A 52,754-nucleotide genomic window follows, 5' to 3' on the forward strand; every position below is an offset into this window, starting at 1 on the left:
AGGATAAACCAGAACAATCAGATAACGCCGCATTACTTTTAGCCAGATATTCTTGATAAACAGACAGGATAGCAAGGTTTTCATAGGCGCCTCCTTTGACCGCTAAGCATATACAGGGTTTTGCGGAAAGAAAGTAAAAAAGCCAGTGAGCATTTTTATACCATGTGTTTTTGCTAATCACCCTAATTCAGAATGGCTATTCCAGTGCATTCGCCAGCCCTTCCTGGAGCGCAGCGATACATTGGGTTCCAGCTTAGGGCTAAGAAGAGATTTTATTGATGCCTAGCGTGGTGCTCCAGAGCTGGTTTTCTTAAGGGAAAACGAGGAGTACTGGTGTGGCTCGTATTTGATCCGTCTTCGTACGTTGCCAGCAGTTTCTCTTTATGGTCCAACCAGCCCGAAAAAAGTAGGGAACTTGGGTGGCATCTTGAATTGCAACTATCTTGCTTGATAAATTCGCAATTCAAGGTGTGACCCCGGAGTTTATATGACCTCGGAGTGTATAAAAAGAGAACAATGAAATCTCATCATTGTTTACACTCAAAACTTTCTGCCACATCTGTTGCCTGGGTAGGGTACTCAATATTCAGATTAAAAAGTGGGTCACACGTCAGGGCTGAGTTCAGGTTGCTAATGTAACCAGCGCCTCCCATTTTGCACTTCTCGTCTGCATTTTCGAGGGTCAGTGTTTTGACACTATAATACGTACCACCTGTTATACACTGAGTGACCAACAGACCTTGATGGTTTTCCCCAAGGCAAGGGTAGTAAGCGGAATTAACACAGGTAATCAGGTAATTTCCGGCGGGAAGGAAGTCGCTGCTTGTATGTATTTCAGCAACCAGCTCGCCGGGCTTGCATTGCAGCTTGTCATCTTCGAAAACAATGTCTTTGCCGTCAGCAATACAGTCAGAAACCCCATTTAATTCCAAGGCTTTGTCGTTACAGACAGTACCCAGCCTGTCACTATTGCTTCCATAAAATGTATATCCTATATCACATGCCGATTTTAGAAAGCTCCCATAAACAATCTTATGTTTGGGAATGTTATAGTATGAGACGCATTTTAGTCCTCTGTTTTCATAGTGAAGGCCTCCTGGAGGGCAATTTGTAATATCAGACTTTATTGTGTAAGTATTGCGTATCCAAATGTCTTTGTAATCGCGTGGAGTGTAATTTTTTATCGGAAAATTATAACCATAATTGTAACAGGTAGCGTACAAAAATGATTTCAAACCTTCATCGGTATTCTCTTTTGTTTTTAACATAAAGCCGCAGCGTTCAGTGTAATCGCCTGTGGGAATTAACTCAGTAAAAGAAAAAACGGCGGCATTAATCGCCTCCGGATAGGTTATTGATGTATTGCAATAGAGGTAGCCGTCATCATTGAATGCGATATCATTCTGCTTTTCCCAACATTCTAAAGGTATTGGCGATATTTTTTTAAATCCCGAGTCCGCTGCTCTGAAAAGACCGGTATGATACAGCTGATTATTATTTACATATAATTCGTTTAGTTTTACCTTCTCAAGATAGGAACCGAATGGAATAAGAAGGCTCTGCTGTTCTTGTGCAAGGCACAGTGATGAAGCCATTAGAAGATATGCGAGCCCACAGCTTGTGAACCTCCCACTTTTTTTAACAAACATCATAGCTCTCCGTACTGACCAATAAAAGGCATTGGAAGTGTAGAACTGTCACGGCGAGATACCAAAAAACAGTTTGAGGCAATAGAACAGGGGTTCTTTAACGGCTGTCGTCGTTTTGTTTCTCTCTGTCTGGTTTCTCTCTGTAATGGCGATCTGGAAGCCATGAACAAGGAGTTTCATGGGGTTCTGGATCTCTCTATAGCCGGGCTTTGCCTTTAAAGAGTTAAGAACCTACAGAACTCCAGAGTCTGGACCTTTTTATATGGAGCTTCAGGAAGGTCAGTTAAGCACACTGAAATTTGCTGTAAAATCCGCATCCAACTGCTGAATTTAGGTTGAAGCATGACAGAGTGATGCTGGTTTCAGGGATCAATTCACATTATGTGTGTTTTCGCAGAGACATCCAGGGGCAGTGGTACAAGCTCGAGAGTGTGGCTTATGAAAAAGGTGAGCAGGAAATAATCAGTCCGGGGCGTTACTTGCTGGAGAGAACATACAACCAACAGGACTTGCAAAATCTGGGAGATGGAGATGCCCAGGTGGATATTATCCACCTGGAGGAAGAGAAGTTACCCGGATTGGTGTTTCAGTTCTGATTAAAACGTTCTGGCTACTGCAAAACGAGCCAGGTCTTCCATGGCATCCCGATATGAGCTGTCAGGCAGAGCCTGCAAGCTGGCAATGGCTTTTTCAGATTCTTCTCTGGCTTTCTGGGAAGTGTAATTCAGTGCTCCACAGGTGCGAACGGCCTCAACAATCTGATCAATCTTTTCCAGGCCACCTTCTTCAATGGCTTCTTTCACCAGAGCTTTCTGTTCTGGGTTACCTTCGGAGAGTGTGAATATCAGGGGCAGGGTAGGTTTGCCCTCTGCCAGGTCATCACCCAGATTTTTCCCCATGGCTTCACTGTCGCCTTCATAGTCTAGCAGGTCATCCACCAGCTGAAACGCCATGCCGAGGTGATTACCATAATCTCTCAGTGCCTGCTCAACCTTCCTGTCCACGTTGGACATAACGGCTGCTGTGTGGGTAGAAGCTTCAAACAGCATGGCGGTCTTGCATCGAATAACCTCCATGTACTGCTCTTCTGTCACGCTGGCATCGTTGATGTTCATCAACTGCATGACTTCGCCCTCTGCAATGATGTTGGTGGCGTCAGAGAGAATCTTGAGCAGCTTGATATTGTTCAGCCCTACCATCATCTGGAAAGCACGGGAATAAAGGAAGTCTCCCACCAGGACACTGGGAGCGTTGCCCCAGAGTGCATTGGCAGTATCGCGTCCCCGGCGAAGGTCGGACTGATCCACGACATCATCGTGCAGCAAAGTAGCAGTATGTAAAAATTCGATGACAGCAGCCAAAGGAATATGGCCGTGTCCCTGGAAGCCAGTAGCCCGTGCGGTCAATAAAACGAGAAGAGGTCTGAGCCGTTTACCCCCAGACTGGATTATGTACTGGCCAATTTTACTGACCATGACAACATCCGAGTGCAGCTGTTCGGCGATGCACTGGTTAACCAATGCAAAATCTTCGCTGACAACGGTTTGGAAGGAGTGCTTGTTGCGTTCTGGCATAAGGCTGCTGCAGAGATAGGGAAATCGAGCATCGTAGGTAGTGGCTGCCTGACTGTCAATAGCTGCATGACCTCGGTGTTAGTTTCATGGGTTTAATTAATCTGAGGGAGTAAATCTGAGCACCAGATTACGCTACTTCTATTAACGCTTATCTCTCAGGGTTTAAATGCCTCAAAGGGCTGTGTCGGCGAGATTAATTATAAGCAACTTCAATCATTATGAAAGATGATGTTTATTGAGGGCGTCGCCCTGGGAGGCTGACCGAGAATAGACAGCCCGGCCTAAAATCCAGAAAGAACGGCCATCTTTTCCACTGAATTTTATGCTCGGACGCTATTCTCGGTCAGCCTCCTAGTGTCATATTCAAAGTATCGCAGACCAAACTGGCCATTATGAGCTCAGGCTATCCAGCTTCCAGTGACGTCTGACCAAAAATTCTGCGGTAATCCAGATCGGGTTCGTAACCGTTATACATCCTAATGGTTTCAAAGTTGGTTTTTTGCCCTCCTAACGATTGGAATAGTTGCACACCTGTTTCGTTAGGCTCAGGTATATCGCAATACACGGGTGCTTCCCGGGCTTCAGACAGCAGTGCCAGCAGTATCTCTCTGGCAATGTCGGGAGTATCTGCAAACAGTGGGCCTATTTTATAGCCTTCAATGCAGGGGCGAATGACGCCATAGCCCTGTATTTTATGGTTGTTTAATGAGCAGTAACCCACGGCATCTTTTTGGGTGAGCCAAGCTTTTAAATACGCTTTTCGACGACAGGGGAAGAGCTCTTGTTGCTCATAATCCAATAGCTCGATCAGAGTCATGTCGCTGAGCGCGACCACGTTTTTAGAAGTGGGCCCCGGTTTCTGTCTGAAACAGAAACGCAGGTTTTTGTGGGCTGCACGAAAGCCGGTTCTTCGATAAGTTGGACACTTGTCTATAACACCATCCAGTGCAATGTTTCTATAGCCTGCCAGGTGCAGGCGGTGGCGTGTCATTTCAAATCCCAGCCCCTTGCCTCTTAAGTTCGGGTGCACAATGTACAGTCCAAAGTAAGCAAAGAGATGACTGTGATTGAATACTGCGGATACGCCTGCCAGCTGGTTATTTTGCTTTATTCCAAGCAGTGCTCCATGGCTATGGGCAGCTTTGAAGAACGTTGAGGCGTCCCGAAGGCCAGGGTTCCAGCCTTCCTGGCTAGCCCAGTCGAACATGAACTGCGTTTCTTTTTTATTCAAGGTGATGATTTCAGGGCTGTGTTTCATAGGCCCATGGCCCTCGCTCAATCAGGTGCTGAAAGAATAGTGTCAGCCAGCCGTTTCTGCCTGCTGGTGGTTGGTCGGGCATTGCTTTAGCCATTGTCTTGCCAGAGCTTCACGCGTTACGAATGTCGCCTTAGAGTGTGTCATGACATAGTGAATAAACAGGCGAACCGCTTCACTTCGGCCGGGTTGTCCCGAGATTCTGCTATGCAGGCCTACCGTCATGATTCGGGCGGATTCTGTGCTTTCATGATAAAGGCTGTTGAATGTAGCTTTCAGGTGCTCAAGGAATTGCATGGGAGAGGTCCAGCCCGGACTGGTGCCATAAAGGCAATCATTGTTGACCAGGGTATAAGGAATCACCAGATGCCTATCATCATCAACCGAGAGCCACCAGGGGTAGTCACCGGAATAGTCATCGCTGTCGTAGAGCAGTCCGGATTCCATAACCAGCTTTCGGGTGTTGATACTCTTGCGACCCGTGTACCAGCCAGAGGCTGTTTTACCAGTCAATGTTTGAATACTTTGCAGGCATTTCTTGATATCGAGCATTTCATCTTGTGCGGTAAAGGTTCGATAATCGATCCAGCGGTACCCATGGCCAGCGACTTCATGAGGGCTCTCTCCCAGAGCCCGGGCGAAAGCCGGATTACGCTCCAGTGCAAGACCACAGGCAAAAACGGTCACAGGCACGTTCAGGGATTCAAACAGTCTTAGTAGTCTCCAACAGCCCGAGCGTGAACCATAGGTAAAGAGACTCTCGCTGGAATAATGCCGTTCCCCCATCAGAGAGGGCAGTCCTGGATAGCCGGACAGGTAGTTTTCAGACGCAAGGTCGCCGTCCATTATGTTCCGTTCGCTGCCTTCTTCGTAATTTAGTACCAGGTTTATAATCAGTTGGCTGCCATCGGGCCACAGAAAGTGTCTGGGGCGATCGGAAATGCCGTTGAGGCTTCTCGGATAATAGTCACTCATAACGGTATCTTTAGTGAGTTAACGCAATAGGGCAGAGCATAGTAAAAACGGGCTTGCCAGAAGGGTTGCAATTCCTTAGAATTTGCGCCCCTGTCTTACAATCTGACTGAGAATCCGGGCGGCGGTCCATTTTGTCATGCTTTTGGGCTCTGTTTTCAGAGTTTGACCAGAAGTTTATGCGGCGCAGCCCATCTGGAAGTGATGATCAGATAGACGTAGATAGTATTGCAAATTCCGGCTGGGAGGCTGACCAGGAGTGGCGATTGAGCGTTAAGCCGATCGGTTCGCTCTAAAGTGGTCTTCCTTGAGTACCTTGGTTTCATTCTTAATGTATGAGCCTCGATCTCGTCGGATGCCTTTGACAAAAAGGCTATTTAGGATTTTCGGAGATTAATATGTACGCAGTTATCAAAACTGGCGGCAAGCAGTACCGTGTTGCTGAAGGCACAACCCTGAAGGTTGAAAAACTGGACGTAGCTGCAGGTGAGAGCCTGGACATCAGCGACGTTCTGCTGGTAGCTAACGGTGAAGACGTTAAAATTGGCGCTCCTGTTGTTGAAGGTGCCAAGGTTACTGCTGAAGTTGTAACGCATGGTCGTGGTCCAAAGATCAAGATCATCAAGTTCAAGCGTCGTAAGCACCACCGTAAGCAGATGGGCCACCGTCAGTGGTTCACTGAGCTGAAAATTACCAGCATTGCTGGTTAATTATTAGTCCTTTTTAAAGGCATGGCTGATGAGCTGGAAACAGCTCGTTGAATACTTTTAAGGTCTGCATCTGGTGTGGTAGCCGGCTGTAAGACTGAGCTAAAAGGAGAGCAGCATGGCTCACAAAAAAGCTGGTGGTTCTACTCGTAACGGTCGCGATTCAGAAAGTAAACGCCTTGGCGTTAAGCGTTTCGGCGGTCAAGTAGTAAACGCAGGTAACATCCTGGTTCGTCAGCGTGGCACTAAGTTCCACGCGGGTGAAAACGTTGGTATTGGCAAGGATCACACCCTGTTCGCCAAGGCTAACGGCAAGGTTGTTTTTGAGGTTAAAGGTCCTCAGAAGCGCAAGTACGTTCGCATCGAAGCTGCGTAACAGTACTTCTGGTGTCGGCCCCTTGCTGGGGACGGCATCATCGGAAAGCCCCGCTTTTTGGCGGGGCTTTCTTGTATATGGGTTAAGTGATTTGAGTGGTGTAGACTCCTGAGGTTGAGTGTCTGGAGATAAGTAGTTTCCTCTTGTGGTTTGGTTAGAGTGAGTATTTATCTGCAGGCATTGGCCGTTTGGAGTCGGTGCTGCGGGAGGTTTTGAATGAAGTTTGTCGATGAAGCCACCATCAAAGTTCAGGCTGGCAAGGGTGGCAATGGCTGCCTGAGTTTCAGGCGTGAAAAATACGTTGCCAAAGGTGGTCCGGACGGTGGCGATGGTGGTGACGGTGGCAGTATTTATGTGGTTGCCGAGAACGACTTGAATACGCTGGTGGATTATCGCTATCAGCGCAGCTATCAGGCTGAGAGTGGCGAGGCTGGTCGTGGTCGCAACTGTTCTGGTGCCAAAGGACAGGATCTGGAATTGCCTGTACCGGTGGGTACAACAGTGGTGGATGACGAAACGGAGGAGGTCATTGGTGACCTGACTCATGTGGGTCAGAAGCTGCTGGTGGCTCACGGCGGCTGGCATGGTTTGGGGAATACCCGGTTCAAGTCCAGTGTTAATCGTGCGCCCAGACAGACGACTAAAGGTTCTCTGGGAGAGGAGCGTGCGCTCAGGCTTGAGCTTAAGGTGATTGCAGACGTAGGTCTGTTGGGTATGCCTAATGCGGGCAAGTCCACCTTTATTCGCTCTGTTTCTCATGCCAAGCCGAAAGTTGCGGATTACCCCTTTACCACGCTGGTTCCTAACCTGGGTGTGGTCAGTGTAGAAAAACACCGCAGTTTTGTTATTGCTGATATTCCTGGCCTTATTGAAGGTGCCGCCGAAGGTGCGGGTTTAGGGATTCGATTCCTGAAACACCTTTCGCGTTGTCGGGTGCTCCTGCATTTGGTCGATGTGGCGCCCTTCGATGAGAGCGATCCTGTAGAGGTGGCCAATGCGATTGTTGATGAACTGAAAAATTTCAGCCCGGCTTTGGCTGAGCGTGAACGTTGGCTGGTTCTCAACAAGCTGGATCTGTTACCGGAAGATCAGCAGAAGGAAGTGTGTGATCGGGTAATAGCAGAGCTGGAGTGGGAAGGTCCTGTTTATAAAATTTCTGCGATCTCCTCTCAGGGGACTGAAAAGCTGTCTCAGGATCTGATGACCTACATCGAAGAGCGCAATCTTCAGGAGAGCGAAGATACTGAAATGGCCGCTCAGGAGTTAGAAGTTCGTCAGAGGCTTGAAGAAGAAGCGCGCGGTCGTATGCGTGAGTTGGCCGAAGAGAGAAAACAGTATCGCCTGGCCAGGAAAGCTGAAAAAGCGGCCAAAGACGATGACGATGATGATGACGACGATGTAGAGGTGTTCTACGCACCTTGATCTTGTTGGTAGAGCGGTCATGAGCTAAGAAAAACAGCTATGAGTGGGCAGTGCGGCTCACCCCGAAGCATGAAAATGGCAACAGGGTCTGATAGAGCTGTGTTTTCATAGTAAAAAGTTCAGGAGAGCGGCATGAGTGAGCGTGGCAGGCTGAAAACGGCCCAGCGCTGGGTTGTCAAGATAGGCAGTGCCCTGTTAACCGACGAAGGGCGGGGGCTGGCGATTGATCAGATTGATGGCTGGGTTGATCAGTTATGTGAACTGCGCAGTCAGGGTATTGAGCTGGTTCTGGTGTCGTCAGGGGCTGTGGCTGCAGGTATGGAGAAACTGGGGCGCAAGGAACGACCGACCGCTTTGAATGAGCTTCAGGCGGCTGCTGCGGTGGGGCAGACCCGGCTGGTTCAAACCTGGGAAAGCAGCTTTCAGAGGCATAATGTCCAGCCTGCCCAGGTCTTGCTGACTCATGCGGATCACAGTAATCGTCAACGGTATCTGAATGCTCGTAGTGCTCTAAGAACGCTGCTCGATATGGGCGTAGTCCCTGTCGTCAATGAGAACGATACAGTTGTGACTGATGAGATTCGATTTGGTGATAACGATACGCTCGGAGCTCTGGTGGCCAATCTGGTAGAAGCGGATGTTCTGGTGATTCTGACGGATCAGGAGGGTTTGTACACCGCAGATCCTCGTAAGAACCCCGATGCAAGATTGATGAGTGAGGCCAGAGCTCAGGATTCGACTTTGGATGCCATGGCAGGTGGTGGCAGTGGTCGCCTGGGGCGCGGTGGTATGCAAACCAAGCTTCGAGCGGCTCGTCAGGCTGCAGCTTCTGGTGCGGCAACGGTTATTGTCGGTGGAAAGATCGAGAATGTAATCAGCCGCCTCTATGAGCAGGAATCATTGGGTACTCTGCTTTTGCCTGATCATGAAAGGATGGCTGCCCGCAAGCAGTGGCTGCAGGGGCATATGCAGACTTCAGGGAAGCTGGTTCTGGATGCAGGAGCTGTTGATGTTTTGCGAAACCGGGGGAAGAGTCTTTTGCCTGTGGGTGTAAAAGCCGTCAGTGGGGACTTTCTTCGAGGTGAAATGGTGACCTGTGTCGATGAATCAGGTCGTGAGGTGGCTCGTGGCTTGATCAATTATGGTTCGCGAGATGCGCTTAAAGTGATGGGTAAGCCCAGCCACCAGATGGTTGAGTTGCTGGGCTATTCTGGAGAGCCTGAATTATTGCACCGAGACAATATGGTGCTATCAGGTTGCTGAGTTGAAGGGTGGAGTCAGGCTCAGGAGTGTGAGCTGGCTCCACTGATTTGTTGTTATTTGGATTTCTTTTTCTTCCAAATATAGGTGCCGGCTTTGGCCAGGTGCCCGCCTATCCAAGTTGCCTTTCCTGCCGCCCATCCTGATTTTTTAAGTGACCATGCTATGAGTAGAAAGTTTCCGGTGACGAGTTTTTTCGCGTAGTAAGGCGTGTTCCAGGGGCTGAACCAAGCGTATGCATCATTGTATTCGCAGCCGGGGATGTATTCTTCCAATGGGTGTCCGGTGATGTTTTCGAAGCCTATATGAGCCATGTTCTGAATGAACATGATAGCCATGAGTTCTGTCGAGCCAAGTTTTGCTAATCCTCCAAGCGCATTAACTGAGCGTTGGAAATAAGGTATGAGAACTGCTGCTGTTGTTGTGACAAGTGAGCCCTGTTTCGAGCTTGCTTTTAATGTGTTGTAAATATTTTTCAGGGTGTCAGGGTCGTGATCTGACATATCCCATCCGCCATTAAAGTCTTCGCCAGGATGCTCTTTAAGTAATGCTCCCGCGTACGCTGTGAGTGCTGCGGCCTGAGTAAGGAAAATGCTGGTAATAGTCCAGACCCCATTGCCCTGGAGGGCGACACCGGTACCCATGAAAAGTAGATAATAGATTGACCAGTCATGTAGGCCTGCACTTGTCAGTGAGGCTGAAACAGCGGTGTGGATATATTCAGGGTGGCCGGTTAGGACGGTTACTGGAACGCTGGCAATCAGCATTGCCAGCCCTAGGCCGGGCATTTCTCCTGAAGAGCGTTTACCGGGTTTTATGCTCTTAAAGATCTTCTCTGAGTCAGCGGCTGGTATGCGAGCTAGATGGAAAGTGTGTCCTTCAAGCGTTTGTTGTGTGCTGGTCTCAATATTGACATTTTCTGCAGCCTTGGAGAGTTCTTGGACGAGCTTGAGATCGGCTTTGTTAAGAGCTTTTTCAGCACTGAGTGCTAATTGGCTCCTTATTGCCGGTGCTTCCGCTGTACAAGCAACTTTAATGGCTTTTTTGTCATTAAGTGTCTGTTCGACGGCTCTGGCAGCTGTGTTGGGGTTTGGTTTTGCTGTTTTTGGGAGTCTGGCAACTATGAAATCTGACATTGTACCGGGAGGGGTCGCTTCGGCGCACAATATGGTGTAGTAATCGTCGACTTGAGAACTTGATGCTTTTGACTGTATCGAAATGAGAAGGAGCAAGGCAGATAGGATTGTGCAAAGTAGATGCCGCATGATGATAAACCTCATTGAGAGGGGTAGGAAGAAACAATGCGGAAGTATAGTTGCGAATTTTAAGTTTCAATTTGTAAAGGCATAAAAAAAAGCCGGTAAAAACCGGCTTTTTTTATCATGCCCTTGCATTGCAAGGGCTGACAATTATGCAGTCAGAGCTTTAATCTGTGCATTCAGACGGCTCTTATGACGAGCAGCCTTATTTTTGTGGATGATGCCTTTGTCGGCCATACGGTCGATGACTGGCACAGCCGCAGTGTATTCAGTTTTAGCCAGCTCAGCGTCTTTGGCTTCGATGGCACGAACGACTTTCTTGATAGAAGTACGAACCATAGAACGCAGGGAAGCATTGTGAGTGCGACGCTGCTCAGCCTGACGGGCGCGCTTTTTGGCGGATGGTGAGTTAGCCATTTGTGGTGCTCCTAAGAATCTTAATTAACCGTTTGCACTGTTATTAAACAGGGCTGCTTCGGGCACCCTGTTGTGAGTATGGAGTTTGCCGCGTCACTGTTGGAAGCCCCCGGGCAAGGGTCTCATCAGTGCCGTACCCATACAGTCAAGTCGCGGAATCATGCCTATTTGGACAAAGGTTGTCAATAAGGCTTCTTGACGTTATAGCGCGCAAACCCGCATCATGGCTGTTAATGGCCATGGGGCTGGCCTGAACTTTATGACCGGTCGCTATTCCAGACCAGGCCTCAACTCAGTAGTATTGCCGGTTTTTGATCGTTTGAGCGAGCTGAATGTCCACAGAGAACTTTTCAGAGGGGCCGCCTGAGGGCGAGGCCAGGGGTAAGTCACCCAGTTTGCTGAGATCGAGCCTGGTTGTGGGTATTATGACCATGCTTTCACGGGTTTTGGGGTTGGCCCGGGATGTGGTTATTGCTGGGTACTTTGGTTCCACTGCTTCAGCCGATGCTTTTTTTGTCGCTTTTAAAATCCCTAACTTTCTTCGCCGGCTATTCGCAGAGGGGGCCTTTTCCCAGGCGTTTGTTCCGGTGCTCTCAGAGTATCGCACCAAACGTAGCTTTGATGAGGTGCGTTATCTTGTGAGTCGGGTCAGCGGTACCCTGGCCGGCCTGCTGTTGCTGGTGACTCTGGTTTGTATGCTGGCTTCCCCAATATTGATCCGCCTCTTTGCTCCGGGGTTTATTGAATACCCTGAAAAGCTGTTATTGGCCGGAGAAATGCTGAGGATCACTTTTCCTTACCTTCTGTTGATTTCATTAACCGCTTTGGCTGGCTCCATACTTAACAGTTATAACCGCTTTGCGGTACCTGCTTTTACTCCGGTTTTGCTTAATCTCAGTTTGATTTGCGCCACGTTGTTTATGACACCGTGGTTTGATGAGCCCGTTATGGCACTGGCTTGGGGTGTTGTCATCGCGGGTATATCCCAGCTGTTATTGCAGATTCCTTTTCTGTTACAGATTCGCCTGCTGCCTGCCCCCAGGTGGGGGCGCAAGGATGAAGGTGTAAGGCGAATCATGAAGCTGATGATTCCAGCACTGTTTGGGGTGTCAGTGAGTCAGATCAACCTGTTGCTGGATACAGTACTGGCCTCTTTTCTGGAAACAGGCAGTGTGTCCTGGCTCTATTATTCTGATCGCCTGTCAGAGTTACCTCTGGGGGTATTTGGTATCGCTATTGCGACCGTTATTTTGCCAAGCCTCTCTCGAAAACATGCTGAGGATTCCGGAGATCAGTTTTCCAGGACTCTGGACTGGGCTATTCGTCTTGTATTGCTGATAGGTGTGCCGGCAGGTATTGCTTTATTTATCCTGTCCGAACCATTACTGGCGACCTTGTTTGATTACGGAGAGATGCAGGACCGGGATGTCATTATGGCGGGTATGAGTCTGCGTGCTTATTCGCTGGGGTTAATAGCCTTTATGCTGATCAAGGTATTGGCGCCTGGTTATTTTGCCCGTCAGGATACCAAGACGCCGGTCAAAATCGCCATTATGGCAATGGTGGCCAATATGGTGTTTAACCTGATGCTGGTGTTCTGGCTTAAACATGCCGGTCTGGCATTGGCGACGACATTATCTGCTTTTTTGAATGCCGGCTTGTTGTTCTGGGGATTGAAACGATCTGGAATCTATAATCCTGAACCCGGCTGGATGCGGCTTTGTGGACGTCTGGTGTTTGCAAATCTGGCTATGGCAGGGTTGTTGCTTTGGATAGCGGGTGATACAAGCTGGTGGCTGGAAGCCACGCTCTGGCAGCGAGCGCTGGAGATGACCAAGGTGGTAGGGGCAGGGCTGGCTGTATATGGAGTAGCACTTTTAATGGCTGGTATACGCCCTGTACATTTCAGGCATTGATAACCAGAACCGGGCTGGCAGTTTTTCCTGTTAGCCCTTGTTTCTTTGTCCGTTTTTCTGAGCCGGACACTCAGCTCAGGAAAAAAGAGCGGTGATTTCATGAACATGGCTCTTAAGTCCAAAACGCTCCTGAGATATAATCCCTGCTTTTGCCAGCCTAACAGAGAATAAACCGCCCAATGCAGTTGATTCGCGGAATGCACAATATCAGACCAGAGCATCGCGCCTGTGTTGCGACTATTGGTAATTTTGATGGTGTTCATCTGGGGCACCGCACTATCTTGGAGACGCTGCGGCAGCAGGCCTTTGAGTTGGGCGTCAGGGTCTGTGTGATCACTTTTGAACCTCAGCCCCGAGAATATTTTCAGGGTGACCAGGCACCGGCCAGACTGTCCAGTCTGAGAGAAAAACTGACTCTTCTGGAAGAGGCTGGTGTTGATCAGGTACTCTGCCTGCCCTTTAATCAGAGGCTGCAAAACCTGACACCGGACGAATTTGTCATGAAGGTGCTGGTGGATGGGCTGGATTTACGCTATCTGATAGTAGGTGATGATTTCCGCTACGGATTAAACCGGCAGGGTAACTTTGCTCACCTGAGAAAAATGGGTGATCAGTTCGGATTTGAAGTCTGTGATACCCGCACTGTATCGATGGATATGGACCGTATCAGCAGCACCCGGATTCGTGAACAGCTGGTGGATGTGCATCTGGACGCGGCAGAAAAACTGTTAGGACGCCCCTTTACTATGATGGGGCGTGTTATTAAAGGGCAGCAGCTGGGAAGGCAGCTGGGCTTTCCGACAGCGAATATCCGGGTTTGTCGGCGGACATTGCCTATTCAGGGGGTGTTCGCGGTCAGGGTATGGTTAGCAGGACGAAGTCATGACGCAGTAGCCAATCTGGGGGTCAGACCTACAGTGAACGCTACAAGGGCCATGCTTGAGGTGCACCTTCTGGACTACCAGGGTGACCTTTACGGCCATACCTTGCGGGTTGAGTTTATCAAGAAGATTCGCAGTGAGAAAAAGTTTGAATCGCTGGACGCCCTCAAGGCAGCGATTGCTGACGATGTAGAAGCGGCAAAAAGCTTTTTTCATCAATAGGTCAGCCAGAGAGATAGCAACATTTTTCGGCCGATTATTTAAGGTGAGAAATGTTTCAGTGAGGATTTACGAGAAATGTCGCTTGATTGAGCGGCATTTTTAAAAGAGCTTGGGATGACTTTTTTGAGCTGCGAGCATTTATGCCTGGCAATCAAGCCAGGAGCTGCATGGCCAAAAGACGTGTGATGATGAGATCCAACTATGACCGACTATAAGCATACATTGAACTTGCCGGAGACTGATTTCCCGATGCGCGGAAATCTGGCCAAGCGTGAGCCTGACATGCTCAAGCGCTGGTACGACGAGGAGCTTTACGAAGAAATTCGTAAGGTGTCTGAAGGTCGTGACAAGTTCATTTTGCATGATGGCCCTCCGTACGCAAACGGCGATATTCATATTGGTCATGCGGTCAATAAAATCATCAAAGACATGATCATCAAGTCCAAGACCCTCAGCGGTTTTGATGCGCCTTATGTTCCCGGGTGGGACTGCCATGGTCTGCCTATCGAGCATAAAGTAGAAGGTATGCTGGGCAAGGCCGGTGATAAGGTGGACTTTAAAACCTTCCGGGCGAAATGCCGTCAGTATGCGGCCAAACAGGTAGATGGCCAGCGTGAAGATTTCAAGCGCATGGGGATACTGGGAACCTGGGACAAGCCTTACCTGACCATGGACTTCCAGACCGAAGCTGACATCATCCGAGCTCTGGGAAAGATCACTGATAATGGTCATCTGGTGAAAGGTTATAAGCCTGTTTACTGGAGTGTGGTGGGTGGTTCTGCCTTAGCGGAAGCGGAAGTGGAATACCAGGAGAAAACATCTACCCAGATTGATGTGCGTTATGCTGCTCTGGATGAAGCTGATCTTTTGTCTGCTTTTGACTATGAAACGGACGGCTGTGAAGGTAAAGAGCGAGGTGAAGGTGAAGTTGCTGCCGTTATCTGGACCACCACACCCTGGACACTGCCATCATCTCAGGCGATTACTCTGGGGGCAGATCTGGGTTATGCCCTGATCCAGTGTGAGGTCAATGGTCAGCCAGCACGACTGATTCTGGGAGAGCAGTTGGTTGAGTCTGCCATGCAGCGCTATGGCATTGAAGATTACACCATCATCGCCCGTACACTGGGTGCTCGACTGGAAGGCAAAAGAGTTGCCCATCCTTTCTACAATCGTGAAATCCCGTTGATTCTCGGTGATCACGTGACTACAGATGCCGGTACTGGTTGTGTACATACTGCACCTGACCATGGTGTGGATGACTTTAATGTCGGTAAAAAATACGACATTGGCACGCTTAATTATCTGGATGATGCTGGCATCTTTCGCAGTAACGTTGAGTTGTTTGCGGGTGAACATGTTTACAAGGTTGATCCAAAAGTTGTTGATGTTGTTACAGAAAAAGGCCGTCTGCTGGCTCAGGCTAAAATGGTGCACAGTTATCCGCACTGCTGGAGAACCAAGACGCCTCTGATTTTTCGTGCAACACCGCAGTGGTTTATCAGCATGGAAAAAGAAGGTCTGCTGAGCACTGCCATGAAGTCACTGGACACGGTGAAGTTTACGCCAGACTGGGGTCGTAACCGTATGGAGTCGATGCTGAGTCAGAGTCCTGACTGGTGTATTTCTCGTCAGCGGACCTGGGGTGTACCTATTGCTCTCTTTATCCACAAGGAAACCGAAGAGCTTCATCCTGAGACTTCTGCCCTGATTGAGCAGGTTGCTCTGAGGGTTGAGCAGGAAGGTATGGATGCATGGTTTGACCTGCAGCCTGCTGACTTGCTGTCAGCTGAAGATGCTGAGCATTACGTTAAGGTAACGGACACCCTGGATGTCTGGTTTGATTCCGGTGTGACTCATTACTCGGTACTGGATCGCCGAGAAGAACTGCGTTCACCTGCAGATATCTATGTAGAAGGTTCTGACCAGCACCGTGGCTGGTTCCAGTCTTCTTTGAAAACCGGTATTGCAACCAAAGGCATTCCTCCATACAAGCAGCTGTTGACCCATGGTTTTACGGTGGATGCCAACGGTCGTAAGATGTCTAAGTCTCTGGGCAATGTGATTGCACCCCAGAAGGTCTTTAAATCCCTTGGAGCTGATATTCTGCGTCTTTGGGTTTCTGCAACGGACTACACGGCAGAAATGACAGTCTCTGACGAGATTCTGAAGCGAACTGCAGACAGCTATCGTCGTATCCGTAATACAGCCCGTTTCCTGCTTTCTAACCTGAACGGTTTCAATCCTGAAACCGACAGTGTGGCCTGGGAAGATATGTTGTCTCTGGATCGTTGGGCAGTGGATCGTGCGATGCGCTTGCAGGAAGAGGTGATCGAATCTTACGACAGTTATAACTTCCTGAATGTTTACCAGAAAGTGCATAATTTCTGCTCTCTGGATCTGGGTGGTTTCTATCTGGATATCATCAAGGATCGTCAGTATACGACCCAGTCAGACAGCCTGGCTCGTCGCAGTTGCCAGACAGCAATGTTCCATATCATCGAAGCTTTTGCTCGTTGGATTGCACCGGTTACCAGCTTTACCGCTGATGAAATCTGGCAGGCCATTCCTGGTCAGCGTAGCAAGTCGGTTCTGTTGGAAACCTGGTATGAAGATCTGAAAAGCCTGGAAGGCGATGAACTGGGTCGCGAATACTGGAACTCTGTCATGACAGTGAAGCATGCTGTTAACAAGGCTCTTGAAGATGCTCGTAAAGAGAGTGTGATGGGTGGTGGTCTTGAAGCAGAAGTGACACTGTTTGCCAATGATGAGCTGCTGGAAGCTCTGGGCAAGCTGGGTGATGAGCTACGCTTTGTCCTGATTACTTCTCAGGCTGAATTGAAACCTCTTTCAGAAGCGACTGATGCTGTGGATACAGACGTTGAAGGCCTGAAAGTTTCGGTTCGCAAGTCAGCACATGAGAAGTGTGACCGTTGTTGGCATCGTCGTGAAGACGTTGGCACTATCGAGACTCACACGACACTTTGTGGACGTTGTGTAGAGAATGTCGATGGAAAAGGCGAAATCAGACAGTTTGCCTGATACATCAATCTGAAGCCTGAAATGCCCGACGTTGTTCGGGCATTTTTTTAGTATGAGCTTTTTTCTCAAGGCTTCTTCTGTCACTCGTGGTGGTTATAGGGGGGTGTAGGTGGAGTTGTTACTGGCAAAAATAGTGGTTTCTGTTGCGGCTGTGATGATTTTGTCAATCATTGCAGAACGAGTCAGTACTCGTGTAGCGGGTGTACTGTCTGGTTTTCCTCTGGGCACTGCAATTACGATTTATTTTATTGGTCTAGATCAGGGGCCGGACTTTGTAGCGAAGGGGGCTTTCCACACTTGTTTGGGGTTTGTTGCCTCATTGATGCTGGTAATCGGCTGGTATCTGGTTGCTCAGAAGGTTACGCAGTCGAAGGTTATTCTGGCTGTTGTGTTCTCTCTATTGGGATTTATGCTCACAACGGCGACACTGAAGTTTGTTCCTGCCAACCATTTTTCGGCTCTTTTATTACCATTTTTCGCAATTTATCTGGCGATTCGGTTTTTGAGGCCAGTTAAAAATATCAAGATTGAAGGCAGAGCACGTTCAAGTTGGAAACTGCTATTAATCAGAGCCATTCTGGCCACCATCATTGTTCTAATTATTACAGGGGTGGCTGAAAGAGTAGGGTCAACCTGGTCCGGTTTGTTCAGTGCTTTTCCTCTTACTGTATTCCCGTTGCTACTGATCATTCATATGACTTACGGGCCATTGCATGTACAGACATTCATCAAGAACTTTCCTTATGGATTGGGCTCACTGGTACTTTATGCTTATTCCATTCACTGGAGTTATCCCTCTTTAGGGGTGGAGTTTGGTACAATAGTTTCTCTTATGGTGGCTGTGGTCTATATGCTGGTTGTTTATTTCTGGACTTCAAAGTCAGTCAATCAAGCAACAGAAAGGCAGGCTTCTTAGGTTATAGGCTTAGAACATTATCTTCTATTTCGGTTTGTTACCATATCGATATTTATGTGACTCGACATAAGATTTAAACTGGGACAGGCTAATGCCCATAGCGGGTGAAATGCCCATAGCGGGTGAAATGCCCATAGCGGGTGAAATGCCCATAGCGAATGAGAATAGTTTAAAACAGGGCCTCAATGGTATGAGAAACAAATCCTGGGGAATGCTCCACTGGTTGTGGATCAGCGGAGCGGTCCTTATTCTGGATCAGGTGGTCAAGCACCGTATAGTGGACAGCTTCTATCTTTATGAACAGATGACTGTGATTCCATCCTTTTTCTCACTGACACTGGCCTATAATACCGGCGCTGCTTTCAGCTTTCTGAGTGATCAGGGTGGCTGGCAACGATGGTTTTTTGTGGCTGTGGCGTCAGTAGTCAGCCTTATGTTAGTCAGCTGGCTCATCAGGATGAAGAAAGAGGAAAGCTGGCAGGCTTGTTCAATGGCTCTGATACTGGGAGGTGCCTTGGGTAACCTCTATGATCGGGTTATGAATGGCTACGTCGTGGATTTTCTGCTGGTGTATTATGATGGCTGGTATTTCCCATCCTTCAACCTGGCGGATGTGGCTATCACTATCGGTGCAGCCATGCTGATTCTGGACATGTTCCGGTCTCATCCGGCGTCTGATCAGAACTGAATGTATTGGATTATGAAGTAGCAGGTATTGTTTAGAATGATGCTGCTTCAGTCTGTGAATGGACTTTTCGAAAGCGGAAGTTAGAAAAACAATGTCTGATGTTGTGGTAGGACCTGGAAGGCAGGTAACTCTGCACTTTGCCCTGAAACTGGAAGACGGGCAGGTGGTAGACAGCAACTTTGATGGCCAACCTGCCACCTTTGTAGTCGGTGATGGGAATCTGCCCAAGGGCTTTGAGCAGGTTATCTACGGCTTATCTGAAGGAGATCAGGGCAGTTTCAGAATTCCTCCTGCCGGAGCTTTTGGTATGCCTAATCCGGAAAATATCAGGGAGTTTGCCAGAGATATTTTCTCTAAAGACATGAGTTCTGGCGATATGGAACTGCAGGAAGGGTTGGTGGTTTCTTTTGCAGATGCTGCCAATACCGAGCTGGCTGGGGTCGTCACTGGACTGACCGACAGTCATGTAGAGGTGGATTTCAATCATCCACTGGCCGGTAAAGAGCTGTTGTTTGAGGTGAGAATTCTGAATATCACCCAGGCGACTCATACACCAGAAAAGAGTGCTGAGGCATGAAAATCAGGCTGGCAAATCCCCGGGGATTCTGTGCAGGCGTTGACCGGGCTATCGACATTGTTAATCGTGCTCTGGATGTTTTTGGGCCACCCATTTATGTGCGTCATGAAGTGGTTCACAATAAATTTGTGGTGGAAAACCTCAAAGCGCGTGGTGCCATATTTGTCGAAGAACTCCATCAGGTGCCGGATGATGTTATTGTCATTTTCAGTGCCCACGGAGTGTCAAAAGCGGTGGAAGAAGAAGCCGATCGTCGTGGTTTGAAAGTCTTTGATGCCTCCTGCCCACTGGTGAAAAAAGTTCATATGGAAGTGGTGCGTTACTCTCGCGATGGTATGGAGTGCGTGCTTATTGGTCATGATGGGCATCCGGAAGTGGAAGGCACCATGGGTCAGTACGATGACGCCAAGGGCGGAAAAATGTACCTCGTTGAAACGGAAGACGACGTACAAAAACTGGAAGTGAATGATCCAAAGCATCTGGCCTATGTTACTCAGACTACGCTTTCTATGGATGACACGGCCCGAGTCATTGATGCCCTTAGAGCCAAGTTTCCTGACATTCAGGGACCACGTAAAGATGACATCTGCTATGCCACTCAGAATCGCCAGGATGCAGTGAAAGCCTTGGCAACGGAGTGTGATGCGGTATTTGTTGTCGGTTCTGTTAACAGCTCCAACTCTAATCGTCTTCGTGAATTAGCAGAAAGAACCGGTGCTTCAGCCTATCTGGTGGATGGTGCAGACGATATTCAGGCTCAGTGGCTTGAAGGTAAAAATAGTCTGGGAATTACTGCCGGTGCTTCTGCGCCTGAAGTGTTGGTTAAAGGCGTCATCAATCGTTTGATTGAGTTAGGAGCGCAAGAACCAGAAGAGCTTGAAGGTGAAGAAGAAAATATTGTTTTCACCATGCCTAAAGAGCTTCGCATCGTAGAAGCTTGATATCACTCCAAAAGCCCACGACAGTGGGCTTTTTGTCATAATCGAATAATAAAATTTATTGCTAAGACATATCTCCTAAAACACGCAGGAAGTTGTGCTATGACTTTTCAAACTGATTCCGCCATCAAACCCAGAATTATGGGGGCATTGCCTGTACTTGAAATTGAAAACCGATTTGCCAAAGCGATGGTTTCTCTACAGGGAGGGCAGGTTTTAAGTTATCAACCCAACGCTCAGGAAAAAGTGCTCTGGATGAGTCCTTTGGCAGATATGACAGAAGGCAAAGCGATTAGGGGCGGTGTTCCGGTTTGTTGGCCATGGTTTGGTCCTCGAAAAGAGGGCGGTCCTAATCATGGTTTTGCTCGTACTGAACTCTGGAAGCTGGAACTGAGTGAAACACTCGATAATGGCGAGACCAGAGTCGTATTGTCTTTACCCATCGACAGCATTCCAGAATGGGATGGAAAAGCGAGTCTGGGAATCGAAGTTATTGTCGGTGAAACATTAAAAATCAAGCTGACTTCCAGAAATACTGGAGAAAAGAAAGTAGAGATCAGTCAGGCGCTGCATACTTATTTTACCGTTTCAAACACCGATCTGATCTGGGTAGAAGGACTGGATAGTAAGCGTTATCTGGATGAAGCGAATGAGGGTAGAGCTTCTATCCAGGATGGAGATGTGACAATACAGGGCGAGGTCGACAGAACTTATATTGACGACACCGATACCTGCATCCTTCACGACCCGGGATTAGGCAGAAAAATCACCATCAAAAAATCAGGCAGCAACGGAACAGTCGTCTGGAACCCAGGCCCAATCCGTGCGGAAAAAATGGCAGACGTTCCTACTCATGATTACAAGGCCATGGTGTGTGTTGAAACGATAACCTTGCCGCAGGTCCCCGTAGAACTGGAACCAGGGCAAAGTCATGTTATGACGGCTGAGATTTTTGTTGAGTGATTTGGTTTTTCTTTTGGGAGGAAGCCCTCAGCTTTGCTGAGGGCTTTTTTGGTTAGTTCCAGGCGTTGGCGAGGGTTCCTGTGCCATTTCTTACCCCGTTAGATTGCAAGGTTATGCGATCATTCAAAGTAATGTTTACAGTACCCGTAGATACTGCCCAGATTGTATAGGTAGTTGCATTGGCTGCATTGATTTGTAAATTGAAATGAGCATTTCCGCTTTCGGGGCTTTGTGTAGCAAAAATGGCTGGCACACCAGTATTGTCAAGATTTCCATCAGAGTTAGAATCTGCAGCAGCACCTAAGTAGCTTCCTGTCTGAGCTCGGTGCCTCTCCATTGCATTGGCTAACCCCAGTAAAGATGCTCGTGCATCTGCAATCGCTGACTCCTGAACATACTGGTTATAACTTGGGACAGCTATTGCAGCAAGAATGCCAATAATAGCTACCACAATCATCATCTCGATCAGAGTAAAGCCGTTATTCTTCTTCATTGTTAAACCCCTGTGCTACTTTATCTGACGCCAGTAAGACTGATTGCCAGTACCTCCTATGGTGCCGCCTTTAATACATTCTGCTCCCACGCAAATCACACCATTCTTCCCATTAGGAAGGATTATGGTTGTTTTGGATGGTATGCCAGTATTGGCTAACTCACCATAACGCTTGCCATCTTCTGTGATGAAGGTAGGCACATCATCCTCAATTTCTCGAACAGGGTTGGCATTTCTCAAGGCAACAGAATAGGCTCGACCCGTTCCAACTGCAGGTGTACAGCTATTGGAATAACCTGTGGAAGGTAAGTAAGTGTTAAAGAAAATTATTTCATTGTAAGTGGTGGATTCAGTCATGACCTTTTCACCGGGGCTTAAGTCAAAGAACCAACCTTTCTCCCAATTTGCAGATTGACTACCAAATACATCACTAACATCTAATGTGTTCGTAACATTAGAAAGCTTGCTATTGTCATGGTGTATTAATGTATGATCTGGTACTTCTTTTTGATTGACATTACTGCTATCTACACTCGGATTGTACAAAGTGGGCATAGCCATCATGTAGAAACGGTCTACTACAGTGTTATTTACTCGCCCTAATGGATCTGGCCTGGTTCCTGAGCCAATAGCTATAGCTATATAGCGTTTTCCATTCATTCTGAAGGCAGAGATGTCTGGTTCAACAAAGAATTTTCTGGCATTAGCAAGAATCTGGCTAGAGCCCCAGTGACTTCTATAGCCCAAGCTTGCTACAACGCCCTCATCATTATCCCACTCACCATTTCCATTGCTGTCTGATGGCCAGACAAGGTTTGTCAGGTTGTTCATCGAAGGCGCTGCACACTCTGAAGATATTGATGACTTGCAGTTGTTGATAAATAGACGCCATACCTGGCCACCGGTATCAGCAAAGAACATCTGATCCGCCAGTCCATCACCTTCAAGATCGATGACTCTAACACTGCCAGGAGTGCTGTAGTTCATCTTATTGAGAGTAAGATTATGAGTTCTGTTATCTACCGCCTGGTCGCCATTTCGGCCTACAAGCTCCCAAGAAGAACTGGTTCCAGGCTCAGGATTAGTACCACCTCCTGTAAGCTCATGGCTAGCTTTATATACCAGTCCTCCTTTCAGTACGCATTGTGGTTTATTTCTAAGTATGTTCGGGCCACAATCTGTGTCATCACTGCCAACTACAGGGACATAAGTCTGTTGGGGATTCCATGCTTGAACACCCCAGGTTGCAAGATCTTGTGTATCAAATTCATGAAGGGAGTCGCTGATAGATGGGCTGCTGGCGGACCAGATAATAGCCCCGGTTTTAGCATCGACAATATAAATAGCATTACCCATGCCTGATTGCTGATAGATATTTGCAGTATCTTCACTTGGGTCATAGCCACCAGTGAAAATCAGAACATCTTTGATGCTGTCATCAATATTATCATCAGTATTGCTGTCTACACCTATTTTGATTTTAGTTTTTACAGGCTTTGACCAAGTCTGGCCTAGCCGCATGAAGTCACCTTCTCCACCTTTGATATACCAAAGTACTTTTGGATTACTGAGGTCAGTTGCATCAATAGCGTAATAGTTTCTACCACCTCTTCGCATGCCTATATAGGCATAGACAAACTCATCAGTGTTCGCATCGGTTCTCGAAAGTTCTTCATATATGTTGTCGTCAGAATCAACGTCAAGAGTATCGGCTCCCCCAAAGAGAACCCCATTTCTGTTTTTATCATTTGTCCAAAGTGTGACGCTGCCATCGAGGCCATAGGGACGAACCTCGCCAGATGAGCGGTCAGTAGTATCGTTTGTATTTAGTTTATCCAGGTTTTGTAACATCTCCTGGGGCATAAATGAAAATTCTTCGATACCTGTTCTAGAGTTTATTGCATGAAGGAAGCCGTCATTGGTCCCTACAAATAAAACAAGTTCTTGATCATCTTCATCGCAAGACAAAGCATTAGAAGTAGTAAAGGTCGCTGTACATTTATATGTAGCCAGTGCTGGTACCGAGTGCAAAGGGTCTCCCAGTTTTGTACCAGGGTCACGAATCCAGTCAATTAACTGATTTCTACGTTCTGTATTTGTTGCATCTAGACCCATAGCTGCAGGTGTAAGCTGTGAATTCCCTCTAATAATTTTATAAGTTGAGTCATTCAGAGCGACAGGCTGACCTGCAGGATTTGATCCAATGAATGTGAATAGCTTTCTTGCACTGGAATCAGGTAGGTTGTCTGCGGCGCCACCTTTATCAACACTTTTACCATCTGCAGGTGCTGAGCTGTCACCCCAGAAACTTCTTGCTGTATCTTTGAAGAAGCCTGTTTCTGGATCTACTGCATCCTCAGAAGGGTCTTTAGCATCGAATATTCCAGCTGGGTCAGTTGATATGGTGTAACGCTTGATGTTTCCTTGCCATCTGTCACTAGGTGAAGGTTTGAATATAGAGTAATAAAGCTGTGAGAGATGGGTTGAGTTATTGTATTGGTTTGCTGCAACCCCAGGGCTGGTGAAGCTGCTTTCACTGCTCTTGGCAGATTCAATGATGTTCTTGAATGCTTTAAGTAGTTCAGCAGTATTGGATGCGCTAGAGAATGTACCCTCTGGGTTTGCCTTTTCTTTAGGATTGGCGAGTGTTTTCAGAAAAATACAAGTGTCACTGTCTTCATCTTCATTAATTACACCATTAGTGCAATCCCCAAGGTCAAACCCAATTGTATGAAGAATTAGTTTATTATCACCAGCTACATTGGATTTAAAGTCAGTATCAAGCATCCAGCCACTCAACGCTTGTCCGCAATCAAGATCGTCATCATTATCTGAGCAGGGCGAACCTGGAACACTGTTGTTTATAAAGTTTCGTGTGCTAGTGCTCAAACCTGTTGGGTCACCATCTGAAAGTAAAACAAGGTGGTTGGTCTGGCAACTTTCCTCAATAGGACTATTGCTTCCTTGAAAATATTTTGCAGCAGTCAGGAGTCTGTCTACAGTAGGTGTACCGCTATCAGGTCTTAAACTGTTTACATAGCTTTTGACTCTATCTCGTACTCGTATCTGAGTTGAGTCGTTATAGCCACTATTCCCTACCCTGATATAGAGTCTTGGAGCATTACCCTGACTACCATTAAAAGAGTAAACTTTTCGACCTGATGTAGGACTGCCCGCTGAGTTGAGAATAAATGACATCTGGTTACCTACACTCCAGCCACTTCGACTCACTATTTCTTGGACGATATCCTTTACATCTGTTGAGCGGTATAGTCTGTTTGATTGCCAGTTTGAATCTATTACCCAAGATGTACTGTTACTGGTTTTAGTTCTTCCTGTAATGGAGCTACTATCTGAAGTAAATGCAGGTGAGTTGTCAATGTCTTCACCGTGTATAGTTACTGTTTCGTTGTTACTGGAATTATCAGAGGCAGTGAATTCTAGAAAAGCTTCAAGAATTGTAGCTCCTTGATTTAGAGGGATATTGTTAAATCTTAAGCCGATTGCCTCATTAGATAGTTCCAGAGAGTTTCGATTCCTTTTCGTTTTATTTTCATCTTTTTGAGCATCGTTCTCGCTTTTTTCAATGCTGGTACTAAAGCGTCGCTTCATGCAACCCGTTCCCGGCATAGAAGGATTGTATTGATAATCAAGCTCCAGTGTTGGTTTATATAAACTATCACCTTCTGAACTGAATGCTTCTCTAAAACCGTTTTCACCGGTTGCAGCTTTTATTACAAAAGCCATTGGGTTTCCGCCACACCAGTTTTGTTTATCAGTTATCGATTGTAAAATGTCTTTGATATCAGCACTATAAACAGCTTCAGGAGGAGTGTTTGTGCCTGGGTTGTAGCTGGGCCAAGGTGTACTATCCCAGGTGACAGGAGGGCTAGTGAGTGATCTGGTTGAAATATTTGATGTGGTTGATGTAAACGTCGGTGGATTTATACTATCTTCGGCCTGGATAGTCATTTTTAAATTATTATTATTTCCACCTTTAGAGAAGAAACGAATTCTAGCGTTGGTTACTATAGCTCCCTGAGGTATATCGACTTCTTCAAATCGAAGCCCTAGTACTTTGTCATCTTCGGGTTGATTTAGTGAATAAGTTAAGCTGAAAGTAGGTTGTTTAGATTGATCTGTATCGTGAGCATCATCGTAGTCGTTACTATTAATATTATCAAAAATAAATGCGATACGATCTGTATTGAAATTAACCGAATCAATGACTTCTTGAACAATGCTAGAAAGATTGGGTGTCATTGTTTTTGAATAATTTGATACAGGGTGAGTATCTGTTCGCCAGGTTACTTCGTTAGAGGTTTTTGAGCGCCCTCTTGGTGTGTTACTTGAAGTACCAAAAAAAGGTGGATTTGCTTGACTGTCTGCTCTTATTTTTAGATTGAGAGGCGTATAGAGCAAGTCATAGCTACCCCATGGAGTAAGAGTGATCCTGGCATCAATAATGTTTGCATTGGATGGGATATCAAGATTGTTGAAAATAAGCCCCGTTGTGTAACTTCCGTGCTGCTCTCTACCAAATCTTAAATGGGAGTCAGTAATCCAGGCGTTACCATTATCTCTCTGGTTTGCAGAAACGTTATGTTGGTTGCCTCTCATAATTGGACCAATCTTAAAGATATTTTTCTCACCTATTGTCAGTGAGTCAGAGTCCAAATCCATTGTTCCTGTGTGTGTTTGTGTGACATCATCAGTGCCTGAATTTATTGCAGGGGCTGATAAGACTTCTCCAGTTAGAGGAAGGTCAATGTCCATTACAGGGTGGTATAGTCCATCAGAATCATCGCTAAGACTGTTGTTGTCCCAATACCTCTGCAGTCCAACATTAATACCTGTAGAGCTGTCTATTACCCTTTGAAACGATTCTTTTAAAACATCAATTCTATCTTGGCTTCCATCAGAAATATCCCATCCCATGGAACCAGAGTTATCCAGTAAAAAAAGTACGTTTGGCTTTATAGTGCTGCTGGAATTAGCACTGTTCAGAAAAATGTCAGTATCGTCTGCCCAGTTGAGTGTACTCGATGTCAAGAGCGAGCTGGTCAGCAGTGCGGTTAAACTATCTTTAATTCTCATCTTTTTATAATCCTGATCACTGATCAACACGACTGGTCAGTTGGCCTCTTTCGAGTACTGATTCTACGTCGTTGTTGTCTCGAATATTTGCTGTACTGAGAGTTTCGTAAACATAAAATTGTGGGGAGCCTTTACCAACTCCTAAACTGTTTCCAGAGTCGACAATTTTTTCAACTAACTTTGATTCTGTCGCAACATCAGTAGTTACACCGCCGTTGACATCGTTATAAACAAAACTACTTTCAAGTCCATTCGAGTTGGGATCACTCATAGCTTGGTCAGCTTGAGACATAAAAAAACTGCTGGATAAAAGAAGGCGGTGAGAGCTTTCGAGACCACTTTCAGCCGCTTGGAAGGACGTGTTTTTTAGCTGATAGTTATGAGAAACTCTTTGCCCCATTGTTGAGAGGCGTGTACTACCAATGGCTACAATAGTGACCAGTAGAAGAATTATAAGGGAGATGAAAAGTATGGCTCCCTGCTGTTGATTGGGTGATGTAGTTCTCATTATTAGCCACTGTTTCTCAATTGAATAGTAGAGGTGAATACTCTTCTCAAGCGGCGGTCATTATTGTTCTGAATAACTAATTCATCGTTGGCTGCATTGAGGTTCTGAATGGGGAATGTGTCAGTTGCAGTAGTCTTTGCTACAGGTGAGCTTGATGCAATCAGTAAACTGATTTTGATATGGGTAATTGCTCCAGGATTGCAATTACCAGTACTCACCTCCGCTGCGGTACAACCAGGGATACACGTTCCTGCTGCAACTGTTCCACTGGCACAGCCGCTTACATAGCGAGTAGATGCGCCTCTTGTAATTCCATAAAGCACTTGTAAATTTTCAACGCCGTCTACCATTTGAACGCCATCTCTAAACAAGGCGAAAACAGGCTGCCCATCTGGACCAGGAATGTTTGTGTCTGTGGCATCTTTGAGAGTATCAATAGAGTATCGAGTGCCTTGATTAGCTATAGTGCCGACCTTGTAAAGTACCGGGCATTTATCATGAGTAGAAACGTCAGACTCAATACATCCGTCTGCAATGACAAAGTCTTTCAACGAAACACTTGCCCCACCTACACCTAATGGATTCATATTATTGTCAGGTGTAATGGTAGTTGGATCAGTCTTACAGTCTGCTCCTTCATCTTCAGGGCTGAAAATCGCAGTCTGTCGACAGTCTGTAACCATGAAGATATCTGTGCTTGAAAAGCACATTTGTCTGTCTAGATCGACATTAGTATTTCCTGGAGCAGAACTTTGGTTAAAGTCCAGTACTCGCACTAGACTTGATCCAGCACCGGGGTTGAGGTAGTTATCAGGTGCGGAAAGCTCTCCTGCGGTCACAATGGTAAAAAAGTCACTATTGGTGCCATTGCCCTCTTCACCAAACACTGACTGGGTTTGAAAATTGAGTATCGAGTTTGGGGCTAACTGTGAATTTGGGGCAACGCAGTTACCTTGGAAGCCCGCCATGCGAACGTCTTTTTTGATGATTTCCATTGCAATTCGGGCACTATCCTGAACTTGAGCAAGTGCAGTTTCCGAACTACTGGACGAAACACTGTCGGCAAACATACGTGTTACACCAAGCATCAGCAACGAGCTGAGCACCAGAGCAATCATCAGTTCAATAAGGCCTAAGCCTTTCTGATAGTGATTACTTCTCATAAATCAAACTCCATACGATAACTACGTGTGATGTCACGGTTTTCAGCACTATCAGCTTCATTCCAGGATAAAAGCAGTGTGAATTCGTTATTATTTCGAGTGATTACGGCAGTAGCTCCGGCGATGCTAGGGCGCCAGGCCGCACCATCAACTCCTATGCCTGCTATATCTGTTATGTTATCGAGCCATTCTCTAACATCTTGTTGAGCAAGTTGACCGCTGTTGCAGCCAATCTGAATACAGTTCGGTGATGCAGGGGCGTTGTCTTGATCTCCAGAAGCATCAACCTTGATTACGTCGTAAGATCCACTAATCGCTTCAGTTCTGTTTTGACGCATTCTTTCAGCTAGGTCATAAGCCAGCATTGTGGCCTGACTTCGAGTCAACGCACTTGAAGAGGATTGAGTACTGATAAGTTGTAGAGATGCCATTCCCAGTAAGCCAATAGCTAGAACAAGAACAGCTACAAGTACTTCGATTAGAGTAAAACCATTAGACTGACTTAAAAGAGAAGGCCGTTTTTTTATATTATTCATTGAACTCTTGCCTGCCCAGCGCCGTTTAGCTGAATAATGTTACAGAAAGCATTTCCTCTGTTATCACAAATGCTTACTCCTATGGTCTGGCCAAGTTGTCCTTCATTATTAAAGCTAATGGGGTTTCCTACAGGTTCGGGAGTGAGCCCTAGGGATACTTGATTACCCCCTTCCAGTCGATCAAATACTTGTAAGACATTAGCCCCTTCAAGAACAATAAATCCGTCTGACCAGTCAGTATCGTTACATGCCGCCTGATTATTCGAACCACAAACTGTAATGGCTACATTTCTTGCAGAAGCTTCACTCCTGGCAAACTGAAGAGCACCTAAAATCCGGTTCGTCTGTGAAGTAATCCTACTGTTCTGAATGGATGCATCAAAACTGGGATAGGCAATGCTGGCGAGTATGGCCAGTATTGCCACAGTGATCATCAGCTCTATCAACGTAAAACCGGAATATTTAACGGGTATCTGAACATCCATGAGAGTGTATTTCTTATTCTTTGTTATCAGTGCTTCTAACGCGCCGGGGCAGTGTGCTGCATCTTTACATGGCAGAGTTGAACACAATGTTTTTTTAGTTGGCAGTTGATACCGATAATCGGTAACTGATCCAGATGAGCTGCGGTGAGCACCTATATTTTTGTGACGATCCTCAAGCTTTTACCCCTTCAAATAAAGCTGTTTTTGCCACTAGTCGGTTCAAGTGATCTTGCTATCAGGCTCTCTGGTCATGCTTTTCAGGTTTGGTAGGAACTACAGCTAAGGTGCAGTAAGAAGTTGGGAAACCTTCTTCTTCATGCTCTGGTGCAGGGAACTGATTATGGTGTTCGGACCCGGTCAAAAGCGGATGAGTAGAGCAGGGATGACACTTCCTGAAATGCTGATCACACTGTCTGTTTTTGCAATTCTTATCGCTATTGCCGCTCCCTCTATGAAAGATATGTTGGCCGATCGCCGTGTTGCTGCCAATACCCAGACTCTTTTTGGCAGTATGTTGTTGGCTCGCAGTGAAGCCATTAAACGACAAAGCCCTGTTTCGATCTGTAAGTCCAGTAATGGGTCAGGGTGTGATAACTCACTGACTAACTGGAACACGGGCTGGCTGGTGTTCGAAGATGAAGACGCCGACGGAATTCTGGAAGCGGGTGATCAGTTGATCAGGGTTTTTGATGATGCTGACTCCCTTGTTTCGGTGCAGTGGAACAATGGCAATACATTAGGTTTTAACCATCATGGGCAGGCTCGACAGGCAGGATCTTTTACTTTGTGTGAAGCTAACTCAAATGGTTTTGAAATCAGACAAATTGTTCTGAGTATGACTGGGAGAGCAAGAGTGTCTGAATCGGGAACATGCAACTGATCAAACGGTGATAACTAGTGAGGTGCGTATGAAAGGAAGTACACGCAACCTGAATAGAACGGTTTACCAGAGAGGTATTGGCCTGATTGAGGTTATGGTAGCTCTGATGGTGATTTCTGTCGGTGTACTGGGTATGGCGGGTCTGCAAACCAAAAGTCTTCAGCATAATCAGTTTGCTTACCTTCGCTCTCAGGCCGTGATTATTGTCAATGACATGATGGACCGGATTCGAGCGAATAGAACCGTAGCGGCCAGTGGTAGTCATTATATTGTTACTGAGTCAGAGCATGTCGCCGCTGGTTGTACCACCAATGATTTTATCAATAGCTGTGAATCAGCCTCCTGCAGCGAGTCTCAATTAGCTACGTATGATCTTCAGCAATGGAAATTCCAGATGGCCTGTCAGTTGCCTGATGCAACAGGCTCAATTGCTATAGAAAATACTGCCTCAGGCCGTGTTTATGTCATCACTTTGAAGTTCAACGACTCCCATAGTGCCGAAGCAGCACGAGAAGTTGTGCTGAGGAGTGCATTATGATTAGACAGTTAGTGAAACAAGCTGGCTTGTCTCTGGTGGAGATGATGGTCGCGATGCTACTGGGGCTCATTCTCATTGCGGGCATTGGACACCTTTTCCTCAGTGCCAATCGTACCTATATGTTGCAGGATGAACTTTCCAGAATACAGGAAAATGCTCGCTTTGCTATTGATCTCATTGCTCGGGATATTCGAATGGCAGGCTCAACGGGATGTCCTTTCAGTGCAGAACTTGCCAATGCAATATTCACAGGTACTAATGATCGAACTTGGATGGCTCATTTTGATAAGGGTATTTTAGGTATTCCATTGGCGAATAACTCTCACATCGATAGCAGTGCTATTTCAGAGAGTATTGTCATTCATCGGGTTGATCAGGAAAACGCTTTAACGGTCACCAGTCATAATACCGGGACGGCCAGAATGACGCTCTCCGTTCCCCATGGTTTTACTCAGGGCGATCTTCTGGCAGCGGTTCGCTCAGACTGTCAGGGGGTTTCTGTATTCAAGGCAGGAGCCAACACTTCTGGTTCAACGGTCTCTCACGAATCAGCATCCAGCGGTTCATTATATAACTGCACCAGCCAGCTCGGTGGCACCTATAACTGTTTGACGTCTGCTGGTGACGCCAAGGTTGAGAATCATACTGGTTCAAACGTATATCCTCTGTCGTCTGTTGCCTACTACCTTCGAGAAAGTAATGGTGTGCCCAATTTGTATCGAAGGTTTTCCGGTGAAACTTCATCTGGAGCCATTAATTTTGCAGAAGCTCTTCTCGAAGGTGTAGAAGGTTTAAACCTGCGTTATGGCTATGACAGTGATGCAGATGGTATTGCTAATCAGTATCGCACTGCCAGTGATATTGGTTTGTTCAGCATGGACTGGAGAAACGTCACCAGTGTCAGAATGGAAATACTGGTAAGAAGTTTTCAGGAAGTGACAGACACCCCTCAATCTTATTTCTTTGCCGGAAATCGAATAACGCCAAACGACAACTATTTACGCAGAACCTTTGTTTTAACTATGGAGTTGCGGAATCGGATTCCGCAGTGAGGGTAGTAGTATGAGGAGCCCGATGAAGTATCAACCGGGAAGTGTTCTGCTGGTCAGTCTGGTACTGCTATTGATTTTAACCGTAGCGGGTATTACTTCAATCAGAATGACCAGTCTGGAAGAAAAGATGACCGGTAATTTCCGAAATGAACAGTTGGCTTTTCATTCCGCTGAAGTAGGTGTGCTGGAAGCTGAAAGTTATGTCGAGAATACAGTTTTTTCTCTCTCAAATTTTGATTCTGGTTGCAGCAATGGACTGTGTTTTAGTGGCTCTAACAGCATTGATGTAGGAACGTGTGAAAACGGCACGGCTAAGCCCTGGGAAGATGAGTCTGTCTGGACAACCTCTACTAAACATAGAACCACGGTCATCAATCTGGCGGGTATTTCTGCTCAAGCCAAATACATTGTTGAGTTCAGGTGTTATTTACCCAAGGAAAGTGATGGGCCTATTCCAGATCCAGCCAGTTTTACGGATTGGGCTCAGTTTTATCGAATTACTGTTTTGGCTACCGGGGGCTCAACTGATGCCCGGGTGATGCTTCAGACGACGTACAAGAAGAATGACTAGGAGCCTGACCGAGAATAGTGGTCGAGAATAGTGGTCGAGAATAAAATTCAGTAGAACGAGGCCATTTTTCTGGATTTTAGGCCGACCGGCCTATTCGCGGTCAGGCTTCTGGCTGAGCATAAAAGGTGCAAGGAGTGCAGTCATGAAGATAAAGCAAATGCTGATCAATAGCCTGTCAATATGGATAGTCTGGGCATCTTTTGCATCAGCCAATCCTTCATCGAATCTCTATTCTTCTGTTCCGCCTTTGTTAAGCCGCAGCTCAGAACCCTTGGTGATGTTGGTTATGTCCGTTGATCATGAACTGTTTAAAAAGGCTTATCCGGATTACTCGGATCTGGATGGTAATGGTCAGTTGGATGTGACTTATAAAGACAGTTTTGAGTACCTGGGGTACTTTGACAGCCAGTGGTGCTATTCCTACAGCTCCTCCAATGGTCGTTATTCACCTGTGGTGCAGGCAACAGGTGTGAATAGTCATTATTGTGATACGTCTGGTGCTGAATGGAGTGGTAACTTTCTGAATTGGGCGACCATGAGTCGAATGGATATTCTGAGAAAAGTATTATTTGGCGGTAAACGCTCTTCAGATACATCCTCTCTGACCGTTTTGGAAAGAGCCTATTTGCCCAGGGATATTCATGCTTTTGTCAAAGTATACAGTGGCAGCGACTTATCCAGCCTGACACCCTACAGTGGCTCAGTGAGTCTCTGTAATCTGGCCACCAGCGAAAATGGTGACCCAAAAGTTCGTGTAGCTTCTGGCCAGTGGCCTCGATGGGCTTCAACTGAAGTTATTCAGTGCCAATGGGGAACATCTAACAGTCCTTCCAGCAGTTATCAGTTAACAGAAAATACGGTCAGGGTTGAGTCCTGTGTTGCTGGAAAGGATGCCACTACATCGGATCGGTGCAGACAATATTCCAGCGGTAATTCAAAGCCTGTAGGCATACTGCAGCGTTATGGTGAAGACGGCAGTATTCGTTTTGGTTTGATCAGTGGCAGCTACGACAAGAACATCTCGGGTGGTTTACTGCGGAGAAATATTTCCAAAATTGGCGGTAACTCGTCGTCTGCAGATGATGAGCTGAATGTCTCTACGGGTATTTTTAACAGTTCTGTTAATGGCATTATTCAGCATATCAACAGCTTCAGAATGGCCAAGTACAGTTACAGTGAGAACAAATATACGGATTGCGACACTTACGGTATTTCTATTGATACTTTTAAAGCCGGGCGTTCAACCTATTCCAATCGACATTGCAGTAATTGGGGGAATCCACTGGCTGAAATGTATCTTGAAGCGTTGAGATACTTCGCAGGGCAGTCATCTCCTTCCAGTGATTTTAATACCACTGCGGATACTCAATTCGTCTCAGGTCTTTCTACTGAGTCCTGGATTTCACCTGTCACCTCTGCCAATGCTTGTGCCAACTGTTCTATTATCCTGCTGTCCAGTGGGTTGAACTCATTTGATTCTGATGAACTGGCCAGTAGTGCTGATTTGCCCGGTTTGTCTGGTACTTCCAGCGTAAACAGCAAAACAGATGAAGTAGGCGAGCTGGAGTATAACAATAGTTTTGCAGGGAATTACCTGGTAGGTGGTACTGGATCAACACGACAATGTACTGCCAAATATCTCAATGGTCTGTCCGAAGCTAAGGGGCTTTGTCCAGAGCTGCCTCAGCTTGAGGGAAGTTATCAAGTTTCTGGATTAGCGTTCTACGGTAATCAGACGGATATGAACGCCACTCTCGACGGCGTACAAAAAGTGAAAACCTATTCAATTCAGCTGGCGGAGAGTATGCCCAGCTTTACCTTGAATGCGGGTGGTAAAAGTGTCACGTTCCAGCCGGTTTGTCATACCAGTTCTAACTTTGGATCAGAAACCAATTTCTCTGGCAGTGGTAGTGATTGTACCTTGACCGACGTAGTGGTCGAAAATGTCGTTCTGAATTCTGAAGGGGAGGTAGTAGAAGGTAGCTTGTTGTTTACCTGGGAGGACTCACTCTGGGGAAATGACTTTGATTATGATGCGTCCTCAAGAATTAAGTTTTGTGTGGGAGCACAGTGCACAGCGACTTCAGATTCAGCCTTGAGTATCAGCAGCTTTGGCAGTGATCAGGTAAGAATGGCTGTTCAGGTGGACGGTGTTTATGCCGGGTTAAACCTCAGGTTCAGCTATACCATGACGGGGACATTCGACGATGGGTTGAAAAATGATTTTGTCTATAAAGGACAGAGTCAGTATGAGGTCAATAATTTTACGGCCAGTGGTAACTCTGCTGGTCTCCTTGAAAAGCCTCTCTGGTTTGCTGCTAAATACGGTGGCTTTGTTGATCTCGATGGCGATGGAACCCCCAAGTACGATGACAATGGTGATGGTGTATCGGATGATGACAGAGAATGGGACAGTCGAAATAATACGACGGGTTCTATTGGTTCTGATGGCTTACCTGACAACTACTATTTTGCACGTAATCCCAGTCAGCTAGAAGCTCAATTAGGACAGGTTCTTCAGGATATTGCCAGCAGGGTTTCTTCCGCTACCAATGCAGCCCTCTTCTCTAATAGTCAGACCGGTACAGGTGTGCTCTATCAGGCATTATTTCAGCCCACTATGGAGTACAACGGTAAGACTATCTCCTGGGGAGGAATGCTTCACGCTCTCTTTGTCGATAGCAGAGGGTTACTCCGGGAAGACAGTAATGGTAATAACAGACTGGATGATTATTCTTCAGACAAAGTCGTGAAATTGATTTTTGATCCTAATTCCAACCAGACACTTCTCCAGCGATACGCTACTTCTGATTCAGGAATCACCCTGACACCTGATGGAGCTTTACAGTCCCTGAATCAACTGGATGCAATTTGGGATGCAAGGGATCAGTTGTCCAACCTGACTAACCTTACCAGTCAACGTACTTTTAGTGCCCTGGCTTCGGGAGGGCGTCATATTCTGACCTGGCTCGATGAAGATAATGACGGTGTTGTTGATTTAGGTGAAACGCTGCCACTGACGTCTGATACATTCAGTGGTAATGAAGGCTATCTCGGAGTGACAGCTTCTGAAGTCACAAATGTTATTAATTATGTTCGTGGTGAGGAAATTTCTGGAACCCGGCCAAGAACTATTGATTACGATGAAGACGGAGATAATGATGTCTGGCGTCTTGGTGATATTGTTCATTCAACCCCACAACTGGTTTCCTCTCCAGGCAGCCGGTTTGATGCGCTCTATTCTGACTCCACTTACACCACTTTCTATAACCAGTACAAAAACCGACGCCATGTTCTTTATGTTGGGGCTAACGATGGAATGATCCATGCCTTTAATGGTGGATTCTGGGACGAAAGCAATTATGGCTACAACACCACAGGTGATAATAATGAAGTCAGTCACCCTTTAGGGGCAGAGCTTTGGGCCTATACACCTATGAATTTGCTGCCCCATCTGCAGTGGCTGAGAGAGCCGGATTATCCTCATGTGTATTATATGGATGCTGAGCCCATAACGTTTGAAGCCAACATTTTCGACAGTAATGACAGTGACTATCCGGGAGGTTGGGGAACCATTATGGTGATGGGCATGCGTCTGGGTGGAGGAAATTATGATGTGACTGTGGGGGGTAATACCAAAACAATGCGCTCTGCTTATGTTGTGCTGGATATTACCAACCCTGAGGAGCCTCCAAAACTTCTGGCGGAAGTGACCCATCCGGAGCTGGGCTTTACGGCCTCTCGTCCGGCACTTGTAAAGCGGCGTGTGGCGGCCAGAAATGCTCAGGGGGAAGACGACTGGAGTCAAACGCCTACGACTAATGAATGGTACCTGGTACTGGGTTCGGGTCCTATAGGAACAGGAGAATCCGGAACTCGTACTGCCCTGGATGATGGATCAAGTAACCAGAATCTGAAGCTCTTCGTTTATGATCTGAAAAACCGATCATTTGTCTCTGGAATGGCTCCTTTGGATTCAGGTATCTCACAGGCTTATGGGGGCAGTATTACTGCCGTAGACTGGGATCGGGATTATAAAGATGATGCTGTTTATCTGGGATCGATTGAAACGGGTGCTTCTACTCTTGATGGCAAGCTACTGAGATTGAGGCTGCAGGATGATTTGAGCAGCTCAACACTGACTACGCTTCTTGATACCCAAAAGCCGGTTTCAGCTGCTCCCATTGCTTTGTCGGATAAAAATCATCACTGGTTGTATGTAGGGAGTGGAAGGCTGCTAACTTATGATGATAACCGCACCTCTCAAATACAGTCTTTTTATGGATTTAAGGAACCACAGAACAGCAGTGGTAATTTGACTTACGGTTCTGTTCTTTTATCCAGTCTGGTCAATACCACGGATGTTCAGGTTTATACCAATGGCTCCATCAATAAGAAAACCAGCAATGGTGATGTTGCCTTTACTGTGGATTCCTCAACCGTCAGCAGTTTCACGGGACTTCAGTCAGTCATTACGGGTAAAAGTGGCTGGATGCTTGATTTGAAGAGTGATGGTGTTATCCCTGCGGGTCGGGCGATTACTTCTGCCTCCCGATTGTTTTCATTGATTCTGTTTACCGAATACACGCCATCTGCAGACAGCTGCCGAGTGGATGGCTCCAGCGCCTTGATGGGGCTGAATTACCAAACGGGTACCGCGACACCCGATCCTATTCTTGGTGAGCAGGATCTGGGCGAGCAGGTTAGTTACGACCTTTCTATTAGCAGGATCAATCTGGGTTTGGGGTATGCTTCATCGCCTGTTATTCATCAGGGAACCGGAGGCAATCGTACCGCCGTTACCCAGGGGGCAGGAGGCAGTATCAGCAGCCACGAATTAAATTATCGTTTTCAGACGTCAGGAAGAATGTCATGGCGACAGATCTTTGGCATTCCCTGGGGAAGCCATTAATTGTCTGATCCTCGTCAATTCTTTGAAGATATCACTATAGGCAGCATCCGCTTCACGCCCGGATTAGCCGCCCGTCACTCGTTAAACCCCCGGTAATAAGTCTGTTCCTAAAGTTGAAGTGTTATTCTGTGCAGGAAGCAGGTCGTGTCCAGACGTAGCTTTGCAATGATCAGGCCCAAAAGCATGAAAGGGCTGACCTTAATCGAGATTATGATCACTATTCTTCTGGTGGGTATCATCGGTTCCATGACTGTTTCCATGGATTCTGTTGTGCAGTCCTTTCGAATGGATTTTTACAATCAACGGGTCTTCAGTAGTCTGGTTCTGGCTCGAAGTGAGGCAATAAAGAGAGGGGTTAATGTCAGTGTCTGTCGCAGTCAAAACGGGATAAGTTGCGACACCTCTGACAGCAACTGGAAAGCCGGCTGGCTGGTTTTTGTGAACCCCAACAATAACAATGTGGTTGATCCGGGTGAAGACATTATCAGGGTTTACGGAGTGATTGATCGGGAAGTCACAATCAATCTGGACGCTGGGAATACAGTAACCTTTATTCCCAGAGGCAGCCCATCGGTGATTCGTACTATCAGGTTATGTCCCACGGACGGGGTAGGCACCCCAATAAGAACTGTTTCTATGACAGCCACTGGTCAGATTCGAAAAACCTCTTCCACAGGGGATTGCTGATGAATTGTCTAAAAAGAGCTCCCGGCAAAGAGTTGCATCATAACGAAGCTGGATTTGGTCTGATTGAAGTTCTGGTCAGTGTGCTGATCTTTCTGGTAGGGATACTGGGAATGGCCGGCATGCAGGCTCAGGCAGTAAGGGCCACCCAGGACAGCCTGCAGCGATCTCAGGCTACCTGGCTGGCGAACGAAATGTCTGAGCGTATCAAGGTGAACGTTTCGGGGTTGGAGTCGGGTATCTATCAAAGTACTGCCCAGACCGCCAGTAACAACATTTCATCGTATTGTGCGGGTGCTGTCCCCAGGCAATGTATTGCCAGTGCCTGTAATGCCGATGAAATGGCAGCCTTTGATGTTCATGATCTTATGTGTCGCAACGCCAGAGTATCTGATCAACAGATGACCATCAGTTGTTCAGCGACCCCCTGTAATTCTGGTGAAACTGTGTCGATAACACTTCTATGGGAAGCTAGAGGAGGCATTGGTAGCCTGTCTCTGGCTCAAAAGTCACTGACTTTGACGTATCGACGGCAATGACCAAAAAATCCATATCTCGACAGCAAGGCTTATCGTTAATTGAACTGATGCTGGCTCTGGTCATAGGGCTATTGATCAGTAGCACCTTTCTGCAACTTATGCTGAACAGCAGCCGCTCCACCTATTTCCATGAAGACCTGGCTCTGGCTCAGGAAAATGGTCGCCACACTATGTATTTATTAAGTCGAGCCATGAGGCAGGCAGGCTACAGCAATGCAGTAAACAGTCTTGTACCCCCCTTTTTTACGGGGGGGTGTGGTAGCGCATCACAGTGTACTTTTGATGGTGGCGGTACTGACAGTGATCAGGTCGCGGTCCAGTTTCTCCCCCAGAATGGTGAAGATTGTGCCGGTAACAGTGTTCCTGCAGGGGAACTGACGGCCGATGTTTATTATGTGGCACCTGATCCCTCTAATGACAACATCGAATCCCTGTTCTGCCGAGGCTACAACCCGGCTAACTCCACTGCCAGAGGTGCAGCAAGGGCCGTCATTATTGGTATTGAACGACTGCAGGTGGTTTATGGGGTTACTAATAATGATACCGGGAATGTCCATCAGTATCTTGCTGCCAATGATGTGACGGATTGGCAGGATGTTCGAAGTGTCAGGGTCGGGGTTCTGGTGAATTCTGGGCAGCAGGTTCGTTCATTTGATCAGAGAACAAGAACTTACAACTTGCTGGAAAGTGGCACATTGACTCTAAACGACGGACGTCCCCGGTATGTCTTTACCACTGCGTCCAAACTCAATAACACCGGGTTCTAGTATGGGGCATATTCATAAAGCCAGACAGCAGGGTGCGATCATGCTTATGACCATGATCATTATGCTGGTGATGTTATTCTCGGGATTGTTTGTCATGGAGATGGCCATTGTTGAGGAAATGGCCGTCAGTAATGAGCAGCGAAGGCTGCAGGTCTATCAGGTGGCCTACAGTGAACTGGATGGACAATATGAATATCTGGTCGCCAACTCCAGTGTTTTACTGGATGCTACTGCAGCAGATGTCCCCCTGACCATTATTCAGAACCCCTCTAGTTGTTCGGACCCCACTCAAGTCTGTCAGACAGCCACTCTGAGATACATAGGGGAAGCACCGCCTCCTCCGGGTTACAGTTTGGGGAAGTTTGTTGGCCTGATGTTCGAAATCGACAGTGTTGCTACGCTGGGCACAACAGGCGCACGATCAAGTCAGACCCTCGGTTTTACCTATGTTACCTCTCTTTGAGTTAACCTGATGGCTGTTCTGCCGATGGAAACAGCCATGAGCAAAGAAAAATACAAAAACGTCAGACGCAGGTTTTTCAGCTTGAGTCGTCATCTATTTCCAATCCTTATGATCTGCGTGTTGTATTTTGCGGGAGCGCAGGCTGATGATACGGATCTTTTGGGCAGTGGACAGGTGCACGCTCTGGGGTTTGCTGCCCCGGGGTCAGTCAGTGATGCTTCAAACCGGCTACAAAGCTCAGATGAGCTCTACTACATTTTGCTGCGGTCTGATAATGGTCCCAGCTGGCGTGGAAATCTGAAGCGCTACCAATTGGGAACAGATAACAAGGTTTATGATGCCAATGGCAGTCTGGCAATTGACTCATCCACCGGCTTTTTTACCAGTGGCTCCAGAAGCTTTTGGAGCAGCGCTAATGATGGAAACAGTGCTACTTCTGGAGGGATGGCCTCTCATCTGACTCAGGGCAGGCTGTTGGTTTCCAATATTACGGGTGATAACAATGTCACTCTGAATACTTCGGGCAATCACGTCAGTGAGAATAATTCAGGCATTACTACTGAAATTCTGGCATTGGCCGGAAGTGCTGCAGCGACTAACCGTACCAATGTCCTCAGATGGGCCAGAGGCATCGATGTTGATGACGAAGACAGTGATGGTTCCTCAACGGATAACCGGACCAGTATCGGTGATCCAATGCACACTCAACCCACAGTCATTACTTACTTCAAGAACAGTACCGGATCTGTTGTAGATCGAACGGTCTATTTCACCACCAATGATGGCTTTTTACACGGTGTGAATACGGAGAATGGCAGCACTGAATTCTCATTTATTCCCAAAGAATTGTTGGTCAATCTGAAAATCTATAAAGATAATCTGGCTGAAGGAGCAGACTACAATACAGGCCCGTCGTCCAATGGGGGTTGCGTCTGGAACTACAAAGTACCAGGCATGTGTATTCCTGAGGTCTGGTGCAGTTACCAATATCGTCTGTTTGATATACACCGTTCTGACAGTTGTCGTTTGGTCGCACCCCGATCCGACGGTGACTGTGACTGGGATTATGGGGCAGCCCGCTGTCAAAATAGCGAGTTTTGCGAGTATAAGTATCGTTTTGGTGATACCAACCTGGATCAAAGTTGCAGGCTCAGGAGTAATCCTCAACTGCCGCCTCCCACCGTGGACAGCCTGCCCGTCAAAGTGTATGGCATGGACGGGCCCATGACCGTTTGGATCAATGATGCTAACGGAGATGGAGATGTTTTACAGGCCAATAATGGTTCTCCCGACTCCGGTGAGCATGTTTATCTTTATCTCACCATGAGGCGAGGTGGCAGTAATATTTATGCTCTGGATGTGACCCATAGAAACAGCCCGGAATTGAAATGGGTGATCCGGGGGGACAAGGATAAAAACCATCAGGTAGATAGCATCAAACTGAATCAGGATTTTCCTGAGTTGGGGCAAACCTGGTCAGCGCCTATTTTGGCGAGGGTTCGGTTCAATGGATCTGAGCGGCAGGTTCTGTTCTTTGGAGGTGGTTATGATCAGGATGCCGACGAGCAGACTACTATCGGTAACAATGACATCGGACGTGTTATTTATATGGTGGACGCCAACACAGGCCAAAAATTATGGTCGGCTGGTGTCAGTGGTACCAACCTGAACTTGTCCGACATGAAATACAGTATTCCTGCTGATCTTGCAGTCATCGATATCGACAGGAATGGGCTGACGGATTACTTTTTTGCTGCCGATATTGGTGGGCAGGTCTGGCGATTTGATATTAATCAGAATAATACTGGCGCCGCAAACTTTGCTGCCGGAGCACGTATTGCTAAATTTTCCGGGAGTTCTCAAGCTGATGCCCGCCGGTTTTATGAAGGGCCGGATGTTTCACTTTCCAGATCTGCTGAACACCTTAATATTGTTGTGGGCAGTGGCTTCAGAGCAAAACCACTGGGCACCCAAGTGAATGATAGGCTTTATGTCTTCCGCGATCCCAATATCTACAATGCCCCTGCCAGCTATAACTACAATGGCAGTTCAATTATTAATGAGTCAGCGCTCTATGACGCGACAGATAACCTCGTACAGCAAGGGAATGCGACTCAGAGGGCAACTGCCCTTAGCTCTCTTGGTAGCCAGAAAGGCTGGTATATCCGCTTTGAAACGTCAGGGGAGAAGCTGCTGGGCAGACCCACTGTCTTCAACAATGTTTTGACCTTTACGACTTATGCGCCAAGTAGCGGCGGTACCAATTTCCTGTATGTTTTAAATATTGATAATGGCAGTGCCGTGCTTGATCTTGATGGTGACAGCTCTGTGGTCAAGGGAGACCGCAAGCGACAGTTGAGGTACAGCACTTTATCTCCATCACCTACCATTCATAACCGGAGCAATGAAGGCGCCGATATTTGTGTGGGAGGGGAGTGTTTTCAGGATATTCTCAGGGAGGCGGGTTCGATACCCTTCCACAAAACCTTCTGGAGGGAAAACCAGTGAGTGGAGAAAAAGGATTTACACTGCTTGAAATCATTATTGTGGTGGCCATTATTGGCATTCTTGCTGCTATTACCGTCCCGGCTTACAACGAGTATGTTATTCAGTCCCGGCGAAGTGAGGGCATATCAGCCCTGTTGACCATTATGCAGCAGCAGGAACGATATTTTACTGAGCAACTGACGTATACCGACGATCTCTCGGATCTGGGTTATACATTGAATGGCTCAAATGAGGTCGAATCTGAGAATGGTCATTATCTAATCAGTGCTGCTGCGTGTTCTTCTCTGACTATTACTCAATGTGTCGTATTGACCGCTGCCCCTCAAGGTGTTCAGGCTTCCGACGGTGATCTGACGTTGAACAGTCGAGGAACCAGAACACCTCTGAATGCCTGGCAATAACGTTTTAATGACTATGGGTTTACCAGCATCCAGTTGAAGCTGTAGCAATACTGTTAAAAGCAGCTTTTGCACCCAGATGATTCAAAGTAAAGCTTCGGCAGTCAGTATCTGCAAACTGGCTACTGCTGCTAATAGCCGTAGCTGTTAATGTATAGGTGGTATTCGTAGCGGTGACAGAAAGGGTGTAGTGACCGTCAGGCGAAGTGGCACCACCAAGATTGTTGATCTCAGTGGTATAGGCATTGTCATAGGTATAAAACTTTTCTTGTTCTGCAGCGGCGATCGTCAGGGCTATATGAGCATCAGTCCTGCGGCTTTCAAAAACATACTGTTGATAAGATGGAATAGCTACAGCGACAATAATGCCGATGATTGCGACGACGATCATCAGTTCAATCAGGCTGAATCCATGGTCTTTGATCAACGCTTGCTGGTTGTCCATAACTCAGATCCTTCGCAATTTTTTCTTCTTACTGGGCTGTCTTCACTATAGCGTGGTTATCTGGGGATATTAAATATTTGCCGCCAGGATTGTCGGCCATCATCCGTCAAGGTGTATTCCAGATCGGTACTGGAAATATTACCGGCCCCTCCCTGAATGATAATACTGGTGTTGCCATCACTGCCCTGGTGGATCACAGGAGCGGGAGCAAGACCGGCTCCCAGGCTGATTTTCTTATTGGATACTGTGTCGTCGGTAAATCCATCAGGAGTGAGGACTTTCTGAATGCTGGCGGGTATTGCAGTACCGGTTTGATAATGAAGTGCGTTCAGGAAATTGGTGCCATCTACCAGACACTGGTCGGCAGGCGGCTGATATTCAGTGAACAGTAATAATGCGAAAGCATTGGCTGGCGAACTCACACTTTTACCACCTGGATTGGTTCCGTCATAGATCAAACGGTTTTTCCAGCCGGCTTGGGTAGTCAGCGCACTGCGCAGGGATTCGAAACTATTCACTGTTGTAGCGGGTGTCACGGTAAAGCTGGAGACCAGGTCTCCATCCGCTTCTACCTGTATGTCAGTGGTATCGATCAGACTGCTGAAGGGCACCGTACCGTATGAGAAGACTCCACTGAGTGTGGGCTCTTTGATACCAAAGAAGTATTCCTGCTGGGTATTGCGACTGTCAGACTGGGTTACTTCACGACCACTGCCCACAAAGACCCAGCGCTCGTTATCACTGTTGGTGACGGCTGAAGGTCTGGCGATAATAGGTCGTTGAGGTCGGGTCAATGTCCCCAGTGTCCAATTTGAGGTCAGGGGGTCTTCCAGATTGATTCTTAACAGCTCACCGCTGAGATTGCCCGAGGTTTCAACGCTGCCAAAATAGGTGGCGTCGTCATAATAATCCTGATTCCAGTCAACAGTGGCCATATTGCCGGCGTAAGCAGTGGATATTCCACTGTCCATCGGGTCAAAGGTGCTGAGAAAACTTTTGTTTTTCAGATCATAGACGAACACTTTCATGTTTTGATCACTGGTGGCGTTGTCCAGAGCTTGTCGTATACCACTCAGACCAGCACCGGTAGGGCCTGAGCCAAAGGCCAGATACCAGTTGTTTTCTGCAGGAAAATTAAAATCGCCAGAGGCATTGGATTGACGGCGTTGTATCACAACAGGTCGGTTGGTAGTAAAGCCCGGTTCCGGTTGGGTGATCTCTGCGAGCAGTTTGGGCGGTTTTTCCGGATTAGTGATATCCAGCATGACGTAAGCTGAACGCATTGTCCGGGTCACACTGTTCACATTAACATCAATAGGGCCTCCTCCCAATCGCATGCCCATGACCAGCACGGTTCCCCACCCCTTCGGGTAACAGGTTCATCGGAGTATAGGCCTAGAGCTCTCCACCCAGAGGGTGCTGAGACTCTGCAGCCAGGCTCAAGTCAAAGCGCTGGTTCCTATCATTCCAGAAACCGGCATTAAAAGCATGGATCATACCGCCATTGGCACCGACATAGACAACCTGACGACGGTTCTCATAATGATTCTGGAACTCTATAAAGGTGGTGTCGTTGCTGTTAAACGGCTTGCTGTCAGAGTAATACCCTTCGGGTTTGGAAACGGCGATCGGGTTAGAATGGATAATATCCCCCAGTCGCCAAACTTCCAGATCGCCGTCATTGTCATAATCGACGGAGCGGGAACGGTAACCGGTTTGGTCTTCACCCCGAATATACTTCACCAGCTTATCTGACTCTGAGGTATTTATACCCAGGTAACCGCTGTTGGCTCCTGAGAATGTACTGGAAACAAAAGCTTGTTCTTCACCTGAGTCCTCAGGTTTAGAGTTTTAAAAACATGAACGTTCGGTAAAATATTTAGGATGTAGACAACCAACACCGCCAGGCGTAGGACGCAAACCTGCCTGAGCTCATTAAATAGCTGCTTTTGCGTTCAGTTATGTTGCTTTTGGCAAAATGCTTCCCGAACGTTCGTCTTTATCTGGTAATTCCAGCTCTAATTTTTGCTCATATCGGTTCCAGCAGTCACGAATTTGAAACTGCGGAATAATCCAAAACATTGCGCGCCTAAGCGTTCCGGCTGTGACGGTATCCGGGAGCCTCCAGGCGATTTTGGCTATTGCAATAGCCGCTGGATTTTGACAAATGGTCAGTAATTGCATCAATGCATACCCCGCCATTTTTATATGCATCCATCGCAACACTGTTCTGAGCCTTCGTTGCCACAAATGTTTACATCCGAATTCGTGTTTCAGCTGTTGAAACATGGGCTCTATAGGCCATCTCAGCGAGTAAGCCAAAAGCACCTCATGGGCTTCCAGGTCAGGATTAATCGAGAGAAATAATTTGGTTTCTGTTTGTCCCTTGTCATTTTCGAAGCGACTCCAGACGACACGGACAATACGACCTTTCAGAAAACGGGCACGGCAAATACAGGAACGGAATGAGACGGTCCGGTATTTTCTGTAAAGCCAGACAGTCATCATGGTTACCGGTAACTTCTCTACTTCCTCGGGCGTCATTTTGGCACCATAAATACGCTTGCGTCCTTTCCGCTTAAAGGGAGAAGGTGGGTTTGCTTCAACAGGAAGCGCATAAAGTGCCCGGTTCTTGGGGATATGACCAATGACTTCGTAACCCAGTTCGAGTGCGGGTTGCATCCTGGGGCCATTCATAAACCAGCTGTCAGTGAGCAGCCGCAGTATCCGCCCCTGAAGGGACTGCCGTACAGATTTAAGCATGGCTTTTGCCATTTTAATCTTGCTGATGTTTCCTGATTTGGGAGACGGAAATGCCATCACAGAAATAGCTGTGTGCACTTTGTCTGATGGCCGCTGGAAGGCAATCGCCAGAAAAACCCAGCATTGACCAGGGATATAAAGACCACGGTTCTTTTTCTTGCTGTGCTGGCGATGTATTCTGCATGCCGGAGCTTTGGCAGAGCACCGCTCAATTGTCAGGTCGTCGAGGATAATGGAAGTGATCTGGCCGTCAGGTACTTTGGAGCAAACCAGCAATATCAGACGGTGGGCCAGATCTCGCCATCGCCACTTGCCCTGTGAGACCCAATGGTGATAGCTGCTCCAGACGTTTTCATATTGAATTACCAGAAGGGCTTGTGTAAGAAACCCTTCACCAGAAATCATACTCCCCAGAAGCAACTCGCAGAACGTTGGTGCCGCAATTGATGATAGCGCGCCTGTGAGGAATGTCGTATATAAAGAAAGCTCCCGGAGGATAACTTTCTGTTCTGAAGTGAGCATGGCAAACGTTCCGTTGTGATAATCAGAACGGTTGCTTAGCTTTATTCGAGTTCGAAAAATATAAAACGTTAGTGCTTATGATTCTCTAAACCCGAGGATTGCTTTTCCTCAGCTTTAGAAAAAAAAGCACTACAAAAGCAGTGCTTAATGTATCTCTTTTTTAGGCTCTAATCTTTCGTCTTTTGAGTATGCTCTGTAGGCTGTACCACAAGGTCGTAATACTCAAAGGTTGAAAAGATATTAAAGGAATCAGGCAGCTCATGAGTTAGTTTTTCGAGTTTTTCTATTCCTATTAACGATATTACTTTTCTTCGTTGTTCTTCATTGTCGCTCACTATGGATGCAGTCAATTCTATTGCTTGCTCAAGAGGTTGATTGTCGCCTGTTCTGCCTGCATTTTCGACTTGCTTGTACAGTTCTTCTTTCAAGCTTTCCCTGTCGCATTCATATCCATTGTTAAGGTTCAAGTACAAGAGAGCATTTCTCTGTGTGTCCTTGCTCTCTGTGAAAAGCCAGTGGTCTTTGGGAATGTCGATAACGTCCTTATCGCACTGTCTTTCATAGGCTTTTACTGTCAAACTCAGCACCAGTAAAAATAGGGCTGAAAATAGTTTAACGAGTTGCATTGACTACACATTTCCAGAATTGTCGGTTTTTTTAATCATGAGGATTCATGGCTTCCATACTGGCGATGTCTCCTATTTTTCTTTTGCTAAGGGCATCCACCTTACTCATCACTTTCTCGAACTCATTCCAGTCATAAGTCAGCGCGTCATAAACTTCCTTGTGCTTCGGGCTGGGCTCTATAAAAATTTTGTAGAGTGGAACGGTTGCTACCAGTGACTTTAGTGCCCATGAAAGTCTTGTTTGTTTTTCTATTTTTTGTAGAGCCAGAATAGTTCTGGCATTTGGTTTTAAGTCTTTGATATCACAGTACTTGAAGTAATCCATTACCCCCTTCCTTGTGAATCTGATTGTTTTAGCGTGTGTTGTGTAAGTGATTCTAAGGGGATTATTGTGCAGAGTGAATACTGCACTTAAAGTATCTCTCTAAGAGCCTTCAAAACCTTCTCCGGCGGTAACTCTGACCCCAGCTGCAATAAGGCCTTAACCACCTTGGTCTCCGATACCTTTGAATGACTGATCCCATTCACCGCCTGGGTGATCTGCTTAAGGTTGGCTATATCATCCCCACTCAGTCGGAAGCTTTTGGGTGTGGCGGTTGTCTTTTGAGTATGAGTAGTGACCACGCCTGCCGGTTTAGTGGCGGGTTGCTGGCTACCCAGTTTACTGCTGCCTTTTTTCAGTTTGCCCATGGTTAACCCTCCAATCCTGAAATCTCTCGAGTCAGCGCTTCAAAGTCTGCTGTACCCTTACTGCGTGTATGAAAAGTGAAAACCGGTTCACCATTAATCGCTGCCTGGTTAATGGACTCGGTCTTGTTACCTCCGGCTATTAACGACCCCAAATCACCGGTTTGAAATGACCTCTCGATTAACCACTTCATGGCCGATTCCCATAGTGTTACCAGCACTCAGGGAAAAGAGCCATGATCAACCGAGAGGATTACCTTATGATAAAGCAAGCCAGAGAAAAAGGCTGCTATCTTGAGCAAGAAAAAGCAAGAAAACAAGAAAACAAGAAAGAAAAAGGACATCCATAAAAGAACGGCTACAATCTGGACACCCATGAACGATCAGAAGGCGTAGCTCTGGACAATGGATACATTACCATCAGTACCATTGATGCCCATATTCAAGCAGGAATAGCCAAGAAAGCACTCACCAGAGCTAAACTAAGCCCCCTGCCATAACCCAATAACCTGAAATGTTCTCTCTGATGACTGTTATCAGTATAGGAACGACAGCAGTCGTCAGAGATGAAACCGTTTCAGCCTGAATGAATATCAATGGAGCGACCCGTGTAATCGCAATACATCTTATTTTTTATTGCTTTAGACCGTTTTGGTGATGGCAAACCACATAATTGCCATCACAGAAACAGGGATAGCTACCAGAGCAATGTAGGTAAACGTCTTGTGATAAAAATGGATGTATGCGTTTTCTCGCTCCGACAGCCTGTTACCGGAGTTACGCTTATTAATGAGCTTCTGAATTTTCCAGTTTCCAAGCCACACATCGACTACTTCAAGCGGTACAACAATGAGCAGAACGATAGCCAGTTTGTAATGAAGCCATTCCAGGCTGAAAAGGTGATAGGAATAGGCCAGCATAAAACCGGATGCGAGCAATGAAACAAAGGCCAGATGCTCAAGGGTAATGGTGAAAAAGAAAACCTTGTAGATCAGTGAGGTCGTTGCAGATAACTCCCCTGCTTTTTGCTGAGAGTATCGAAGCACCAGCCAGGAACCCAGTGCAGGCCCAAGCCAGAGAATGAGAGACCCCAGGTGGATCAGTTTTAAAATACGGCTCTTCAGGGATAACTGTGGGTAAAAATGAACAGATTTTGAGATAAAAGCATCAGTAGCAAACTTTTGATAGTTTTTTGTTGATGGACAAAAAAACAACAAAAGTGACCACTGATGCTGATTAAAACTATCCTCAATAAAGTTCATAAACTCAAGTCATTTGTTTATCAAGATGTAAAGCTCGGCTTCTATCAAGGTTCTGAAGTATTCAATGTAACCGTTGTTCCACGAAAGAACAGTCACGCTATCTGCTCAGGATGCCAGAAGCCTGCTCCTGGCTATGATCATCTTGCTGAACGTCGCTTCGAGTTTATCCCTCTCTGGGGCATCAGGGTTTTCCTGCTCTACATAATGCGACGGGTGGAATGCAATTCATGTGGTGTAAAGGTTGAACAGGTTCCATGGGCTGATGGCAAGAAGGAGCTGACCAAAGTTTACATGCAGTTCCTCGCACATTGGGCAAAAAAGTTATCGTGGAAAGAGGTTGCCAGTAGTTTCAGTACTTCATGGGAGAAAGTCTTTCATGCTGTTGAGTACGTTGTTGAATGGGGAAAGGCCCACCGTACACTCGATAACGTCAGGGCTATTGGCGTTGATGAGGTTGCCTACCAGACAGGCCATAAATACCTGACTGTCGTTTACCAGATTGATCGCGGTTGCACACGATTATTGTGGGTTAGTCAGGAGCGTACAGAGGCTACGATTCGAAGCTTCTTCGCTTTCTTTGGTACGGAGCGTAGTCAGCGATTGGAGTATGTCTGCTCTGATATGTGGAAGCCCTACGTAAAAGCCATCGCGGAATGTGCCAGTCAGGCACTGCACATCCTGGATCGCTTCCACATCGTGGCCATGTTGAACAAGGCTATTGATGAAGTCCGGGCATCTGAACATAAGCAGCTACAGGCCGATGGTTATGAGCCTGTTTTGAAAAAAACACGCTGGTGCCTACTCAAGCGCAAAGAAAACCTCACAGAGAAAGAAGAGATAAAGCTGAACACCGTGCTTCAGTACAACCTGAAAAGCGTCAGAGCCTACCTGCTCAGAGAAGAATTTCAGGCATTCTGGGAGTACATTTCACCACATTGGGCGGAAAAATATCTGGATCGTTGGTGCACAAGAGTCATGCGATCAAAGATAGAGCCGATGAAAAAAGTTGCTAAAACTGTTCGACGACACAAGCCTCTCATCCTGAACTGGTTCCGGGCAAAAAAGGCGTATTCCAGCGGTATTGTTGAGGGTCTGAATACCAAGATAAAACTCACTACGAGAAAATCATACGGATTCAGAACCTATAAATGCGCAGAAATCGCTTTATATCATGCACTCGGCAAGCTGCCTGAACCGGAAATGACCCACAGATTTTACTGACGAGGCTAAAATACTGTATGTCATTATTTTTTGAACAGTGTATGAGCGATAAGAAACATCCAGAACGTACTCAAAAACATGCTGGATGCCGTAAATATTTCAGCCCAGAACATGGACTCGAAGAGCACTGAACCCGAGAGACAAATCCCTAGGAGGCTGACCGAGAATAGCGTCCGAGCATAAAATTCAGTAGAACGAGTCAGCTTTTTCACTGAATTTGTGCGAATAGTTGACCTATTTAAGCAAATTCAGTGGAAAAGATGGCCGTTCTTTCTGGATTTTAGGCCGGGCTGTCTATTCTCGGTCAGCCTCCTAGCAGCCATGCAACGATACCAATCGCAGCCATAGGATGGGAGATCGATTTTTGTCTGATCAGAAGCAGAGTTAAAATCAATCCCCCCATGTTATACAACCCATTGCCAAGAAACCCCGTAAGATGCATAGCCAGCTGTTCAAGAACGGCCAGGGTCTCCAATGAATAATCAGCTTGAATGCCCAGCGGAATAATAAAAGCATAAATCACCTCGGCTGTTAAATCCGGAGCGATCCCCAGTGCCACTAAACCAAGACCAAATGTCTTAAAGGCAGAGGAGTGAATATAGTGCAATGGCACTGACTTAAGCCGCCTTTCCTTGGCACTGCTTGAGTCTACGAGCCTGAGCTCTTGGGTGCTGTAGCCTTTTGTGTGGCTTTGGGCGTCTCTTGACAGCCCTTGGCTCTGATCTTCCTGGACGATTGCCAACGACATGTTGGCCGATTATCTCCAACATGTTGGCAACCTTCTCTTCAAGCCAGTCACCGGATGCCCCCAGCAATGTCTGGTGAAAGGATACAAGTGTTTCCTGTGCCGCTTTAAAACTGATTTCTCTGGGAGTCTTTCCAATGTGTTCTGCTGTTTTGCCCATAAGGGCACGTACCACATTGTAAACCAGTAGGTTAACCGAGATTTCTTTTCTCACCATTTCCGGGCTTTTGCAGCGCAGCATGTCCATTTTCATTGTCGTTTTGATCACGTCAAAGTCAGTCTCGACATGCCACCGTTTCAGATACAACGCAATAATTTCAGTCCGGGGGTATTCTTCGGCATCCAGCAAAGTGGTAACAATGGTACGACTTTTATTTCTAACCGCACGAATCACCAGATCTTCAGGCATCTGGTCGTAAAGTTCCTGGCTCATCCATTCCGGTCTGGCCGGTCGCTTTAGCTTGAACAACCCGTCTTTGCTGGCCAGCTTTTGATAGCACTTCCTGAAGTCAATAATCCGTGATCCGTTTTTCTCGAACACAACGTCAGCCTTAGCCTGAAGCACCAAAGCCAGCAGGAAATAATTTTCAAAGTTGGCATCACCCAACAGGATGTCGCCCACACGAAGTTGAAACATCAGCCTTCTGAGTAAGGCTTGTTCCCCAGTTTCTTTACCCTCATAAGGAGCTACCGCAAAGTCCAGTAGTGCACCACTGCCCAGACATATCAGAACAAGAATCCTGAGAATGGGGAAACCGAGCCCTTTTTTTGGGTGCTGGGCTGTGGGTATTCGTATTGGTTTTTCTCAGTATCTGGCATCAAAAGTGTTGAACCATCAGTCATCAGAACCCGGCGTTGATGCCAGTGGTATAACTCCGGTGAAGCATCGTCAAGGTTGTTGCCTGACGTGGTAAGCAACGTCTTTATTGACTCTTCCGTCAACCGCTGTCGTGCTTTGGTATACGCACTGGTTTCCGTATTCGATGGTTTGTTGCCCCTGACGGCCTGATCCCTAGCCTCATCAATAAGGGCATGTCGGCATGACTTGGTATCGCTAGCAACCTGCCTCATGAACAGGGTTAAGGTTTTGAGTGGAGGAAAATCTCTGGCTCTGAAGCCCTGATAACTGGCTTGAAAGGTGTTGAGGTCACTTGGGGTAAGAATCGCTGACAATGCGTCATTTCCAGTCTGGGCAAATTGGCGGAGACAGTCATCAGCGAGTGACTGAAACTCTGGGCTACACTTGGTCATGGCTTGCTCGGGGAGAGGAAAATATTCATAGACTTTTATAGTCGTTTTTCTTCTCGGGCAAGTCTTGGTGTATCAAGGATTTATCCTTAAGTCAGTGCCATTGGTTTATAGCCTTGTCGATAAACTTTGCTTTTTTAAGGCTTGGCTCACTTGTATTCAAGCTCTCGTGACGGGGCTCTTTTCCTTGTAGATTTACTAGCATTGTTTGTTCTTCTAACCCTTCTAATGATTGCAACTGGCTTATTCCCTGCTCATGAGAGTAAGACTTTCTGGTGACTGTTAAGTTTCTGCCGCAGAGTAACAAGCTGGTAAGAACACATAACAAAAGTTTCCAGGGACTGCACCTGCGGTGCAGCCCCTGAAATTGGCGTTAGGTGTTCACGAATTATCATGATTCTCCTTACTTTTTAACACCCAGACTTTGGCGGTATTATCGCGAGAGGCTGTCACAAGGTAGTTTCCATCGGGGCTGAACCTGATATTGGTCACCCCGTCAGGATCCTGGATGGTGGCTTTTTCCTGCCATTGACCGTCGACAAGCCCCCAGACTTTGGCGGTATTATCACTAGAGGCTGTCACAAGGTGGTTTCCATCGGGGCTGAAG

Annotated in this window: 52 protein-coding genes; 25 read left to right on the plus strand and 27 right to left on the minus strand. The window is 46.8% G+C overall.

The features are described 5' to 3' along the window. The 3 genes from GZ78_RS30455 to GZ78_RS30725 all read right to left on the minus strand — a co-directional run. Positions 1-181 (minus strand): hypothetical protein (locus GZ78_RS30455; RefSeq protein ID WP_236631656.1); only part of this gene is annotated, 181 nt, incomplete at its 3' end. Positions 182-527: 346 nt separating this feature from the next. Next, positions 528-1,652: a hypothetical protein gene (locus tag GZ78_RS22220; protein ID WP_236631657.1), complete on the minus strand. Its 1,125-nt coding sequence runs from the start codon at positions 1,650-1,652 to the stop codon at positions 528-530. Between the two features lie 45 nt (positions 1,653-1,697). Continuing rightward, on the minus strand, positions 1,698-1,829 hold the full coding sequence (locus GZ78_RS30725; protein ID WP_269078743.1) for a hypothetical protein: 132 nt from the start codon (positions 1,827-1,829) through the stop codon (positions 1,698-1,700). Between the two features lie 155 nt (positions 1,830-1,984). Here GZ78_RS30725 and GZ78_RS22225 point away from each other — a divergent pair, with 155 nt between their 5' ends. Next, the gene (locus GZ78_RS22225; RefSeq protein ID WP_152558888.1) at positions 1,985-2,245 is read left to right on the plus strand and encodes a hypothetical protein; all 261 of its coding nucleotides are present in this window, start codon (positions 1,985-1,987) and stop codon (positions 2,243-2,245) included. On the opposite strand, the gene ispB is transcribed toward GZ78_RS22225, so the two are convergent. The 3 genes from ispB to GZ78_RS22240 form a co-directional block, all read right to left on the minus strand. After that, a complete protein-coding gene (ispB, locus tag GZ78_RS22230; RefSeq protein ID WP_034841208.1) occupies positions 2,246-3,223 on the minus strand; it encodes an octaprenyl diphosphate synthase in 978 nt (325 codons plus the stop codon). A gap of 403 nt (positions 3,224-3,626) precedes the next feature. Continuing rightward, a complete protein-coding gene (locus tag GZ78_RS22235) occupies positions 3,627-4,481 on the minus strand; it encodes a GNAT family N-acetyltransferase (protein ID WP_051786455.1) in 855 nt (284 codons plus the stop codon). 42 nt (positions 4,482-4,523) lie between these two features. Then, positions 4,524-5,453 carry a polysaccharide deacetylase family protein gene (locus GZ78_RS22240; protein WP_034841209.1) on the minus strand — a complete coding sequence of 310 codons (930 nt, stop codon included), beginning with the start codon at positions 5,451-5,453 and terminating at the stop codon, positions 4,524-4,526. A gap of 395 nt (positions 5,454-5,848) precedes the next feature. On the opposite strand from GZ78_RS22240, the gene rplU reads away from it, so the two are divergent. From rplU to proB, 4 genes are all read left to right on the plus strand, one after another. After that, a complete protein-coding gene (gene rplU, locus GZ78_RS22245) occupies positions 5,849-6,160 on the plus strand; it encodes a 50S ribosomal protein L21 (RefSeq protein WP_034841211.1) in 312 nt (103 codons plus the stop codon). A gap of 115 nt (positions 6,161-6,275) precedes the next feature. Further along, positions 6,276-6,533, plus strand: a complete 258-nt coding sequence (gene rpmA, locus GZ78_RS22250) for a 50S ribosomal protein L27 (RefSeq protein WP_034841213.1) — start codon at positions 6,276-6,278, stop codon at positions 6,531-6,533. A 216-nt stretch (positions 6,534-6,749) separates the two neighbouring features. Next, a complete protein-coding gene (gene cgtA, locus GZ78_RS22255; RefSeq protein ID WP_034841215.1) occupies positions 6,750-7,955 on the plus strand; it encodes an Obg family GTPase CgtA in 1,206 nt (401 codons plus the stop codon). 132 nt (positions 7,956-8,087) lie between these two features. Next, positions 8,088-9,218, plus strand: coding sequence for a glutamate 5-kinase (gene proB, locus GZ78_RS22260; RefSeq protein WP_034841216.1), 1,131 nt, complete (start codon positions 8,088-8,090; stop codon positions 9,216-9,218). A gap of 53 nt (positions 9,219-9,271) precedes the next feature. Here proB and GZ78_RS22265 read toward each other — a convergent pair whose 3' ends face one another. Both GZ78_RS22265 and rpsT read right to left on the minus strand, forming a co-directional pair. After that, positions 9,272-10,480 carry a hypothetical protein gene (locus tag GZ78_RS22265; protein WP_034841219.1) on the minus strand — a complete coding sequence of 403 codons (1,209 nt, stop codon included), beginning with the start codon at positions 10,478-10,480 and terminating at the stop codon, positions 9,272-9,274. Between the two features lie 144 nt (positions 10,481-10,624). Further along, on the minus strand, positions 10,625-10,891 hold the full coding sequence (rpsT, locus tag GZ78_RS22270) for a 30S ribosomal protein S20 (protein ID WP_034841222.1): 267 nt from the start codon (positions 10,889-10,891) through the stop codon (positions 10,625-10,627). 332 nt (positions 10,892-11,223) lie between these two features. Here rpsT and murJ point away from each other — a divergent pair, with 332 nt between their 5' ends. The 8 genes from murJ to GZ78_RS22310 all read left to right on the plus strand — a co-directional run bounded on the left by murJ (position 11,224) and on the right by GZ78_RS22310 (position 21,034). Further along, positions 11,224-12,807 (plus strand): murein biosynthesis integral membrane protein MurJ, encoded by a 1,584-nt coding sequence (murJ, locus tag GZ78_RS22275; protein WP_081869995.1) that lies wholly within the window; start codon positions 11,224-11,226, stop codon positions 12,805-12,807. Positions 12,808-12,986: 179 nt separating this feature from the next. Next, positions 12,987-13,910 carry a bifunctional riboflavin kinase/FAD synthetase gene (gene ribF / locus GZ78_RS22280; protein WP_034841225.1) on the plus strand — a complete coding sequence of 308 codons (924 nt, stop codon included), beginning with the start codon at positions 12,987-12,989 and terminating at the stop codon, positions 13,908-13,910. 201 nt (positions 13,911-14,111) lie between these two features. Beyond that, positions 14,112-16,952 carry an isoleucine--tRNA ligase gene (gene ileS, locus GZ78_RS22285; RefSeq protein WP_034841228.1) on the plus strand — a complete coding sequence of 947 codons (2,841 nt, stop codon included), beginning with the start codon at positions 14,112-14,114 and terminating at the stop codon, positions 16,950-16,952. Between the two features lie 109 nt (positions 16,953-17,061). After that, the gene (locus tag GZ78_RS22290; protein ID WP_152558890.1) at positions 17,062-17,868 is read left to right on the plus strand and encodes a hypothetical protein; all 807 of its coding nucleotides are present in this window, start codon (positions 17,062-17,064) and stop codon (positions 17,866-17,868) included. Positions 17,869-17,959: 91 nt separating this feature from the next. After that, complete coding sequence (gene lspA / locus GZ78_RS22295; RefSeq protein WP_407919817.1) at positions 17,960-18,556, plus strand: signal peptidase II; 597 nt, start codon at positions 17,960-17,962, stop codon at positions 18,554-18,556. A 91-nt stretch (positions 18,557-18,647) separates the two neighbouring features. Continuing rightward, positions 18,648-19,133, plus strand: coding sequence for an FKBP-type peptidyl-prolyl cis-trans isomerase (locus GZ78_RS22300; protein WP_034841548.1), 486 nt, complete (start codon positions 18,648-18,650; stop codon positions 19,131-19,133). Then, the gene (gene ispH, locus GZ78_RS22305) at positions 19,130-20,074 is read left to right on the plus strand and encodes a 4-hydroxy-3-methylbut-2-enyl diphosphate reductase (protein ID WP_034841230.1); all 945 of its coding nucleotides are present in this window, start codon (positions 19,130-19,132) and stop codon (positions 20,072-20,074) included. The genes GZ78_RS22300 and ispH overlap by 4 nt, the downstream gene beginning before the upstream one ends. Positions 20,075-20,173: 99 nt before the next feature. Next, entirely contained in the window at positions 20,174-21,034 is an 861-nt protein-coding gene (locus GZ78_RS22310) for a D-hexose-6-phosphate mutarotase (RefSeq protein ID WP_051786457.1), read from the plus strand. 52 nt (positions 21,035-21,086) lie between these two features. Here the strand turns inward: GZ78_RS22310 and GZ78_RS30460 are convergent, their stop codons facing one another. From GZ78_RS30460 to GZ78_RS22340, 6 genes are read right to left on the minus strand one after another with little or no spacing between them, the layout of a single operon-like run. Next, a complete protein-coding gene (locus GZ78_RS30460) occupies positions 21,087-21,527 on the minus strand; it encodes a type IV pilin protein (protein ID WP_034841233.1) in 441 nt (146 codons plus the stop codon). Between the two features lie 15 nt (positions 21,528-21,542). Beyond that, complete coding sequence (locus GZ78_RS22320; RefSeq protein ID WP_152558891.1) at positions 21,543-26,624, minus strand: hypothetical protein; 5,082 nt, start codon at positions 26,622-26,624, stop codon at positions 21,543-21,545. Between the two features lie 16 nt (positions 26,625-26,640). Further along, on the minus strand, positions 26,641-27,132 hold the full coding sequence (locus GZ78_RS22325; protein WP_034841238.1) for a PilX N-terminal domain-containing pilus assembly protein: 492 nt from the start codon (positions 27,130-27,132) through the stop codon (positions 26,641-26,643). 2 nt (positions 27,133-27,134) lie between these two features. Next, on the minus strand, positions 27,135-28,295 hold the full coding sequence (locus GZ78_RS22330) for a PilW family protein (RefSeq protein ID WP_034841240.1): 1,161 nt from the start codon (positions 28,293-28,295) through the stop codon (positions 27,135-27,137). Then, positions 28,292-28,831 carry a type IV pilus modification protein PilV gene (gene pilV / locus GZ78_RS22335; RefSeq protein WP_051786458.1) on the minus strand — a complete coding sequence of 180 codons (540 nt, stop codon included), beginning with the start codon at positions 28,829-28,831 and terminating at the stop codon, positions 28,292-28,294. Before pilV (GZ78_RS22335) ends, GZ78_RS22330 begins: the two co-directional genes overlap by 4 nt. Continuing rightward, positions 28,828-29,316: a GspH/FimT family pseudopilin gene (locus GZ78_RS22340; RefSeq protein WP_034841242.1), complete on the minus strand. Its 489-nt coding sequence runs from the start codon at positions 29,314-29,316 to the stop codon at positions 28,828-28,830. The genes pilV (GZ78_RS22335) and GZ78_RS22340 overlap by 4 nt, the downstream gene beginning before the upstream one ends. 340 nt (positions 29,317-29,656) lie before the next feature. Between GZ78_RS22340 and GZ78_RS22345 the strand changes: the two genes are divergently transcribed. The 11 genes from GZ78_RS22345 (at position 29,657) to GZ78_RS22395 (ending at position 42,631) form a co-directional block, all read left to right on the plus strand. Then, the gene (locus GZ78_RS22345) at positions 29,657-30,196 is read left to right on the plus strand and encodes a GspH/FimT family pseudopilin (RefSeq protein WP_161787476.1); all 540 of its coding nucleotides are present in this window, start codon (positions 29,657-29,659) and stop codon (positions 30,194-30,196) included. A gap of 28 nt (positions 30,197-30,224) precedes the next feature. Then, entirely contained in the window at positions 30,225-30,734 is a 510-nt protein-coding gene (gene pilV, locus GZ78_RS22350; RefSeq protein ID WP_051786459.1) for a type IV pilus modification protein PilV, read from the plus strand. After that, entirely contained in the window at positions 30,731-31,786 is a 1,056-nt protein-coding gene (locus GZ78_RS22355) for a PilW family protein (protein WP_034841246.1), read from the plus strand. The genes pilV (GZ78_RS22350) and GZ78_RS22355 overlap by 4 nt, the downstream gene beginning before the upstream one ends. Before the next feature lie 22 nt (positions 31,787-31,808). Then, positions 31,809-32,357 (plus strand): pilus assembly PilX family protein, encoded by a 549-nt coding sequence (locus GZ78_RS22360; protein ID WP_034841249.1) that lies wholly within the window; start codon positions 31,809-31,811, stop codon positions 32,355-32,357. A 142-nt stretch (positions 32,358-32,499) separates the two neighbouring features. Beyond that, entirely contained in the window at positions 32,500-37,269 is a 4,770-nt protein-coding gene (locus tag GZ78_RS22365; RefSeq protein WP_034841251.1) for a pilus assembly protein, read from the plus strand. Positions 37,270-37,413: 144 nt separating this feature from the next. Then, positions 37,414-37,956, plus strand: coding sequence for a GspH/FimT family pseudopilin (locus GZ78_RS22370; protein WP_152558892.1), 543 nt, complete (start codon positions 37,414-37,416; stop codon positions 37,954-37,956). Then, positions 37,956-38,492 (plus strand): type IV pilus modification protein PilV, encoded by a 537-nt coding sequence (pilV, locus tag GZ78_RS27820; protein ID WP_051786460.1) that lies wholly within the window; start codon positions 37,956-37,958, stop codon positions 38,490-38,492. The genes GZ78_RS22370 and pilV (GZ78_RS27820) overlap by 1 nt, the downstream gene beginning before the upstream one ends. After that, positions 38,489-39,259, plus strand: a complete 771-nt coding sequence (locus GZ78_RS22380; RefSeq protein WP_034841256.1) for a PilW family protein — start codon at positions 38,489-38,491, stop codon at positions 39,257-39,259. The genes pilV (GZ78_RS27820) and GZ78_RS22380 overlap by 4 nt, the downstream gene beginning before the upstream one ends. A gap of 1 nt (position 39,260) precedes the next feature. Next, entirely contained in the window at positions 39,261-39,722 is a 462-nt protein-coding gene (locus tag GZ78_RS22385; RefSeq protein ID WP_034841259.1) for a hypothetical protein, read from the plus strand. A 36-nt stretch (positions 39,723-39,758) separates the two neighbouring features. Continuing rightward, positions 39,759-42,230 (plus strand): pilus assembly protein, encoded by a 2,472-nt coding sequence (locus tag GZ78_RS27825; RefSeq protein WP_161787464.1) that lies wholly within the window; start codon positions 39,759-39,761, stop codon positions 42,228-42,230. Next, the gene (locus GZ78_RS22395; RefSeq protein WP_034841261.1) at positions 42,227-42,631 is read left to right on the plus strand and encodes a type IV pilin protein; all 405 of its coding nucleotides are present in this window, start codon (positions 42,227-42,229) and stop codon (positions 42,629-42,631) included. The genes GZ78_RS27825 and GZ78_RS22395 overlap by 4 nt, the downstream gene beginning before the upstream one ends. 19 nt (positions 42,632-42,650) lie before the next feature. Here GZ78_RS22395 and GZ78_RS22400 read toward each other — a convergent pair whose 3' ends face one another. The 9 genes from GZ78_RS22400 to GZ78_RS22440 all read right to left on the minus strand — a co-directional run bounded on the left by GZ78_RS22400 (position 42,651) and on the right by GZ78_RS22440 (position 48,933). Then, complete coding sequence (locus GZ78_RS22400; RefSeq protein WP_034841264.1) at positions 42,651-43,073, minus strand: type IV pilin protein; 423 nt, start codon at positions 43,071-43,073, stop codon at positions 42,651-42,653. Positions 43,074-43,129: 56 nt separating this feature from the next. Beyond that, positions 43,130-44,410, minus strand: coding sequence for a pilus assembly protein (locus GZ78_RS22405; RefSeq protein WP_034841267.1), 1,281 nt, complete (start codon positions 44,408-44,410; stop codon positions 43,130-43,132). A gap of 58 nt (positions 44,411-44,468) precedes the next feature. Continuing rightward, entirely contained in the window at positions 44,469-44,816 is a 348-nt protein-coding gene (locus GZ78_RS22410; RefSeq protein WP_034841269.1) for a PilC/PilY family type IV pilus protein, read from the minus strand. A gap of 216 nt (positions 44,817-45,032) precedes the next feature. Next, positions 45,033-46,358 carry an IS701 family transposase gene (locus GZ78_RS22415; RefSeq protein WP_081870000.1) on the minus strand — a complete coding sequence of 442 codons (1,326 nt, stop codon included), beginning with the start codon at positions 46,356-46,358 and terminating at the stop codon, positions 45,033-45,035. Positions 46,359-46,525: 167 nt separating this feature from the next. Continuing rightward, positions 46,526-46,936: a hypothetical protein gene (locus GZ78_RS22420; protein ID WP_236631658.1), complete on the minus strand. Its 411-nt coding sequence runs from the start codon at positions 46,934-46,936 to the stop codon at positions 46,526-46,528. Between the two features lie 79 nt (positions 46,937-47,015). Continuing rightward, positions 47,016-47,309 carry a hypothetical protein gene (locus GZ78_RS22425; RefSeq protein WP_034841277.1) on the minus strand — a complete coding sequence of 98 codons (294 nt, stop codon included), beginning with the start codon at positions 47,307-47,309 and terminating at the stop codon, positions 47,016-47,018. Between the two features lie 86 nt (positions 47,310-47,395). Continuing rightward, positions 47,396-47,674: a hypothetical protein gene (locus tag GZ78_RS22430; protein ID WP_034841280.1), complete on the minus strand. Its 279-nt coding sequence runs from the start codon at positions 47,672-47,674 to the stop codon at positions 47,396-47,398. Positions 47,675-47,676: 2 nt separating this feature from the next. Then, positions 47,677-47,865, minus strand: coding sequence for a hypothetical protein (locus GZ78_RS22435; RefSeq protein ID WP_034841282.1), 189 nt, complete (start codon positions 47,863-47,865; stop codon positions 47,677-47,679). A 447-nt stretch (positions 47,866-48,312) separates the two neighbouring features. After that, positions 48,313-48,933 carry a DUF2269 family protein gene (locus GZ78_RS22440; protein ID WP_152558895.1) on the minus strand — a complete coding sequence of 207 codons (621 nt, stop codon included), beginning with the start codon at positions 48,931-48,933 and terminating at the stop codon, positions 48,313-48,315. Here GZ78_RS22440 and GZ78_RS22445 point away from each other — a divergent pair. After that, a complete protein-coding gene (locus tag GZ78_RS22445; protein ID WP_034834897.1) occupies positions 48,901-50,154 on the plus strand; it encodes an ISL3 family transposase in 1,254 nt (417 codons plus the stop codon). The genes GZ78_RS22440 and GZ78_RS22445 overlap by 33 nt on opposite strands. 304 nt (positions 50,155-50,458) lie before the next feature. On the opposite strand, the gene GZ78_RS22450 is transcribed toward GZ78_RS22445, so the two are convergent. From GZ78_RS22450 to GZ78_RS22460, 4 genes are all read right to left on the minus strand, one after another. Continuing rightward, the gene (locus GZ78_RS22450) at positions 50,459-50,767 is read right to left on the minus strand and encodes a hypothetical protein (protein ID WP_051786462.1); all 309 of its coding nucleotides are present in this window, start codon (positions 50,765-50,767) and stop codon (positions 50,459-50,461) included. A 4-nt stretch (positions 50,768-50,771) separates the two neighbouring features. Then, complete coding sequence (locus GZ78_RS27830) at positions 50,772-51,695, minus strand: IS4 family transposase (RefSeq protein WP_081870001.1); 924 nt, start codon at positions 51,693-51,695, stop codon at positions 50,772-50,774. After that, positions 51,626-52,150, minus strand: coding sequence for a hypothetical protein (locus tag GZ78_RS27835; RefSeq protein WP_051786464.1), 525 nt, complete (start codon positions 52,148-52,150; stop codon positions 51,626-51,628). The genes GZ78_RS27830 and GZ78_RS27835 overlap by 70 nt, the downstream gene beginning before the upstream one ends. Positions 52,151-52,528: 378 nt before the next feature. Then, a partial coding sequence (locus GZ78_RS22460; RefSeq protein WP_236631659.1) for a WD40 repeat domain-containing protein occupies positions 52,529-52,754 on the minus strand: 226 nt, incomplete at its 5' end.

Origin of the sequence: Endozoicomonas numazuensis, from assembly GCF_000722635.1 — a bacterium.
Classification (GTDB): domain Bacteria; phylum Pseudomonadota; class Gammaproteobacteria; order Pseudomonadales; family Endozoicomonadaceae; genus Endozoicomonas_A; species Endozoicomonas_A numazuensis.

Coding starts and splice junctions, on each gene's coding strand:
- ribF (WP_034841225.1), top strand. CDS start 12,987: ATGCAGTTGATTCGCGGAATGCACAATATCAGACCAGAGCATCGCGCC.
- ispB (WP_034841208.1), bottom strand. CDS start 3,223: ATGCCAGAACGCAACAAGCACTCCTTCCAAACCGTTGTCAGCGAAGAT.
- GZ78_RS30460 (WP_034841233.1), bottom strand. CDS start 21,527: ATGAAGAAGAATAACGGCTTTACTCTGATCGAGATGATGATTGTGGTA.
- GZ78_RS22340 (WP_034841242.1), bottom strand. CDS start 29,316: ATGGATGTTCAGATACCCGTTAAATATTCCGGTTTTACGTTGATAGAG.
- lspA (WP_407919817.1), top strand. CDS start 17,960: ATGCCCATAGCGGGTGAAATGCCCATAGCGGGTGAAATGCCCATAGCG.
- murJ (WP_081869995.1), top strand. CDS start 11,224: ATGTCCACAGAGAACTTTTCAGAGGGGCCGCCTGAGGGCGAGGCCAGG.
- GZ78_RS22425 (WP_034841277.1), bottom strand. CDS start 47,309: ATGGATTACTTCAAGTACTGTGATATCAAAGACTTAAAACCAAATGCC.
- rpsT (WP_034841222.1), bottom strand. CDS start 10,891: ATGGCTAACTCACCATCCGCCAAAAAGCGCGCCCGTCAGGCTGAGCAG.
- GZ78_RS27825 (WP_161787464.1), top strand. CDS start 39,759: ATGAGCAAAGAAAAATACAAAAACGTCAGACGCAGGTTTTTCAGCTTG.
- GZ78_RS22440 (WP_152558895.1), bottom strand. CDS start 48,933: ATGAACTTTATTGAGGATAGTTTTAATCAGCATCAGTGGTCACTTTTG.
- ileS (WP_034841228.1), top strand. CDS start 14,112: ATGACCGACTATAAGCATACATTGAACTTGCCGGAGACTGATTTCCCG.
- ispH (WP_034841230.1), top strand. CDS start 19,130: ATGAAAATCAGGCTGGCAAATCCCCGGGGATTCTGTGCAGGCGTTGAC.
- proB (WP_034841216.1), top strand. CDS start 8,088: ATGAGTGAGCGTGGCAGGCTGAAAACGGCCCAGCGCTGGGTTGTCAAG.
- GZ78_RS22435 (WP_034841282.1), bottom strand. CDS start 47,865: ATGAAGTGGTTAATCGAGAGGTCATTTCAAACCGGTGATTTGGGGTCG.
- GZ78_RS22445 (WP_034834897.1), top strand. CDS start 48,901: ATGCTGATTAAAACTATCCTCAATAAAGTTCATAAACTCAAGTCATTT.
- GZ78_RS22355 (WP_034841246.1), top strand. CDS start 30,731: ATGATTAGACAGTTAGTGAAACAAGCTGGCTTGTCTCTGGTGGAGATG.
- pilV (WP_051786459.1), top strand. CDS start 30,225: ATGAAAGGAAGTACACGCAACCTGAATAGAACGGTTTACCAGAGAGGT.
- GZ78_RS22240 (WP_034841209.1), bottom strand. CDS start 5,453: ATGAGTGACTATTATCCGAGAAGCCTCAACGGCATTTCCGATCGCCCC.
- GZ78_RS22320 (WP_152558891.1), bottom strand. CDS start 26,624: ATGAGAATTAAAGATAGTTTAACCGCACTGCTGACCAGCTCGCTCTTG.
- GZ78_RS22330 (WP_034841240.1), bottom strand. CDS start 28,295: ATGAGAAGTAATCACTATCAGAAAGGCTTAGGCCTTATTGAACTGATG.
- GZ78_RS22360 (WP_034841249.1), top strand. CDS start 31,809: ATGAAGTATCAACCGGGAAGTGTTCTGCTGGTCAGTCTGGTACTGCTA.
- GZ78_RS22325 (WP_034841238.1), bottom strand. CDS start 27,132: ATGAGAACTACATCACCCAATCAACAGCAGGGAGCCATACTTTTCATC.
- GZ78_RS22345 (WP_161787476.1), top strand. CDS start 29,657: ATGGTGTTCGGACCCGGTCAAAAGCGGATGAGTAGAGCAGGGATGACA.
- GZ78_RS30725 (WP_269078743.1), bottom strand. CDS start 1,829: ATGAAACTCCTTGTTCATGGCTTCCAGATCGCCATTACAGAGAGAAAC.
- GZ78_RS22415 (WP_081870000.1), bottom strand. CDS start 46,358: ATGCTCACTTCAGAACAGAAAGTTATCCTCCGGGAGCTTTCTTTATAT.
- GZ78_RS22430 (WP_034841280.1), bottom strand. CDS start 47,674: ATGGGCAAACTGAAAAAAGGCAGCAGTAAACTGGGTAGCCAGCAACCC.
- rpmA (WP_034841213.1), top strand. CDS start 6,276: ATGGCTCACAAAAAAGCTGGTGGTTCTACTCGTAACGGTCGCGATTCA.
- GZ78_RS22300 (WP_034841548.1), top strand. CDS start 18,648: ATGTCTGATGTTGTGGTAGGACCTGGAAGGCAGGTAACTCTGCACTTT.
- cgtA (WP_034841215.1), top strand. CDS start 6,750: ATGAAGTTTGTCGATGAAGCCACCATCAAAGTTCAGGCTGGCAAGGGT.
- GZ78_RS22220 (WP_236631657.1), bottom strand. CDS start 1,652: ATGATGTTTGTTAAAAAAAGTGGGAGGTTCACAAGCTGTGGGCTCGCA.
- GZ78_RS22310 (WP_051786457.1), top strand. CDS start 20,174: ATGACTTTTCAAACTGATTCCGCCATCAAACCCAGAATTATGGGGGCA.
- pilV (WP_051786458.1), bottom strand. CDS start 28,831: ATGAATAATATAAAAAAACGGCCTTCTCTTTTAAGTCAGTCTAATGGT.
- pilV (WP_051786460.1), top strand. CDS start 37,956: ATGAATTGTCTAAAAAGAGCTCCCGGCAAAGAGTTGCATCATAACGAA.
- GZ78_RS22265 (WP_034841219.1), bottom strand. CDS start 10,480: ATGCGGCATCTACTTTGCACAATCCTATCTGCCTTGCTCCTTCTCATT.
- GZ78_RS22235 (WP_051786455.1), bottom strand. CDS start 4,481: ATGAAACACAGCCCTGAAATCATCACCTTGAATAAAAAAGAAACGCAG.
- GZ78_RS22400 (WP_034841264.1), bottom strand. CDS start 43,073: ATGGACAACCAGCAAGCGTTGATCAAAGACCATGGATTCAGCCTGATT.
- rplU (WP_034841211.1), top strand. CDS start 5,849: ATGTACGCAGTTATCAAAACTGGCGGCAAGCAGTACCGTGTTGCTGAA.
- GZ78_RS22380 (WP_034841256.1), top strand. CDS start 38,489: ATGACCAAAAAATCCATATCTCGACAGCAAGGCTTATCGTTAATTGAA.
- GZ78_RS22385 (WP_034841259.1), top strand. CDS start 39,261: ATGGGGCATATTCATAAAGCCAGACAGCAGGGTGCGATCATGCTTATG.
- GZ78_RS22365 (WP_034841251.1), top strand. CDS start 32,500: ATGAAGATAAAGCAAATGCTGATCAATAGCCTGTCAATATGGATAGTC.
- GZ78_RS27835 (WP_051786464.1), bottom strand. CDS start 52,150: ATGACCAAGTGTAGCCCAGAGTTTCAGTCACTCGCTGATGACTGTCTC.
- GZ78_RS22405 (WP_034841267.1), bottom strand. CDS start 44,410: ATGCGATTGGGAGGAGGCCCTATTGATGTTAATGTGAACAGTGTGACC.